At 63.1% G+C, this 54,606-nt stretch carries 59 protein-coding genes and 1 pseudogene (1 of these 60 only partly in view); 14 read left to right on the forward strand and 46 right to left on the reverse strand.

Annotated elements, in window-relative coordinates; all coding sequences use genetic code 11:
• From tnpB to FZ938_RS28330, 8 genes are all read right to left on the reverse strand, one after another.
• A partial coding sequence (tnpB, locus tag FZ938_RS31435) for an IS66 family insertion sequence element accessory protein TnpB (protein WP_149201613.1) occupies nt 1–143 on the reverse strand: 143 nt, incomplete at its 3' end.
• On the reverse strand, nt 140–550 hold the full coding sequence (tnpA, locus tag FZ938_RS28300) for an IS66-like element accessory protein TnpA (RefSeq protein WP_149201614.1): 411 nt from the start codon (nt 548–550) through the stop codon (nt 140–142). The genes tnpB and tnpA, both read right to left, overlap by 4 nt.
• A 325-nt stretch (nt 551–875) precedes the next feature.
• Nucleotides 876–1,936, reverse strand: a protein-coding gene (locus FZ938_RS28305) for an IS630 family transposase (RefSeq protein WP_174757567.1) whose coding sequence is annotated in 2 segments (ribosomal slippage) — nt 876–1,444 and nt 1,444–1,936 — 1,062 coding nt in all. Because the reading frame shifts where the segments join, the coding sequence is not laid out codon by codon here.
• Between the two features lie 322 nt (nt 1,937–2,258).
• Nucleotides 2,259–3,224 carry a class I SAM-dependent methyltransferase gene (locus FZ938_RS30745; RefSeq protein WP_174757566.1) on the reverse strand — a complete coding sequence of 322 codons (966 nt, stop codon included), beginning with the start codon at nt 3,222–3,224 and terminating at the stop codon, nt 2,259–2,261.
• Nucleotides 3,225–3,526: 302 nt separating this feature from the next.
• Nucleotides 3,527–3,784 carry a hypothetical protein gene (locus FZ938_RS28315; protein WP_109155056.1) on the reverse strand — a complete coding sequence of 86 codons (258 nt, stop codon included), beginning with the start codon at nt 3,782–3,784 and terminating at the stop codon, nt 3,527–3,529.
• 53 nt (nt 3,785–3,837) lie between these two features.
• Nucleotides 3,838–4,482 (reverse strand): hypothetical protein, encoded by a 645-nt coding sequence (locus FZ938_RS28320; protein WP_136705959.1) that lies wholly within the window; start codon nt 4,480–4,482, stop codon nt 3,838–3,840.
• 130 nt (nt 4,483–4,612) lie between these two features.
• On the reverse strand, nt 4,613–6,595 hold the full coding sequence (locus FZ938_RS28325; protein WP_109155058.1) for an adenine nucleotide alpha hydrolase family protein: 1,983 nt from the start codon (nt 6,593–6,595) through the stop codon (nt 4,613–4,615).
• A gap of 306 nt (nt 6,596–6,901) precedes the next feature.
• On the reverse strand, nt 6,902–7,768 hold the full coding sequence (locus FZ938_RS28330; protein WP_136705958.1) for a hypothetical protein: 867 nt from the start codon (nt 7,766–7,768) through the stop codon (nt 6,902–6,904).
• Between the two features lie 148 nt (nt 7,769–7,916).
• Between FZ938_RS28330 and FZ938_RS28335 the strand changes: the two genes are divergently transcribed.
• Genes FZ938_RS28335 through FZ938_RS28345 form a run of 3 tightly spaced genes read left to right on the forward strand, consistent with a single transcriptional unit; the run spans nt 7,917 to nt 10,569 of the window.
• Complete coding sequence (locus FZ938_RS28335) at nt 7,917–9,905, forward strand: DNA cytosine methyltransferase (RefSeq protein ID WP_158282512.1); 1,989 nt, start codon at nt 7,917–7,919, stop codon at nt 9,903–9,905.
• Nucleotides 9,906–9,963: 58 nt separating this feature from the next.
• A complete protein-coding gene (locus FZ938_RS28340; RefSeq protein ID WP_109155061.1) occupies nt 9,964–10,251 on the forward strand; it encodes a hypothetical protein in 288 nt (95 codons plus the stop codon).
• Nucleotides 10,252–10,302: 51 nt separating this feature from the next.
• Nucleotides 10,303–10,569, forward strand: a complete 267-nt coding sequence (locus tag FZ938_RS28345) for an XRE family transcriptional regulator (protein ID WP_109155062.1) — start codon at nt 10,303–10,305, stop codon at nt 10,567–10,569.
• A 97-nt stretch (nt 10,570–10,666) separates the two neighbouring features.
• Here FZ938_RS28345 and FZ938_RS28350 read toward each other — a convergent pair whose 3' ends face one another.
• The 5 genes from FZ938_RS28350 to FZ938_RS28370 form a co-directional block, all read right to left on the reverse strand.
• The gene (locus tag FZ938_RS28350) at nt 10,667–11,215 is read right to left on the reverse strand and encodes a hypothetical protein (RefSeq protein WP_109155063.1); all 549 of its coding nucleotides are present in this window, start codon (nt 11,213–11,215) and stop codon (nt 10,667–10,669) included.
• A 77-nt stretch (nt 11,216–11,292) separates the two neighbouring features.
• A complete protein-coding gene (locus FZ938_RS28355) occupies nt 11,293–11,559 on the reverse strand; it encodes a hypothetical protein (protein WP_136705957.1) in 267 nt (88 codons plus the stop codon).
• A 121-nt stretch (nt 11,560–11,680) separates the two neighbouring features.
• Entirely contained in the window at nt 11,681–12,181 is a 501-nt protein-coding gene (locus FZ938_RS28360; RefSeq protein ID WP_109155065.1) for a hypothetical protein, read from the reverse strand.
• Between the two features lie 110 nt (nt 12,182–12,291).
• On the reverse strand, nt 12,292–13,104 hold the full coding sequence (locus FZ938_RS28365) for a DUF5983 family protein (protein ID WP_109155066.1): 813 nt from the start codon (nt 13,102–13,104) through the stop codon (nt 12,292–12,294).
• 108 nt (nt 13,105–13,212) lie between these two features.
• A complete protein-coding gene (locus FZ938_RS28370) occupies nt 13,213–13,653 on the reverse strand; it encodes a coiled-coil domain-containing protein (protein ID WP_109155067.1) in 441 nt (146 codons plus the stop codon).
• A 515-nt stretch (nt 13,654–14,168) separates the two neighbouring features.
• On the opposite strand from FZ938_RS28370, the gene istA reads away from it, so the two are divergent.
• The gene (gene istA / locus FZ938_RS28375; protein ID WP_109155353.1) at nt 14,169–15,713 is read left to right on the forward strand and encodes an IS21 family transposase; all 1,545 of its coding nucleotides are present in this window, start codon (nt 14,169–14,171) and stop codon (nt 15,711–15,713) included.
• Between the two features lie 11 nt (nt 15,714–15,724).
• Nucleotides 15,725–16,468, forward strand: a complete 744-nt coding sequence (gene istB, locus FZ938_RS28380) for an IS21-like element helper ATPase IstB (RefSeq protein WP_109155354.1) — start codon at nt 15,725–15,727, stop codon at nt 16,466–16,468.
• 351 nt (nt 16,469–16,819) lie between these two features.
• Here the strand turns inward: istB (FZ938_RS28380) and FZ938_RS28385 are convergent, their stop codons facing one another.
• Nucleotides 16,820–17,134: a hypothetical protein gene (locus FZ938_RS28385; protein ID WP_109155247.1), complete on the reverse strand. Its 315-nt coding sequence runs from the start codon at nt 17,132–17,134 to the stop codon at nt 16,820–16,822.
• Between FZ938_RS28385 and FZ938_RS28390 the strand changes: the two genes are divergently transcribed.
• Nucleotides 17,118–17,438 carry a hypothetical protein gene (locus tag FZ938_RS28390; protein WP_136705956.1) on the forward strand — a complete coding sequence of 107 codons (321 nt, stop codon included), beginning with the start codon at nt 17,118–17,120 and terminating at the stop codon, nt 17,436–17,438. The genes FZ938_RS28385 and FZ938_RS28390 overlap by 17 nt on opposite strands.
• 197 nt (nt 17,439–17,635) lie before the next feature.
• Here FZ938_RS28390 and FZ938_RS28395 read toward each other — a convergent pair whose 3' ends face one another.
• The 5 genes from FZ938_RS28395 to FZ938_RS28415 form a co-directional block, all read right to left on the reverse strand.
• The gene (locus FZ938_RS28395) at nt 17,636–18,271 is read right to left on the reverse strand and encodes an HD-GYP domain-containing protein (protein WP_136705955.1); all 636 of its coding nucleotides are present in this window, start codon (nt 18,269–18,271) and stop codon (nt 17,636–17,638) included.
• Between the two features lie 134 nt (nt 18,272–18,405).
• Nucleotides 18,406–18,825 (reverse strand): DUF4258 domain-containing protein, encoded by a 420-nt coding sequence (locus FZ938_RS28400; RefSeq protein WP_109155250.1) that lies wholly within the window; start codon nt 18,823–18,825, stop codon nt 18,406–18,408.
• Between the two features lie 230 nt (nt 18,826–19,055).
• On the reverse strand, nt 19,056–20,255 hold the full coding sequence (locus FZ938_RS28405; protein ID WP_109155252.1) for a site-specific DNA-methyltransferase: 1,200 nt from the start codon (nt 20,253–20,255) through the stop codon (nt 19,056–19,058).
• Between the two features lie 11 nt (nt 20,256–20,266).
• Nucleotides 20,267–20,569 carry a hypothetical protein gene (locus tag FZ938_RS28410; RefSeq protein WP_136705954.1) on the reverse strand — a complete coding sequence of 101 codons (303 nt, stop codon included), beginning with the start codon at nt 20,567–20,569 and terminating at the stop codon, nt 20,267–20,269.
• 218 nt (nt 20,570–20,787) lie between these two features.
• Nucleotides 20,788–22,389: a DNA cytosine methyltransferase gene (locus FZ938_RS28415; RefSeq protein WP_109155255.1), complete on the reverse strand. Its 1,602-nt coding sequence runs from the start codon at nt 22,387–22,389 to the stop codon at nt 20,788–20,790.
• A 156-nt stretch (nt 22,390–22,545) separates the two neighbouring features.
• Between FZ938_RS28415 and FZ938_RS28420 the strand changes: the two genes are divergently transcribed.
• From FZ938_RS28420 to FZ938_RS28430, 3 genes are read left to right on the forward strand one after another with little or no spacing between them, the layout of a single operon-like run.
• The gene (locus FZ938_RS28420; protein WP_109155256.1) at nt 22,546–23,475 is read left to right on the forward strand and encodes a hypothetical protein; all 930 of its coding nucleotides are present in this window, start codon (nt 22,546–22,548) and stop codon (nt 23,473–23,475) included.
• A 14-nt stretch (nt 23,476–23,489) separates the two neighbouring features.
• Nucleotides 23,490–23,768, forward strand: coding sequence for a hypothetical protein (locus tag FZ938_RS28425; RefSeq protein ID WP_136705953.1), 279 nt, complete (start codon nt 23,490–23,492; stop codon nt 23,766–23,768).
• Nucleotides 23,769–23,817: 49 nt separating this feature from the next.
• On the forward strand, nt 23,818–24,288 hold the full coding sequence (locus FZ938_RS28430; protein WP_109155259.1) for a hypothetical protein: 471 nt from the start codon (nt 23,818–23,820) through the stop codon (nt 24,286–24,288).
• 6 nt (nt 24,289–24,294) lie between these two features.
• Here FZ938_RS28430 and FZ938_RS28435 read toward each other — a convergent pair whose 3' ends face one another.
• The 10 genes from FZ938_RS28435 to mobI all read right to left on the reverse strand — a co-directional run bounded on the left by FZ938_RS28435 (nt 24,295) and on the right by mobI (nt 33,116).
• Entirely contained in the window at nt 24,295–26,193 is a 1,899-nt protein-coding gene (locus FZ938_RS28435; RefSeq protein ID WP_109155261.1) for a hypothetical protein, read from the reverse strand.
• A complete protein-coding gene (locus FZ938_RS28440; protein ID WP_149201615.1) occupies nt 26,193–26,987 on the reverse strand; it encodes a PP2C family serine/threonine-protein phosphatase in 795 nt (264 codons plus the stop codon). Before FZ938_RS28440 ends, FZ938_RS28435 begins: the two co-directional genes overlap by 1 nt.
• A 5-nt stretch (nt 26,988–26,992) precedes the next feature.
• The gene (locus tag FZ938_RS28445; RefSeq protein ID WP_158282521.1) at nt 26,993–27,670 is read right to left on the reverse strand and encodes a vWA domain-containing protein; all 678 of its coding nucleotides are present in this window, start codon (nt 27,668–27,670) and stop codon (nt 26,993–26,995) included.
• 361 nt (nt 27,671–28,031) lie between these two features.
• Complete coding sequence (locus FZ938_RS28450) at nt 28,032–28,295, reverse strand: hypothetical protein (RefSeq protein ID WP_109155266.1); 264 nt, start codon at nt 28,293–28,295, stop codon at nt 28,032–28,034.
• Between the two features lie 79 nt (nt 28,296–28,374).
• On the reverse strand, nt 28,375–29,103 hold the full coding sequence (locus tag FZ938_RS28455) for a hypothetical protein (protein WP_109155267.1): 729 nt from the start codon (nt 29,101–29,103) through the stop codon (nt 28,375–28,377).
• A gap of 432 nt (nt 29,104–29,535) precedes the next feature.
• Entirely contained in the window at nt 29,536–30,309 is a 774-nt protein-coding gene (locus tag FZ938_RS28460) for a GIY-YIG nuclease family protein (RefSeq protein WP_109155268.1), read from the reverse strand.
• A 172-nt stretch (nt 30,310–30,481) separates the two neighbouring features.
• Nucleotides 30,482–31,030 (reverse strand): hypothetical protein, encoded by a 549-nt coding sequence (locus tag FZ938_RS28465; RefSeq protein ID WP_136705951.1) that lies wholly within the window; start codon nt 31,028–31,030, stop codon nt 30,482–30,484.
• Between the two features lie 663 nt (nt 31,031–31,693).
• Entirely contained in the window at nt 31,694–32,164 is a 471-nt protein-coding gene (locus FZ938_RS28470; RefSeq protein WP_109155271.1) for a PD-(D/E)XK nuclease family protein, read from the reverse strand.
• 38 nt (nt 32,165–32,202) lie between these two features.
• Complete coding sequence (locus FZ938_RS28475; protein WP_109155272.1) at nt 32,203–32,499, reverse strand: hypothetical protein; 297 nt, start codon at nt 32,497–32,499, stop codon at nt 32,203–32,205.
• Nucleotides 32,500–32,606: 107 nt separating this feature from the next.
• Nucleotides 32,607–33,116: a conjugative transfer protein MobI(A/C) gene (mobI, locus tag FZ938_RS28480; RefSeq protein ID WP_109155273.1), complete on the reverse strand. Its 510-nt coding sequence runs from the start codon at nt 33,114–33,116 to the stop codon at nt 32,607–32,609.
• A 654-nt stretch (nt 33,117–33,770) separates the two neighbouring features.
• Here mobI and FZ938_RS28485 point away from each other — a divergent pair.
• Nucleotides 33,771–34,766 carry a ParM/StbA family protein gene (locus FZ938_RS28485; RefSeq protein WP_109155274.1) on the forward strand — a complete coding sequence of 332 codons (996 nt, stop codon included), beginning with the start codon at nt 33,771–33,773 and terminating at the stop codon, nt 34,764–34,766.
• Nucleotides 34,767–35,342: 576 nt separating this feature from the next.
• Here the strand turns inward: FZ938_RS28485 and istB (FZ938_RS28490) are convergent.
• The gene (istB, locus tag FZ938_RS28490) at nt 35,343–36,074 is read right to left on the reverse strand and encodes an IS21-like element helper ATPase IstB (RefSeq protein ID WP_109155383.1); all 732 of its coding nucleotides are present in this window, start codon (nt 36,072–36,074) and stop codon (nt 35,343–35,345) included.
• Nucleotides 36,061–37,062, reverse strand: a pseudogene (locus FZ938_RS28495) (Mu transposase domain-containing protein); the annotation flags it as partial. The pseudogene FZ938_RS28495 and the gene istB (FZ938_RS28490), both read right to left, overlap by 14 nt.
• A gap of 180 nt (nt 37,063–37,242) precedes the next feature.
• Here FZ938_RS28495 and FZ938_RS28500 point away from each other — a divergent pair.
• Nucleotides 37,243–38,187, forward strand: a complete 945-nt coding sequence (locus FZ938_RS28500) for an IS110 family transposase (protein WP_109155296.1) — start codon at nt 37,243–37,245, stop codon at nt 38,185–38,187.
• 149 nt (nt 38,188–38,336) lie between these two features.
• Here the strand turns inward: FZ938_RS28500 and FZ938_RS28505 are convergent, their stop codons facing one another.
• On the reverse strand, nt 38,337–38,870 hold the full coding sequence (locus FZ938_RS28505; protein WP_136705950.1) for a helix-turn-helix domain-containing protein: 534 nt from the start codon (nt 38,868–38,870) through the stop codon (nt 38,337–38,339).
• Between the two features lie 356 nt (nt 38,871–39,226).
• Entirely contained in the window at nt 39,227–40,270 is a 1,044-nt protein-coding gene (locus tag FZ938_RS28510; RefSeq protein WP_109154745.1) for a zinc-dependent alcohol dehydrogenase family protein, read from the reverse strand.
• Nucleotides 40,271–40,302: 32 nt separating this feature from the next.
• On the opposite strand from FZ938_RS28510, the gene FZ938_RS28515 reads away from it, so the two are divergent.
• A complete protein-coding gene (locus FZ938_RS28515) occupies nt 40,303–41,244 on the forward strand; it encodes a LysR family transcriptional regulator (RefSeq protein ID WP_109154746.1) in 942 nt (313 codons plus the stop codon).
• A gap of 476 nt (nt 41,245–41,720) precedes the next feature.
• Here the strand turns inward: FZ938_RS28515 and FZ938_RS28520 are convergent, their stop codons facing one another.
• From FZ938_RS28520 to FZ938_RS28535, 4 genes are all read right to left on the reverse strand, one after another.
• Entirely contained in the window at nt 41,721–42,365 is a 645-nt protein-coding gene (locus tag FZ938_RS28520) for a FlhC family transcriptional regulator (protein WP_109154747.1), read from the reverse strand.
• A 12-nt stretch (nt 42,366–42,377) separates the two neighbouring features.
• Nucleotides 42,378–42,665 (reverse strand): flagellar transcriptional regulator FlhD, encoded by a 288-nt coding sequence (locus FZ938_RS28525; RefSeq protein WP_109154748.1) that lies wholly within the window; start codon nt 42,663–42,665, stop codon nt 42,378–42,380.
• Nucleotides 42,666–42,668: 3 nt separating this feature from the next.
• A complete protein-coding gene (locus FZ938_RS28530; protein ID WP_109154749.1) occupies nt 42,669–43,307 on the reverse strand; it encodes a transglycosylase SLT domain-containing protein in 639 nt (212 codons plus the stop codon).
• A 903-nt stretch (nt 43,308–44,210) separates the two neighbouring features.
• On the reverse strand, nt 44,211–44,483 hold the full coding sequence (locus tag FZ938_RS28535) for a hypothetical protein (RefSeq protein ID WP_109154750.1): 273 nt from the start codon (nt 44,481–44,483) through the stop codon (nt 44,211–44,213).
• 5 nt (nt 44,484–44,488) lie between these two features.
• Between FZ938_RS28535 and FZ938_RS28540 the strand changes: the two genes are divergently transcribed.
• Nucleotides 44,489–44,713 carry a hypothetical protein gene (locus FZ938_RS28540; RefSeq protein ID WP_136705948.1) on the forward strand — a complete coding sequence of 75 codons (225 nt, stop codon included), beginning with the start codon at nt 44,489–44,491 and terminating at the stop codon, nt 44,711–44,713.
• A gap of 25 nt (nt 44,714–44,738) precedes the next feature.
• Here FZ938_RS28540 and FZ938_RS28545 read toward each other — a convergent pair whose 3' ends face one another.
• The 8 genes from FZ938_RS28545 to FZ938_RS28575 form a co-directional block, all read right to left on the reverse strand.
• Nucleotides 44,739–47,888, reverse strand: coding sequence for a conjugal transfer protein TraG N-terminal domain-containing protein (locus FZ938_RS28545; RefSeq protein WP_109154752.1), 3,150 nt, complete (start codon nt 47,886–47,888; stop codon nt 44,739–44,741).
• A 6-nt stretch (nt 47,889–47,894) separates the two neighbouring features.
• Complete coding sequence (locus FZ938_RS28550; protein ID WP_109154753.1) at nt 47,895–49,313, reverse strand: conjugal transfer protein TraH; 1,419 nt, start codon at nt 49,311–49,313, stop codon at nt 47,895–47,897.
• Complete coding sequence (gene traF / locus FZ938_RS28555; RefSeq protein ID WP_109154754.1) at nt 49,310–50,305, reverse strand: conjugal transfer protein TraF; 996 nt, start codon at nt 50,303–50,305, stop codon at nt 49,310–49,312. Before traF ends, FZ938_RS28550 begins: the two co-directional genes overlap by 4 nt.
• A 299-nt stretch (nt 50,306–50,604) precedes the next feature.
• On the reverse strand, nt 50,605–50,775 hold the full coding sequence (locus tag FZ938_RS30750) for a hypothetical protein (protein ID WP_158282499.1): 171 nt from the start codon (nt 50,773–50,775) through the stop codon (nt 50,605–50,607).
• Nucleotides 50,776–50,786: 11 nt separating this feature from the next.
• Nucleotides 50,787–51,308, reverse strand: coding sequence for a hypothetical protein (locus tag FZ938_RS28560; RefSeq protein WP_109154755.1), 522 nt, complete (start codon nt 51,306–51,308; stop codon nt 50,787–50,789).
• Between the two features lie 109 nt (nt 51,309–51,417).
• Entirely contained in the window at nt 51,418–51,699 is a 282-nt protein-coding gene (locus tag FZ938_RS28565; protein ID WP_109154756.1) for a hypothetical protein, read from the reverse strand.
• 129 nt (nt 51,700–51,828) lie between these two features.
• Nucleotides 51,829–52,227 (reverse strand): hypothetical protein, encoded by a 399-nt coding sequence (locus FZ938_RS28570; RefSeq protein WP_136705946.1) that lies wholly within the window; start codon nt 52,225–52,227, stop codon nt 51,829–51,831.
• A 110-nt stretch (nt 52,228–52,337) separates the two neighbouring features.
• Nucleotides 52,338–52,964, reverse strand: coding sequence for a hypothetical protein (locus FZ938_RS28575; RefSeq protein WP_109154758.1), 627 nt, complete (start codon nt 52,962–52,964; stop codon nt 52,338–52,340).
• Nucleotides 52,965–53,633: 669 nt separating this feature from the next.
• Here FZ938_RS28575 and FZ938_RS28580 point away from each other — a divergent pair.
• Nucleotides 53,634–54,233, forward strand: a complete 600-nt coding sequence (locus FZ938_RS28580) for a hypothetical protein (RefSeq protein WP_136705945.1) — start codon at nt 53,634–53,636, stop codon at nt 54,231–54,233.
• A gap of 190 nt (nt 54,234–54,423) precedes the next feature.
• Here FZ938_RS28580 and FZ938_RS28585 read toward each other — a convergent pair whose 3' ends face one another.
• Nucleotides 54,424–54,606 carry the 3' portion of a hypothetical protein gene (locus FZ938_RS28585; RefSeq protein WP_109154760.1) on the reverse strand. The gene runs 387 nt beyond the window's last position, so only the last 183 of its 570 coding nucleotides appear in the window; its start codon lies beyond the right edge, outside the window — the gene reads right to left on this strand; its stop codon occupies nt 54,424–54,426.

Raw genomic sequence — 54,606 nt, forward strand, 5'->3', positions numbered from 1 at the left:
CCGCGGAAGATGAAGAGATGGCCGCTGTGCGGGTCCTGGGCGAAGCGCTCCTGAACCAGCAGCGCCAAGCTTGCCCAGCCCTTGCGCATGTCGGTGTGCCCGCTGGCCAGCCATACCCGCACGCCGCTCGGCACCGGGATCATGCCAGGGCACCGATGACGGCCGCCGCCAAGGTCGGGTCGACCGGCCCTTCCAGGCGCAGACGTGCTCCGCTGGGCAGGATGACCTCGAGGATCGCAGGGCGCGTGGCCGGCGTGGCCGGAAGCGGCAATGGCTCAGGGGGCTCCACGACCGGCGGTTCGGTTACGCTCGGCTCCGGCGTGATGGTCACCGCGACAAAGCTGGGCGGTTCGGCCACGGAGCTCTCGCCGACCTTCATCAGGTCCCGCCAGCGATACAGCAGGCTTTCGTGCACGCCCAGCCGGCGGGCCGCCTCCGTCACCACTACGCCGGGGCGGAACGCCTCCTCGACCATCCGGGCCTTCTCCGCCGGCGTGTAACTCCGCCGCCGCTCCGTCCCAGTCAGAACCTCGACCCGCTGATAAGCCATGACGTTTGCAACTCGTTTGCGTCCGCGCGATGACGCGCCACGCAAACCTCAGACGTCGGACCCTACTTTGCCAAGGCGGCGCTCACCGGAGGCGTACGTCTGTGCGGCGCCATCGGGTAGTGCAGCCGCCAATACCGTCCCGTTCGACGGGCTCGACATAGCCCCTCAGGTGAGCGACCCGCAGCAGCTCGTAGTCGGTGCTGCACCATCCCTGCCGCCGGCCGATGAACCGCGCCATGTCGGCAGACGGGGGCAAGCCAAGATCAGCGAACAGCCGGTGCCCGTCGTTGGTCACGGCCGCCAGGCTTATACCAAGACTCGTGGATCATGACCGATGAGCCCAGTCGCGCAGTCCGACAGACATGATGGTCCAGGGCTGCTCGACGAGGGCATTCCAGGCAAAGCAGCAGTGGTCGAGAATGTCCTGGTAGGACGCGAAGACGCGGTTGGAGAGCCAGTTGTCGCGCATGAACTGCCAGATGTTCTCCACCGGGTTCAACTCGGGGGATTTCGGTGGCAACGGCAGCAGGGTGATGTTGTTGGGTATCGGCAGCTTGGCCGACGTGTGCCAACCTGCCTGGTCGAGCAGCACAACGGCATGCGCGCCGGGCGCCACGGCGCGGGCGATCTCCTTCAGATGCAGCGCCATCGCCTCGCTCGTGCAGCGGGGCAGCACCAGAGCCGCCCCCTTGCCCTGGGCCGGGCAGATCGCGCCGAACAGATAGGCCGAGCGCGTGCGTTGATCGTGCGGCGCCGCCGGCCGGGTGCCACGGCGCGCCCAGCGGCGGGTGATCTTGTTCTTCTGGCCGATGCGGGCCTCGTCCTGCCACCAGATCTCTATGGGCTTGCCGGCAGCCTCCTGCGCTGCGACCTGCGCCAGCAGGGTGGGGAAGTTTTTTTGAACACCTCGGCGGCGTCGGGATCCTTGGCATGATGGCGGGGACGGGCCGACAGCTTGCGAAAACCCAGGGCGCGCAGCTCTCGGCTCAGCGTCTGCTTCGAAACCGAGACGCGAAACTCGTCCCAGAGCCACTGCAACAGGTCGATGATCCGCCAGCGCACCACCCCATGCACCGCCGGGATCGGCCCCTCCTCGACGATCTGGCGCAGCGCCACCCGATGATGCTCCGCCAGACGTGGCTGCGGGCCCGGTGCCTTGCCGGTCAATAGGCCCGCCGCTCCCGCGTCGTTGAAGCGCAGCACCCAGTCGCGCACCGTCTGCAAGCCGACCCCACCGATTTCCGCCGCGGTCGATCGCGGTTCTCCGTCATAGATCGCTGCCAGGGCGAGGAGCCGGCGGACTTGGCCGGGATCGTGAGAAGAACGAGCAAGCCGCCGCAGGGCGGCGGCATCGTAATCGCTGCGCAGCGGGACCGGAGCGGCCATGGCGAACCTCGTCGCTGTGGTCCCTCCGGTGAATCACACCGCCCCGCTCAGTGGGAATCCCTGCATGAGTCGTACTCCGCAGGACTTGGTATTAGCTTGATAGTCAAGGCGCCGATGCCGGCGGGAATGCCGGTTGTCCAGGCATGGATGAGCCCGCGCGCCAGCAGGCGCTTTTCCGGTGCAGACGCCGTGAAGCCGGCGGCGGGCATCCCGTCTACTCCGCCGGCGTCGATCCGCATCAGCTGGGCGATCTGGGGGGAGTCAGCTTGGTCATCGAACGGTACCGCATCGGGACGTCAGCACGTCGTTGAACCTTCCCATTTCACGCCGCGAGCTTGGTGCCGAAACTGGCAGAGTCAATCCGAAGTCCATGATGGACGAGGGCTTGCTCCAGCTCCCCCTTTACCGCGGTCGGCTCGGCATCTGCGTGCCAGACGCTGATGCGGCCCAGCACGCGTTCACGACAGTCCGGCGTGGCCTCGATCAGGCTGGACACTACGCGGAGGCGACCGGCATGGATCACGGCTCGGCTTGCGTCCCGAAGGATCGGTAGCGCTCGATCGACGTCGTGTGCGGCATGCGCAGGGTCGGTGATCGACAGGTGCGGTAGCGGACGACCGCCATGCATGCACCAGCGCCAACCATGATAATCCGACGCCCGTTCGTAGACGGCGCGGCACGGTGCAATCCAGCGTGTCCGCGCGTCGCCAGTTCCGTCCCGGAACCAGATCAACCATGAGTAGGAGGTTGCGCTGCTCCTCTTGGAATCCAGCCGACCCGCGAACATCGGGACGCGCTCGGCGTGAACGGCAATGATGTCAGGCGGACACTGGCTGAACAGCCGCTCGTAACGGCCCTGCCCTTCCAGGAATGCAGTTCGGACGATCACCGCCACGCCGCGGCGGGCGAAGCGGCGGGCGTGGTGTATGAAGGCTTCACCCAAGGTGAAAGGCGGGTTCGTAATGACCCAATCCGGAGCTTCCGCTTCACCGGGCGTCCAGGTCAAAAAGTCGCGAATGCTGATCGGCTGCTCGTAGATGTTCCTGGTTCCGTAATCCGCCACATCTGCGACACGCACATGCGGAGTGAACTCAAGCAGCGTGCGGGCGATATCGCCTGCACCAGCCGCTGGCTCACAGACGACGCTTCCGGATAGCGCGTCGACACCAAGGATTTGGTGCACCAGCGCCCGAACCGCCCACGGCTGAGTGGGGAGAAAGTCCAGCGCCTCGGGAGCTGACCGGCGCCGCTCACGAACAGCTGTGTTGTAGGGCAGGCTGATCGGCACGGGGGGTTGGCCCCTTCATGAATGAGGTTAAACCAGCCAGACACCATCGCTATTGCAGCTCTGGTGAACCGGCAAGGCATCGCGTAGCCGGTCAAGGAGCCCGGGCTATTCCGCGCCGTCCCGGAGACCCAGACAGCCGCCGCGGTTGTGGCGTCCCGAGCCAACGACATCTTCGATGCACATTTTGCGGACTGCCAGGGTCGCCGCTCAGCTCCCTCCTGCACCGCTTCGCCGGTTCGACCGGCGGTGTCCGGCGTCGCGGTACAACGCCAGGAGGGAACGCGGCTTGCAGCTGTGTTTGGCTACTCAGCCGCAGTGGCAACGGCAGGAGCACGGCTAAACGTCCCGTGCATCATCGCCACGCGCAGGCCGGGCGCGGCGTTCAGCGCGTCTGTGATTTGCTGGCGCAACTGCCCTGTCGGATCGATCTGCTTCATGACCGAGCAGAACTGGAAGATCTCGAGATTCCCAAACGACACGCCGCCATCCCAGCCCTTCGTATGGCCGACGAAATCGGGAATATCCAGAGAAACGCGGTCATTCGTGACGGGAGTGCTCATGGCAGTTGCTTCTCCGAAGATATGGCGGTTCTGATGTCGTGGGTGGGCGTTGGTCAGGGCGTCGGGACGTAGTCGTAGCCGGTCGCTCCGTTCACTCGCTGTTCGTCGCGGCGCTTGATGGCCTCCCACCGGGCACGGTTCTCCTGCGACTCCTCGATCCTGGCCCGGAGTTGTGCCGAACGTTGCATCGCTGAGCGCTGCGCCTCCTGCTGGAGCGCCGTTGTCCGGGAGCCCTTATATCCGGCCAGCAGGGACTCATCGGCCGCAGAGCCGTTCGTACAGAAGAATGTCGCCGAACCCACCCTCTGGATTTGCTCACGTACGACTCGGCTACTTTCGTCCACCTGACCGGCGGTCATTTCCAGAAGAGTGGCCTGTCTGCCCTGCTTCTGCTTTTCGCAGAACCTCGTGCCGGCCTGATTGATCTCCTCCTGGGTAACGTAGCGCGGATCGTAGCTGATGTTGAGGGTGTCAAACCTGGCGTCTCGGCCCGTTGTCACCGTCGGCTTTCCATCGACAAGGGGCTGCTTGAAATGATTCTCAAGGCCAGTGCTCGAGAGCAGCTGTCGTTGGGCATCGCGTGCCTGCTGCCATCCGTCCGTTGGACGAGGTCGAGAAGTCGTTGTGCAGGCGGCCAGCGAAACAGCAACCGTGGCGACGGCGATAGATCGCAGGGCGGCGGCGGGCAGTCTGTTCACGGTCGGGTACTCCAACGTGCGATGGCATCTGGTTAGCCGAATTTCAGCATTGCCCGCGACCTTGAAAGACGGCGATTTCCGCCGCCTTTCGCTGGTGTGGCTGTGCCGTTCGACCTTCGATAGTTGTACCTCAGGCGGCTAAGAAGGCGAAGAGGTCGCCTTGCCCGATCGACATGTTGGCTTGCCGCCGTTGCGCCGGCACCACCTTCGCCGGGATCAGGGTGGCAGCCTTCAGCCGATTGTGCTCACCATCGGAAATCGAGCGGGTGAGCAACTCCGCGGCCGACGTGCCTGGGCCGAGGCCTGCGTCAGTAAGACGCTGGGCGTGGTCAACCGTGTTCGCCAGTTCCTGCAGCCGTCCGGCGGCGAGTGCAATGGTGCCGAAGCGTAGGTAGAACTGTACCGCCACCGTCGGCCCGAAGCGTCCGTTGTGGTAGACGTCGAGCAGGCGGTCAGCCTCGAAATCGAAAATCATACGAGCGGATTCGGCGTCAACCGAGAAGGTCTCCTCCTCCTGGTGTTCGACGCACGTTTGCGCGGTGACCGCAGGCACATCCCGGCCAGGGCGCTCATAGTAGAACGTGGTCAGCGGGTCGTAGAGCGGGTGCAACATCCGTTCATTCGTGGGAAGCGCAACCCAGCGCGCCTCCGGCATACGCAGATCGCGCCGGTTCGGCTGAACCTCGATCTTGGGGATCTCAAAGCGAACACCCCGCTTGGTCACGTCGCGCCAGATGTGCAGGGCCTCAAAGGGGACGGAGGCGCCGTAGCGTGCCCACATGAAGTCGATTGCCAGCACCTGCTCAGGGCTTACGAGTTGGAACTGCGGCTTTGCCATACGCGTCGCCCAGGCGATGTCAGGCGTCCCAGCGGCTGCCATCGCGCGCATATAGGGGTCGGACCACGACACGGCTTCACCGGCGTAATAGGCCCAGAGGTCCTCGTCCAAAGCGGCGGCCCGCTCCCTCTCGCGGGCGTCGATCGTCAGGCAGATACCCAGCAACTCCTGGACCATGGCTGGGGAGTAAACGTCGGCTTGGATCCGGACGTGCCCGGTAACCGGGTCCGTGGTTCTGGCCGTCCAACGCCGACGATCGAGATCGTACTGGGTCGCCACGAGGAAGTCGCGCAGGTCATTGAGCGGCTTCATCCAGGCATACTTCGGGTCCCGAAGCATGATGGTCATGCTCTTGTCGCTGCTGCCCGATACGGTGCAAAGCGCGCAGCCAAATCGGCTTCCACAGGCGGAGGCGGCAGACTTACCGGATGAGACCACTGGGCATTCGCCGGTGGCCGCGCGATAGAGGTCACGGGTCTGGTCGAAGTTCGGTGCATAGGCTTCCAGCGCCCGCCCGTCCCCAGCCAGGGCAAGGCATTCCCATACCTCATCCGTATCGAAGTCGGCGATCAGTGGCAGCGTCCGTTGACCGTCCCCGGCAACGGTAATGACGCGGGCCGCGTCGCCCCTGCGACCCATCCGATCGGCTCGGCTGGTGGACTCTGAAAAGCGGGTGCCCAAGAGGGTCACCACGCTCTCTCGGTCCAGGGACGCGGCAAGCTCGGAGATGCGGAAGAAATCGCCCGGCTTCGCAGTCCGAAGCATCGCCTCGTATTCCGCTTTCAGCTCAGGCACCAGCTTGCGCAGTTCGCGCATGTTCGCGCGGGCTTTTAGCTCGACGCTGCAGTCTCGGCTTGCCGAATTCGAAAACGTGGGAACCTTGCGCATGCCGATCACGGCAGTCATCCACGACGAGGCCAGGGTGGGACGCCCAACGCGTATCCGCAGAGGGATCGCGTGTCGACGAGCGTAGCGTTCCAGCAAGGAAATCTGGCTCTGGACGTGCTGATGAATGACAGGGTTCTCAATGCCGGTGTCTGCGGTCTGCACGGTCAACGGGTGGCGCAGCGGGTTCTCGCGTACCGCATCATGGTGGGCCAGCAGCGCGATGGTGAGCATTGCCGTGCTGTCCTTCCCGAAGCTGACCGCAACGGCGAGAGGGACATCCTTTTCGATGAGATCGCGCACTGCATGATAAGCTGCGGCGATCTTCTCGACGGTCTCAGAAGAGAACTTGGCATCCAGCAGCTGGTCTGTTGAGAAAAGCGCAGTCATGGCGGCGGCATCGGTCAGTGATTTGATTCAGCGATCATACCATATCGTACAGAGAGCACAACAGCGAAAACATGCATCCGGGCCATAACGGATAATTACAATCAACCATTAATCTCTCGGATATAACCATTGTCACGGCCTGACAATGAGGGCGCGTGATGCGCACCTTGATTGCCTCGACACAGCCGGAAATTCCGCCGACCACGTTCCGATGCGAGTTCATGACCGAGATGGATCATCTCTCGCCCATCAAAGCCTATGCGGCCCTGGTGTGGTTGGTGACGATCGCCGCGCCAGCCGTCGGCTTCAGAACATGGACAGCTGACCACGCTTGTCGACCGTCCAAACCGGCGCCGCATTGGCGGCGACCAGCTCTGCAGGTGCGACGCGGGAGTCCGGTTCACAGTGCTGCTCATCGATGTCCTCGACCGCCTGCGGAGCGGATGCGCCACACACCTCAACCGCGTCGCTACTGGTTCCTGCCTTCTCGGAGCCGTCCCGACCCAGCAACTTCAACAGCACGGTCGGAGGCAGCATCGAGAAGCCGGGGCCGCGAGGAAGCGCATCGACGAAGGCGCCCCAGGCGGCGATGTCGATGGCCCTTCCACGCTGGCACAGGCGGGCAAGTAGGCGGCAAGTCAAAGCACAAAGGCGGTGGTAAGCCTGCGCGCGTTCGACCAGAAACTCGGGGGTCCAGTGCGAACCGGGGTCGAGCGGCTTGGCATGGCCCATCACTATGAAGAGAGCCAAAGCCTCGGTTGTGGTTGCGATCTCCCGCAACAGCTTGTCCTGGTCCGACGGCGGCGCGAGGTAGGCTTGGTTGACGGCAGCGGAGATCGCGCCCTCTAACATGATGAAATCCGAAAACCGCTGGTCCGGGGTGCGTCCTTTCGGCGATCCCGCCTTTGCTTCCCGAAGCCGCCGGAGCGCCGAAGCACGCTGCTTGTCCGCCTCCTTGGCGATTTCCTCCAGCGCAGTGGGTGAGGGAAGCGGCTGGCAATAGTGCGACCGGTAGCCAGTCGATGAGACCGGGCAATAGCCGAAGCGGACGGCGTGCAGTGCTTGGTCAGCAACACGCAGTGGCACGCCACGAACCTGGATGACGGTTGCGGGTAATTTTTCCCCGGCGGTGGGAGATGCGGTCTTAGAAGCGAGCTGAGAGGAAGCGGCCATCTTTCTTGCCTCTTTGTGTTGGAACCCAGCCTTATCGGCCCGTGCGGCGTGGGTACAAATTACCCTTGCCAGAGGAAGGAGGCAAGAGCTATATGGGAGCAGTCGGGTACAAATTACCCGCTCCGCCCATAGTGCTGAGGTCATGTCCATGGCGATGTCCGTTCACCCCCGCCCCATTTCCGTTCCGCACATGCCAGCTCGTTCCCGCGCGCGCCGCCGTAATGAGGCGCGTCGCTCAATGGGACGGGCGGAGAGTCCTGCGGCGCAGTTTTCGTTGTCCTTGAAGTCGACTGCGGACGATGAGCTGGACGTTGACCTGTTTGCCGGTGGCGGCGGCGCATCGGAGGGAATGGAGCAGGCCCTTGGCAAGCCCGTCGATCTAGCGGTGAATCATGATGCCGCTGCAATCGCCATGCACGAAGTCAATCATCCTCGTACCGAACATTTTCATAGCGATGTGTTTGAGGTCGATCCCGTAATCGCATGTAGAGGCCGCAGCATACGAAATCTCTGGGCATCGCCGGACTGTCGTCATTGGTCAAGAGCGTCAGGTAAGGCGCTGAGAAGTCCAAAAATCAGGGGATTGATGTGGGTTGTTATTAGATGGGCGCGTCTCCCGGATTGGCAACGCCCGAAAGTTATTTACGTCGAGAATGTTCCAGAGATGCTGACCGCAGGCCCCACCGAGGACGAGCCGATCCTCTATCCATTCCCTGACGGCTCCGGGGTTCCACCGGACAGCCAAAGCGCGCCGGCTGAAGCACTGAAAGGGCTCTACTTCCGACAATGGCGGAAGGAGTTGGAGCGGCTCGGGTACCATCTGGAGTTCCGCTGCCTGGCGGCCCATCACTTTGGTGTCCCGACCATTAGAACCCGCCTGTTTATCGTCGCACGCCGCGATGGCGTCCCAGTCGCCTGGCCGACGCCGACCCATGGCGACCCACGTTCTGACGAGGTTCGCACGGGCTTGTTGAAGCCCTACACCCCGGTGTCCACCTGCATTGACTTCTCCTTGCCCTCCAAGAGCATCTTCGGTCGGACGAAGCCGCTCGCGCCCGCCACCTTGGACCGCTTGGCCCATGGTGCGCACCGCTTCATGATCGCATCGTCGATGCGCGACGGTTACGAGCCGTTCGTCGCCACGCTCAACCATGCAGGCAAGGGGTTCCGGGGCTTCGCTTCGACCCAGCCGGCCAAGACCATCACCGCCGCCCGCGACGCCCATGGGCTTGTGCTTGCGGCCACAACGCAGATCACCCAGCGCGGCAGCCGGTCCATCAAGGTTCGGGATCCACGCGTGCCGCACCCGACGATCGTCACCAAGAACGAAAGTGCTCTTCTCACCAGCCACGCGCACCCCCTGTCGGGCGCAGACACTGGCAGCGTCGCCTATCTGGCCCAGCACAACACGGGCGAGATTGGGCACAGCTTGCTGGACCCCGCCTCCACCATCACCACAACGGGCAGCCACCAGCAGCCGGTTACCGCGACCATCCACAAGCTCCACACCCCGAGTGTCGGACAGGGGCTGGAGGGCGCTCACCTTGTGGTGCTCAAGGGTACGTGCAAGGACGGCCGGGCCCTTGATAGATCGGCTCCGGCTGTTCTGGCGTCCGGAATGCACCAGGGCCTCGTCCAGACCAGAATGGAGCCAGTTGGTAGGGCCTTAGACGCTGTGAGCGTTACCTTCGAGGACGCTCTCCTGACTGCTTTCGCCAAGCGACTGCATGAGCAAATTCGGGCCGTGCGGCGGTTCCTGGCGCGCGTCGATTGGAAGAGCACGCGCGGCCTGCGCAAACTACCGCCGGCGGAGCCGGACGCCTTCTTGACCGCGCTCGCTGCCCAACTTGGCTATGTAGGCCCGGCGACCGAACTGCCGCACCTTTTGGGCCTCTGCCGCGTGAAGGGCGAGTGGTTCCAGATCGTCGACTTGTCGATGAGGATGCTGGTTCCGCAAGAACTGAAGCTCATCCAGGGCTTCCCCCCGGAGTACGTCATTGATCGCACTTCCGACGGTCGCAGTCTGACCCAGGAACAGCAGATCGCCCGGATCGGCAACAGCGTGTGCCCGGAGATGGCCCGAGTGCTGGTAGCGGCAAACTCGCCGCCGCGCCGCCGGCTGCAGATCGCCGCCTAAAGAACGCTGTGCGCTACCACCACCTCCCTCACCGTCGAACACGAACAAGGACCTGACCATGGACCGTAGCTCGCGCCCCGAAGTTCGAAATCCTGTTCTCGCCCTGCCGGCTGTTGCCAGGCTGCTCACGCTGCAGCCGGAACTCCGGCTTGCCCTCTCCGATGTCCTCCGCGACCTGTACCTGGACGCGAAGGTGCGCGCCGAGAAGTCTTGGACCAGAAAGAAAGGCCCTCTGGCCGTGTACTGGAGAGCTGTGGCGGTCTATGCGCTCCACATCAGCCGTGCGGTGCGGCCGACGAAAGCGGAACTGCGATCGCGCGTTGTCGATCTCAAAGCAGCGGCGTAAACCTGTTGCGCAGACCGGCGCGCAGCCGGGCAGATCGAGGATCAGGACGCTATGAGCAGCACGCCGCCGGATTCCCGCCCCGACGCCGGCCATGACTGGGGCGCCATGACGCCCGAGGCATTCAATGACTGGATGGACGCCATGGGCTTCGAAACGCGCGAGGAGGCCGCGGCGGCGCTGAGGTTGTCTGTCGAGTCCATCAAGCATTATCGCTCCGGCCGCCGCGGCGACGGCAAACCGGTCGTATACCCGCTCACTCTCGCGCTCGCGTGCACTGCGCTGTTCCACCGCCTTCCGCCGTGGACCGTCCGGCGCTGAGGGAATTCCTTGCGCCACGGTCTCAGTTTGACGGTGTGGCTTCGCGGAAGGACGGCCCCTCCCCACCGGGAGGGGTGATGAAGGGCCGTCTGGAGGCTCAGGGTGCGGACAGGAATGCCTGCACCGGCGCCTGGGTCTCCTGCAGCTCCCGCTCGCCCACGATCACCGCAGGTGTCGTGGTCGCCAGGTAATCGACCGTGAATGTCAGGTTGGGCCGGTCGTCACCCCGGTCCAGTTCGTCGCCGATCTCGTCGGCGATGAACCGGGACCCCTCCAGGGTATGCCCTTCATTCAGGGCATACTGGAGCACCTCAGTGACCCATGATGGAGCCTCGCCGGCAGCCAGCCGCCATCCGGTGAACCATTGGCCACCGACATTGACCAGCTTGGGCACGGCGATCATGGGGATCTTCGCCACCTGACCTTGGCGCGGACCGTCGATCCACGAGACGCGCAGCACCGGCTGCACGACATCGAGGATGCCCGACATCGAGCCATCCTCGCCGATCGGGCCGCTTTCGCCACCGTCCCAGCTCACATCGACGAGCCCGGACAGGATTGAGTCGCGCCAAACGTTATCCAGGTGAAAGTAGGTGAAGCCATCAGACGTGACGAAACGTCGGACGGTCTCTTGCGGGGTGCTCATCGAAGTTCTCCTCGGACGGGGAGCACGCCGGTTCCCATTGGGGAGGCATGGTCCCCATGGGTTTGTGGTGATGTGGGTCAGGCGGCTCTCGCAAGGCGAAGCAGCTTGCTGGTATCGGGTAGCTGGGGTCTGGGCTCCGGGACGTTCTCCCGAATGATCCGACGGAGCGCGTCCAGCGAGTGGGCATAGAGGGCGTCGACCACGGGGCACGAGCCTTTGCCACTCAGCTCGGGCATGCCGAGCGCAACCAGCTCCCGTATCGCGCGCAGAAAAGAGATCTTCTGGACGCGGTAAAGGAACACGATGGCGTACGCACGAGCACGGGGGCTTTCCTCATTCAGCATGGGATCCTCCATTGGCGGGCGCACGACACCCATCCCGGGGCGTGGTCGCCCCGGTGGGGTTAAGTGTCGCTGCCGGCGGAGGGCCGGTCAGCGCGTGCGATGTGGCGAACCTGAGGGACGCTCAGGCAGCCGCTTTGGCCGAAAGCCGTTGCGTGTGCAGCCGCAGGCGGCATCGTCCTCGGTCCAGCCAGGCCCGAGCGAACTCGGGGTCCAGCGTGAAGCCGCGGCGGCCGTCCATTGCGGAGCTTGTAACGGAAAAGCCAGTCCAGCTTGCGCAGGAGTGGTCGAAAAACGCCCAGGCTCCGTCAAGTTCAAGCTGCATCAAGTCTCCTGCTTCCGCGGTGCCGCCCGTACCGACCGGCAGGTCGGTTCGGATCAGGTCGGAGAACTTGGCCTCGTGCGTTCCGATCCGGAACAACACGTCGGCAGCCCGGTCCGTGGGCGACCGTTCCCATTCAACAATCTCTTGGATGTGAACAGAATGGCCGGCCCAGAAGCCGTGCGCCTCGAGCCACTTACGCGCCGGCATTTCGGCGCAGTAGGCGCGCATTGGGCCGCCGACCGCCTGGTAGTCGAAAACGACCAGCGAGGCGGGGATGCCCTTGAGCGTCAACTTCTTCATCGGGAGTCCTCCTTGGACGATGGGGACGGAGTGCGCCCCCACCGGGAGACGCACCCGGTCGGGTTGGTGTTGTGTGCCGCGCACGGAGCGCAGGCGTGAATCAGCGCCGATCAGCGAGCCGGCGGCGTCGCCGGGTACTCACGATAGGTCCGCTGGCCTCCCGCGGCCGAGAGCGACCGGTGGCGGAAGATGTGCTTCCAGGTGCCGTCGGGCTTCTGGGTGGTGCCGAGATACTGCCAGCTATGGCACCCGTCGGTGCTGAGACAGACCGGATCGCCGAACTCGGCGACCAGGGCCGCCCAGGCTTCGTCCCAGGGGGGAGTGCCGGGCTCGGCACAGAAGTTGGAAGCGTCCGCCACCACCTCCGCGACGGGCTCGGGCTGCTGCGGAGGGGCTTCCGGAACCTCGACGGCACCGGCCTCATCGAACGTCGGAAGTTCGCTGTCCTCCTCGGCATCGCAGTCGAGGAGCACATAATCACATCCGAGTTGTCGGGCGCGATCCAGGATGTCGAGCAGGCACTGCGGCACGGTGTAGCTCGCCAGCGCATCGGGTTCCGACACGTAGACGAACCATCCGTAGGCGGTGGGATAGACGACCATCCCCTCGCCACCCTGTTCCAGATGATCCCTTCCCTCCGCGTCCAGGTGAGCAGTCGAGAGGTCAAGGAACTTGCGGACATGCCCCGGCGCCGGCAAGGACGATAGGGCAGAAAACGCATCCACGGCCTTCTGAATGGCCTGCATTGGCTGGGAGAGGTTTCCCTTCCCCCAAGCGCCGATCAGCGCCTCAGCAGCCGCCTGCAGCCCGGCATAGGCCGCCAGCTCGCGCTTGGCCTGGATGATCTCAGAACGGTTCGCAGCATCGTCAAAGCCGGGCGACGTTTCGGCCAAGGCAAAGACGGTGTCGAAGTGCTTGTTCATGGTCTGCTTCCTCGTTGTCGCGAATGGACGATGATGCGAGGAGGCAGTTCTCCCCTGGTGGGGAGGAGACCTCCCCGCAGGGTGTTTGTGTGTCGCGCCCGACTGCTGTCAGGTGAACTTTTCGACGAGGTAGAAAACGGCGATGATGGTGCCGATCGACCCCATTGTCTTGTAAAGTTGGTTGTTCATCGCCTTCATGATTTCAAGGCTACTGTTTCGGATCTCGGTGGTGAGCTCAGCTTTGACCAAGTCGATGCGAGCATTGAGCCGGAGCTCAACGGCATCGACCTTATGGTCGAGCTTGTCAACGCGGCCGTCGAGCTTGTCGATGCGGTCATCGAGCTTGTCGATGCTGGCGTCGAGCTTGTCGAAGCGGCCGTCGAGCTTGTCGATGCCGCCCTTCAGCTCGGTGACAGAAGCCTCCATACCGGACCTCTCCTGTTTGAGCTCCCTGAGAACGCCGCGCAGCGCCTTGGTGAACACCTCGGCATTCGGCGCGCCGCCAGCGCGAAGCTCTTCCTCGTACTCGAACAACCTGTCGACAGACATAGTAGCACAACTCCCTTACGGAAAGAGGAGGGTTGCCGGCCCAAAGGGCTGACCCTCCGGGGCTGTTCGAGGAGGCGGATTTCCCCTGTGTGGGGAGAATGCCTCCCCAGGGGATCATCGGCGACGAGTGTCGCCGGATGCCGTGGCACTGAGGCCGCGGCGTGAGCGCTGGTTGTTTCAAGACCCCAACTAGGTCCTCCAGCCGAAGCTGGACACTTTGCAAACGCTGCAGCATGCAAGCGGCGCTAAGTGAGCCCAATGTACCGGTCCGACGCTGAGTGCGATAGGGCTGCGAATTCCGACATCATCCGGCCACCCATTCCGATTTGATCCCGGCCACTGATTCCGACATCAAGTCGGCCACCCGTTCCGATCGGCTTCCGGCCACCGGTTCCGATTGGGATCCGGCCACCCCTCTGGTTGCGGAGAGGTGGGGGCTGGGATGACACCTTGCCCGACAGGTCAGCATCAACCGATGCATCGCTCTTTCCGTCCCAAGCAGGAACGAAGACGCGATGAGCAAGAAGAGGCTGACGATGAGGCAAATCCGAGAACTGCTGAGGCTCAAGCACGACCCCAGGAAGCTGAGCGACCGGGCCATCGCCCTTCAACTCGGGGTCGCGCGCAGCACCATCCAGGACTACATGGCCCGGATCACCGGCGCCGGACTGGACTGGCCCTTGCCCGAGGATCTCACCGACGCCGTGCTGGAGGAGCGTCTGTTCGGGCGCCCCGACACCCAGACCGGGATCCGGCGGCGCGTCGAGCCCGATTGGCCGACCGTCGCCCGCGAACTCAAGCGGCCAGGGGTCCATCTCCTCATGCTCTGGGAGGAGTATCGCCAAGTCCATCCGGACGGCTATGGGTACAGCCGGTTCTGTGATCTGTACCGCGAGTTCGAACGCAAACTGGCGCCGACCATGCGCCAGCATCATGTCGCCGGGGAGAGGGTCTTCGTGGATTTCTCCGGCAAGACCATTCCCATCATCGACCCGCTCTCCGGCGAGGTGCGGACGGCGGAGTTGTTCGTGGCGGTGCTGGGCGCCTCCAACTACACCTATGCCGAGCCGACCTGGAGCCAGAGCCTGCCGGACTGGATCGGCGCGCATGTCCGTATGTTCACCTTCTTCGGCAAGGTGCCCCGTCTCGTGGTGCCCGACAATTTGAAGGCCGGGATCCAGCGCGCCTCCTTCTACGATCCCGAGGCGAACCCAACCTACGCCCGGATGGCCGAGCATTACCGCGTCGGCATTCTTCCGGCACGCCCGCGCAAGCCGCGCGACAAGGCCAAGGTCGAGGGCGGCGTTCGTCTGGCCCAGTCCTACATCCTCGGGCGCCTGCGCAACGTCCCCTTCTTCTCGCTGGCGGAGTGCCAGAAAGCCGTCAGCGAGGCCGTGGAGCAGATCAACACCCGTGTCATGCGCAAGCTCGGCGTCACCCGGCGCGACCTCTTCCTTCAGATCGAGCTTCCGGCGATGGCGGCGCTGCCCGAGACGCCGTACGAATACGCCGAGTGGAAGCGGGCGCGCGTCAATCTCGACTATCATGTCGAGGTCTGCGGCTTCTTCTACTCGGTGCCTCACGCTCTGATCCGCCAGGAAATCGAGGCCCGCGTCACCGCCAGCACGGTGGAGGTGTTCCATGCTGGCCAGCGGGTCGCCGTCCACGTCCGCCGCTTTGGCGGTGCCCGCCACGCCACCCACCCCGATCACATGCCGAGCAACCACCGCTTCTACGCCGGGTGGAGCGAAGCGCGGTTCCGACGCGATGCCGCCGCCATCGGCCCGAACACCGAGGCGCTGATCCTGGCGGTGCTGGCTAGCCGCCGCCATCCCGAACAGGGCTTTCGCTCCTGCCTGGGCATCCTCAAGCGCCTGCGCGGCGTCGATGTCGCCCGTGCCGAAGCGGCCTGTGCTCGGGCCGTCGAGATCGGCGCGCTGTCCGCCACGAGCCTCGGCTCGATCCTGGACAACAATCTCGACCGCAAGCCCCGGCGCCAAGCCGCCGATGCTCCGCCCCTGCTGCACGCCAACATCCGCGGCGGCGGCTACTTCCATTGAGGACGTCAGCCATGCTGAACCACCCCACCCTGGACACCCTCTACACCCTGGGCCTGCACGGCTGCATCAAGGGCTTCAAGGCGCTGGAGGCCGATCCGGCCGCCGCCACCCTGTCGCACGCGGAATGGCTGGGACTGCTGCTCGACTACGAGACCACGGGGCGCCAGCAGAAGCGCTTCGAGGCGCGGGTCAAACGCGCCAAGTTACGCCAGGAGGCGGCCATCGAGGACGTCGATTACCGGGCAGGCCGTGGCCTCGACCGGGCGCTGTTCCTGAAGCTGGCCTCCTGCCAGTGGATCCGCGACCACCGCCATCTGATCCTCTGCGGCCCAACGGGCATCGGCAAAAGCTGGCTGGCCTGCGCGCTCGGCCACAAAGCCTGCCGGGAAGACTTCTCGGTTCTCTACCAGCGCGTTCCCCGGCTCTTCGCCGCCCTCGATCTGGCCCGGGGCGACGGGCGCTACGCCAAGCTGCTGGCCAGCTTGGCGCGCACTGACCTGCTGATCCTCGACGACTGGGGACCGGAAACCCTGACGGCGGATCACCGGCGTGACCTGCTGGAGATCGTGGAGGATCGCCACGGGCGCGGCTCGCTGCTGATCACCAGCCAAATCCCCACGGACCGCTGGCATCAGGTGATCGGGTGTCCAACCTTGGGCGACGCCATATTGGATCGCATCGTTCACGCGGCGTATCGCATCGACCTCACGGGCGAGTCGATGAGGAAAATCCAGCAGCCGAAGGACTTCGACTGATCCCGCAGGCGCCCGGCGCTCGCCCCCACTTCCCACAGGCCCCTCCCAGGGGCGCCGCTGCGTCAGCTGAGGAGGGCACTCCGCGGCGCCCCTGGGACCCTCCCGTGGAAAGCGGGGACGACCGCTGCGAACGGCACAACCTTGACCAGAAATGTCCCGTCATGGGATGAAGCACGTGACCTGTTGAAGCGACGTCACCCACCTGGCCGACATCCGATCGGTACAGGTGGCCGGGATCAAATCGGAACAGGTGGCCGGATCCAAATCGGAATCCCTGGCCGGATAAATCGGTATCCGCAATAGGGCCGAAAGGCGACGGTTTTGCACGTCTTTCGACCCGTTGGAACTGACCTACCGACCGGCACCGCTGCTGAAGAAGAACCCCCGCTCCGGTCTGTGCGAGAAGCAGGTGGTGTCGCTTCCCGCATCGATCCTGAACGGCTCCGGGGCCGCGTAGGTACTGCGCACCCAGCGGCCGACATACCGGCGCCCGCTGGGCGTTTCCTGGATCTCGAAGTCCGTCACAACGTCGAGTGCCAGGATGACGCGGCCGTTCTGAAAGCAGATCAGTCCAGCCTCGGCGTTGCCTCCGCTCTCGGCGCCGGCGCCGCCGTGGGAGGCCACCACCAGTGCTGCAGCGATGGTTGTCATGAGCATCGACCGCATGTCGCCCTCCCGTCGTGGTGCTTCAGTGTTCAACACCGACGGCAGGTGTTTGGATTTGGGGCAGCCGAACCGGTTGTTCCTTTTTCGGAAGCGGCACTTCGCGCTTTCAGGTCCTGAAGGCGCGCCAGTTCACATCGCCGCGTTCGCCCTGCTTATGGTCAGCCGAAACGATTGCAGCCCGCCTGTACCTGCCTTCCGCGAGGGAGAAAAAAGGCGTCTACCGCGCCGTCGCGCACCGATACTCGAAAAAGCAAAGGCCGGTAACAACCACGAGAACAACGGAGATCAATATGAAGTCTGGTAGTAGTAATTCATTGCCGTCCAGATATGCGAGCGCAGTTGCGGTGATAGAGGATATCGACATTACCAAACACACCCGCGTGAACATCCTTGCTATCGACGCATGGGATGTCATTCTGTCCCCTCCTCGAGTGCAGCCTAGCAACAACAAGCACATCACAGAACACGGCGGTACTCGCGTGCGGCGGCTTGTCACCCTCTTCAGCCGTAGCGGGCCTCTATTAGGCGATGATACTGCTCGAAGCAGTGCAGGAGTCGTGGATCAAACATCGTCGGTCGGACCCGCTCGTCCCCGCGGAGCATGATAGCGACGGCCTCATCATGGCTCAGCGCTGGCTTATAGGGCCGGAGCGACCGCAGGGCGTCGTACACGTCCAGCAGCCTCACGAGGCAGCCGGCAAACGGAATGTCTGAGCCGACCAGATTGAAGGGGTAACCGCTTCCGTCAAAGTTCTCGTGATGGGAGAGCGCCATGGCCGCCGCCACCTCACACACGGGCTGCAGACGCAGGTATCCCATAAGGGTGTGCTGCTTCATCACATGACGTTCATCGACGGAAAGGGGGCCACCTTTCAGCAGGATCCCGGCCGGAACCCAGAGCTTGCCGACATCGTGAAGACATGCCGCACGGGCCCAGCGCTGGGCGGTCTCAATGCTGAGTCCGACATGAACGCCAAAGGCCTCGACCAACATTCCTACGCGCTCATTGTAGGCGCCCACCCCAGCGGTATCCTCCCCGAACAATTCCTGGGCTTGCGCAATGGTGTGCCTCAGGCTCATCGCCGCTGCCGGCTCGCTGACGTCGACGCGGCGAAGCGTGGATGCCGATTGTCTCAAGGTACCCCCCTTGTGTTTGGAGGGGACTCTAGCAGCGCGGCCGACACCAGCGCGCCGCTGAAAGGCGCAGCGATTCGACGTCTTTCGGCACCGTGCGTCGTGTGACTGGCCAGCGGCCTAACCAGGAGGATGAGCTATCGGCGATCGAGCCACATGACGGTGACCACCTTCGCCGGAGAGGGCCCCTGCGTCAGGCTCACGGCCACGGCCGCGTCCCGGCCGCCCACGCGCCGGCTGAAGTTCACCCGCCATTCACCGTCGGCCGCGCCGGGCTCGACCTTGTAGGGCATGCCCTTGGAGATAATCTCCAGGGCCTCGCGCTGAGCAATGTCGCGCTCCGACATTCGGTCGCTGTAGGCATGGGCCGTAAAGATCACTTTCTCCTCCCGCAAAAGATCGACGGCGAGACGCGCCAGATCGTCCAGACGCGGCGCTGACCATCGGATCGGCCGCCGGAACAGGAGGACCTGCGCCGGCGTCGACGGCTTTTGCGGCCGCGGCAGAACGAAGCTCGGAACGGTAGTCTGGGACCGCGTATTATGAGCGGGCAGCATGGGCGATCTCCATGATGACGGAGGCTCCATCGGCGCGCAGGGTGTGCGCCAGTCGGCGGGCTCGCTGTTCAGCGATGCCCGGGTCGGCGTAGCGGCGCTTCAGAGCGCCCCCGTAACCGGAATTGACGAGGAGCCACGGGAAGGTTGGGCAACGCGCGCTGTCGTCAGAGACAGACACTCGAGAGCGCGGACCGTTCAGGATGCCGAAACCTCTCATGGTCTTCTCCGTTTCACGCGACCGACTGCAGCCCATCGGGCTCGAACCGGCCAACGCCTCCCCGCAGGTAGGTCAGGCTCTGTTCGATGGCGATCCACCGACGCTGCAGGCGTTCCGCGACGGCCGCGGTCGTAAGACTGCCCGCGAATGGGTCGCACACCGTGTCACCGGGCTCTGTGGTGAGCTTGATGAAAGGCTCGACGATCGCCTCGGGAAAGCGAGCCGGGTGTGCCGGCAGTCCGTGGTCGCGGCAGTAGCGCTGGTAGGCGCTGTTCGAGGCGGTGTTGGGGGCGATCACGAGATTCGACATGATACTGCCCCCGTTGTCGGCTCCGAAGGCACCTTGGGCCAGTACATGCCCCGACGGCCGCACTGCGCCCCTCTCGCCACCTTGTGCCAAGCGCTTCTGCATGGCTTCGCTGTACGGCTGGAGGCAGTGCCGGTTGTTGGCCTTAGGGCTTTCTGACCGCGACAACCACCAGAGGCTCTCGACCTTCTGCGCAAGCCGAACTCGCTTGACCGTGACCCACTGCGCCGGCGACGGCAGGGCGGCCGGATTGTGCCAGTGGCAGCGCTGGGCAACGTGGAAGCCCAGGTCGTCCACCAGCTTCAGGATAAGGCGCTCTTGATACAGGCTGAGGGCCGGCCTTCCGGGTTGCCACGCGTCGCCGAGGTTCAGGACCAGCGAGCCGTCGGGTGTCAGGCAGCGGTGAAACTCCCTGGCAAGGCCAGTCATCCAATCCAGATACGAACCGACGTCTTCAGCCGTCTGGTAGTCCTTCGTTGTCAGGATCGGATATGGGGGGCTCGTGAAGATCAGGTTGAGCGATTGATCCTCGATGTGGCCGAACGCGCTCTCGGCCTGCGCCCATACCGCTGCGCCATTTTCCGTCTCGTAGACGGTGACCACGATGCCGGGCATAGCGAAGCGGAGGTCCTTCTTCCCTTTCGCAGTGAGACGCCAGAAGTTCCGAACCGATCCATCCAAGTGTCCGGCCAGGAGTGCCTTCTGGCGGCACCACCGTACATCCCGGTCGAAGGCGCGGTAGGTGCCGGATGGCAGTTGCACGGTCTCGCGACGCTGCTCCTCGGAGAGCTTCAACCGGTCGGCGACGGCGGTCACCGCCTCCGCCGCCGTGAGCCCCTTGGGAGCGTCGTCAAGGACCTCCAGCAATGGAAGCAGAAGCTGGCTCTGTCGAGTGCGGTTGGTCATGCTTCCGTTCCTCAAAGAGCAAGAGCGAACTGGCCGGTGGTGACCACCGAAGCCATGTGGGGCTGCACCGCCGACGCCGGGCGCGGTTCCGGCCGGACGGCACCCTGCGCGCGCCGCGGGGCCCTCGGTGGCGCGTGGTCAGTCGTGGCCGGCGCGGCGCAGGTCGGAGAGACCGGAGCGGGATGTGCGGCCCGTTGAATGGTCTCGCTTAGGGACACGAGATGGTCGACGAGGCTCGTGCTGCCCTCCAGCACGTCATCCAGCGCCACCATCACCATCTCGCTGGCTGGCAGGATGGGGTCGGAAAAGCTCATGAAGAGGCACCAGCGGCCAGCCGTCGGCCAAGGGAGGGTGAGGCTGACGCGGCACCCAGTTGTGCCGTCGAGCCGCTCTTGAAGGCACCTCACGCCGCGCTCCAGTTGCTCGTAGAGCGCCTCGGCGCCAGGGAGCCCGAGCCTTGCACAGGCTTCTCGGACGGTCTTCCAACCAGCGTCGGAGAAGGAATTTGGGAAGAACCGCATTACCGCCTCCCTCACAGAGCGAGCGCAAGCTGGCCGAAGTCGGCAGCGTGCTTGCAGGAGCGGGATGGGCGGCGGAGCGGGAGAACTGCAGCAGATGTGCGCGACGGAAGCGGCACTACGTTGCTCCCGGTGAGCGGAGCGAGCACCTTTCCAAGGGCGCGCCCCAGGGCGTGGAAACAACTCCACACAGCGCCCTGCCCTAGCAGTTCATGCGCGGCGGTGGCGGAGCGGCCGTTGATGATCGCAGCGGCGAGGTCATCCGGGATCGACTTGACCCGGGCGTGCTCCGCCGGCGTCAGCAGGCGGGAGAGCGAAGCGTCGTGGGGGGCCTGCAGGGACGGCTCGCTGGTCCGGTGCTTCCAGTACGACCGGCCGATCGTGCCGATGGTGGTGTTGTCGGCGGTCACGATGTTGCGCTTGAAGCTGTTCCCCTTGGTCGCCTGCGCCTCAGCGTGCCGATCCAGATAGGCATGATCCTGCCAACGCGGATCGCCCGGGGGCACGTCTTCAAGGATGTCCCCCAGCCGGGTGGCGGAGCCGGGTTGCGCTGGCACCTCGAAGGTATCCGGCGCCAGTCCCTCGCTGATGCCGATCAGCGTCCAACGCCGACGGGCTTCGATAGCGCCAAATTCCGACCCGACGAGCGGCACTTCAAAAACCCTGTAGCCGAGGCGCTTGAGTTGCGTGCGAATGATTGCGGCGGAGGCCGTCGAGGCGTACTGGGGGACGTTCTCGATCGCCGTGATCGGCGCCTCCGACGCGCGCAGCAGCGTGAGGTATGCGTGGCAAAGGTGCCCCGCCTGCTCGTCCGCTTCCGGCATGGTCAAGCGCTTGCGTGCCCGCCCGGCGACACTCGCCGCGGTGCACGGCAGCCCGGCCAGGAGGACGGACAGCTTGGGCATGATCTCGGGCTCGATCTCGTCGATGCTGGCCTCAATGCTCATCCGGCAGCCCTTAGTCGCCGGATTGGCGGTGACCGCCACGTCCAGCCCCTCAGGATCGATGTCGACAGCCAGCGCCGCCTCAGTCGCGATACCCGCCTCGTGCAAGCCGGCATGGACGGCATGGTCGATGATGCCGGCGCCGATGCACAGGGTTCCGACCGACAAGGGGCGGCCAGCGCCGAGCCGATCCCGCAGGTCCGCTTCGCGTTGCGCCTGAGCCACTGCCAGCGGCGGCAGCGTCACCTCGATCTCGCGCTCGCGGTAGATGACGCGGACCTTCTCCGCGGCCCCGAACACACGATCCAGAATGGCACCTGCAAGGTCGATGATAGGGCGGATCACGCCGCCCGAACGGCGGGTGCGGCTGCTGACCATGCGCTCACCGTCCGGGCGCAGTTCGAGGACGATCTTGCGTCCCGCGGCGTCGGTGCGGAGGTGAAAGCGAGAGCCGGGCTCAAAAGCAACAAGCGATAAGCGCGGTCCCTCAAGCCAGAGGCGGGACTTACCCTTGTTGCAGCCAATGCGGGCGTGGGCGATGTGCATGATGGGGAACCGATGCGGTGTGGGGATGGTCCAAATCCTGCCATATCGTACAGAGCGCAGCAAGCACAAAATCGTACAGAGCGCATAACGCAGCGTCTGGCCAATGGCGACGACTGGCGTCAGCATCGGACGGAGAGTGCGCCCCGTCTGACAAAGACACAGGATCAAACCAAGAACAATGATGATGCTCGCGCTATCACTGTTCTCTGTTCCGAATTCCCGGTGTTTTACCGATACTTTGGGCAGGCACCACCCCGCCGCACGCTCTCAACGAGGATGGCTATGAACGATCCCAGCTACGGCAAGACCATGGGCAGCCTACTGACCCTGTCGGAACTGCGCCAGGACCTCGCCACCGCGATATTGGCCATGGGCGACCTGATCCACCTGATTGGACGCTCTGATCTGGCTGAGCAACTGGTGGGCGCACCACAGGGGCTGTCCTACCTCGACAACATGGAACCAGAAGCGCTTGATCTCACGTCTCTGGAGGCTGCCCAAGCGATGGAGCGCCTCTACCACGTCTGCTTTGAACCGAAGCTGGGCATGAAGTTGGACGCGCTCGGCGGCGACTTGCTAATGCTGGAAGGTCTCATCGGAGCCCTTCCCAGCGAGTTCCCAGGCGAGCCGGTCAATCTGCCCCGAACCAAGGAGCGACTGCGTCGCTTGCACAGCGCTGGCTGGGCGCGCAGCACCATTGCGTTCATGACGCGCTCAATTGCGGATGGGGACATCGACGAGGGCTCCAGGCGGTGTTGGGCCCTGACCGTGGCCGAGATCGCTGCGATTGCGCAGATGGACGAACGCTCGGTGCGGAACAAGGTAGGCCCGGCCAGTCGCACCCCTCTGCGGTCCGTTCCCCACCCGCTCGGAATGAGCCGTCTTGTTCAAGTCGATGGCTTCGAAGCGTTCGGCTGGCTGATCGGCCGGCGCATGTTCCGGCCGGTGCCGCTCGACCCGGGCGTGTTCCAGAAGGCTGTCGCCAGCCCGGTAGACCGCCACCACCTCGGTATGGTCCTCGGCATTCTCGGCTGGTCGAACATCGGCCCGACCAATTACCTCGCCAAACGTCTTGGCTGGATGGTTGGCGAGGTGGAGGGCTGGATCAAGCACGGCCCCACCAAGGAGGAAACGAAGGCACGAAAGCTGGCGGGCCTGCTCGGCCTCGATCCTGACGCCTTGGCCGCCTCCGTCGTTCGGCTTGGACGCTGACGGTGGAGGGGACCGTGGCCTTCGATTTGTCCAAGCACGCTTCTGACCGGTCCCAGCAGCGAGCGATTCCGCCCGATGTGGTGGAGGTACTCTGGGAGTATGGCTCTGAGATGCGCCGGCGCGGCGGCGACGTTCTCTTCTTCGACAAGTCCGCCCGCCAGCGCCTATGCCGTGATCTGGGCTCGCAGGCGCTCCGCCGCTGCGCCAAGGCGCTCGCCTGCTACGCCGTCGTCGACGACAACGGCCGGATCATTACGGTGGCGCACCGCCGCTTCCGCTTCAAGCGGCCTTAACGCGCCGCACGTTCCTCACCGTTCAATCCCGACATGGAGTAACGCCGTCATGGAGACGACGAACACCCCCCGCATGTCTGCCCTCTTCCGCCAGCTCGCCGCCGTTGAGCAGCAGCTCTGGGAACACTTTGGTGTGAAAGACCAGGGTCAGTATGCCGCCCAGCTCGTCGCCCAGGCCCTAGGGGCGCGCAAGCTGGCCAACGGGGTCAACAAGGGATACGACCTCCACCATGAGGTCTACGGGCGGATCGAGGTGCGCTCACGTCGCTACCCGCTCGACGGCCGGCGCGAGGACCGCGCTCAGGTTCCAGTAGTGAAGGCCGGCCATTTCGACTATTTCCTCCACCTAGTCTTCGACCAGACGTTCTCCGTAGTCGGCGCCTACCTTTGCCCGCACGATCGGATCTGCGAACTGGCCGCGGGCAGCAAGAACCGCTGTGTCCGCTACGCCGACGGGTTGGCCTCGCCAAGCGCCATCGACATCACCGGGGCCGTGCGGCAGGCCCAGACGGCAACCTGATCCACGTCAGGAGCAGGCCGGTAGGCGTGATCTGTCTCTGGAGGACATTGCGTCATAGGGGAGATAGCCTTCTCGCCCGTCAGCCAGCCGCACCTTGGCGGCCCAGCCGTCGCCGCAGGCCTTGTTACCGGCCAAGTCCACCAGGGTATCCCCTGGAAGGCGCGCAATCACGGTCTGACGATCCGCTTCAAAGACCGGAGCTCCTCCGAGCACGACCATAACCTGCAATCCGCGGCGTTGGCTCTGTGCAGGTTTGGCCGGAGCATCGCCATTCGTGGGAGCATCGACGGATTGCACGTTTGTCGGCGTGCCCGGCGTACCGCCCGGACTATCGAGGCAATAATCGGTCAGCCGTTGACGGTCACGTGAGGACAGGGAGGTCAGCGAAACCAGTCCCACACGCCCATCGGAGAGACGGATGCCCACCGGCTTGTCTGCAGGAAGGCCGCAGAACTGTCCGTCGGCGAGCGGGACAAGTTTGCCGCCGGCCAGCTTGGCCATCTCCTCGCTACCGTCGAGTGAACGGACGGTAGCGCCGCCGGCCGCCGTCATGACCTGCCGGGTGCGCCGAACATGCGTGTCGCTGGAAGGGGAGGAATCCGACCCGGAAACCAGAAAATAACCAAGCCCAAGAATGACGAGCACACCGGCGGCAATGACTCCTGGGATCAGTGAGGCGCGGGCTCCCCCTGCAGCTGGCGATGCCGTGTTGTTCACCACGACGAATGGCCCGGTATTCGTCCCTGAACGCGTCCGAGCATTTCCGGCACGCGGCGCCCCGAAGACCGATGCCGGTTGAGGCTGGGCAGCAGGTTGGGCGCGCCGCGGCGTCGACGGCTTGGTAAGCGGTGGAGGAGGCGCAGCGCGTTGCCGTGACTTCTCCGCAGCGCGTTCCTGTTCCCGCGCGCAATAAGCGCAGCTGTCGCCGATGAATTGATGCTCTGGGTTCGTGGAGCACGTCTTCACCTGGCCGGTGAGCGCATCGAGCAAATCTCGCCATTCGACCATGTTGGGCCGGTCGGCTGGCCGCTTGGTGAAGGCTCGGTCGAAGGCCGATCGAAGCGCCGGCGGAAACCCTCGGTGTATGCTCTGGACGGTGGGCACCTTCCTTGGCTCGGGACGGTCGTTCCGATACGGGTAGATCCCTGCGACGATGGCTCCAGCAATGTCGGTTGGGTCGCTCTCACGCGATGCGGGGCCCGGCCTGCCCTGGAACGGGTGGATGCCCTCGTTCAGGAGCTGGAACGCGATGACCGCGAAAGCGAAAGCGTCCTGTTCTATACCGAGCCGTCCGGGCGTCGATGAGTGTCCTTCCGGCGCGAGATATTCGATGGTGAACATCTCAGCGGGGTAGACATCGGCACGGCTGCGGATCGAGAACCCGTCGCAGTCGATCAAGCCGATGAACCCGCTATCTCGGTATACCAGGACATTGGGCGGCTTCAGATCGATGATGCTGTGGCCGGCGGCATGCACGTCGGCAGCAACTGAGGCAAGGTTGCGCGCCACGAAAAGGCGGAAGCCAAGGTCGTCGCGATGGCCGGCCTGGCTACGTGCTGCGCGAGTGAGGATTTCTTCGAGTGTCGTTGCGCTCGACAGGTCGACGCGGCGCATGCGGTAGCCAAGGAACCGCCCGGAGCCGTCCCTGACCAGAGCGTTGGGCCACGCCAGTTCCACCACATCGGTGCCGTTGTGCTGGACGACGGCCTGCTGCGGTGGCGCCGCAAGCATTGCCGCGACTTTGCCTGCGAGACCGTCGTCGGGTTTGTGGTAGAGCTTGACCACATGACGGTCATCGCCGACGACGCGGCGGACGCTTCCGGCGCCGCCGGCGCCAATCTGGCCCGACTCCACCGTGATCGGCTTTCGCTGAGCGCCTGATCCGTCGTGGAGAAACAGTTGCATCAGTACCTCCGTGCCCAGACCAGCGTCTTGTCGTCCGGGTTGTGCGTCGCCTTTTCCGAGGCCAGGGACGCCGCCAGCGCCTTTGCTCCGTCAGCATGGTTGACGCGGCGAAGGTGCCGATCCACCGCTTCACAGAAGCCAGCTTTCGGGCTTCCGTCTGCGTGAAGGGCGAAGCCGGCCGCACCGTCGGTCATGAGCAGGATGCTGGTCACACCCCTCAGCGGGGTTATGCGCAGATGGTCTGCCCAGCATCTCTGGGTAACGAAGAACGTCTCGTTTGCGTATTCACCGTTTTCCGGCGCCGATACGGACGCGCCCTTCCAGTTCGCCGCGCCGTCCTCAGCGAGGCTGACGCTGGCAGCTGCTGCACCATCTCCGATATGGAGCACGAATCCATCTCCCTGAGGGAGCAGGACGGCCGCAACGACTGTTGTGTGATAGTCCGAAAGGGGGAGACCGGCCCGAACCGCTTCTTCCTCCAGGCACTGCCGCGCGTGGCGCACGGCAGCGGTCGCCCAGACTACCAGCGGCACGCTGGCGGTACTGCTCACCCCGCGCAGGTTGTCCAGCAGGGCGCGCACCATGAGACCAGCCCCGACTTCGGCTGAGGCCGCGCTGCCAGCACCATCGCAGACGACAACGATTAGCGCGCCATCCACGACGTCGAAAGCGTAGGCGTCTTGGTTCGGGAGTCCGGCGCGGACATGCGACGGCCCGACCACGGAGGCACCAACAACGCGCCAAGGCGCTATATCCGCTCCGGAGACGCGATCGGCTCGTGCAGGGCTGGTCATTCCGGTCAGGTCTCGATGGTGATCATGCGGGGAGCCTCGATCTGCATCTTGGTGCCCGCGGCGGCTTGGCTCGCGCTGCTGACGCTCGCCGAAAGCCAGACGAACAGTTCGCGGAAGGCGAGCCCGTGCAGCCGCAGCACCCCTTTTCCTGGCGCGTTGAAGGCAGCGAGCTTCTCCGTGCTGGCGCCCTCGACGGCTAGAGGGAACACGATGGCTTTCTTGTCGACCGCCGCCGTTCGCATCTCCTCCGCAGCATCCTCCCAATCCGCATCAGTCGGTTCGCCATCCGACACGATCAGCACCCACGGACGGGTGTACGGAATGCCCATGTTCCGGAGACTGGCTTTGTAACTCTCCAACTCGGAGAGCGCCAGGCGGGCGCCAGCTCCGAGCGGGGTCGAACCGTTCGCGTAAATGGTTGGGGCCTGGAAGTGCATGGCGTCGGTCCAAGGCGTCATCACCTGGGCCAGGTTGTCGCGGCCGATGCAGACGATGCTGACGGCAACGCGATTCCGTGCCACCGGGTCCGCCTTCAAGGCTTCCTCAAACGCCATCAGTCCGTCGTTCAGCGATTGAATGCGTTTGCCGTCCATAGAGGAGGAGGCATCCAGGACGAGGATGCAAGGGGTACGCTGGGACGTATTCTCTTCGAGCTGGGCCTCAAGTCCGGGGATACCGTTCATGCCATTTCTCCAGGATGTGCGCAGTCCAAGAACCAAGGTCCGGCGCAGGTTGGAGAGACCATAGCTTGGGCGGCTTTTCGGGCGCGCCTCCAAAAGACGATGAAAATCGTCGCTTTTCTCTGGTGCCCCGGTCACGAGCGACGAAGTGCGGGTGTGTCGTCCGAACGCGACGCCGGCGGTTAGGGCGGCCGGTGGCGCCCCCCCCACCATCGTCAGGCAGGGACGGAGAAGACACGCCCCCTTACGGGGGCGCTCTTCACGGGTTTAGGTTGGTGTTGTTCGATGTCAGCTGGATCATCTGTAAACGTCGGTGTTCTGCTTGACCACGGACACGGCCTTTGCCCGCAGCTCCGCCCCAGCGTTATGAGGTAGGGTCATTGCTGCTGGCGGAAGTCGCCGGCCGGAGCACCTTCAGCACATGATCGGGCGGGAACCCGACAATGTCGAACCCTTCGAAGCCAATGGCGACGCAGGCATCCGATTCACGCTCGACCTCCACCACCTCCATGTAGAGGCAGTCGAAGGCCGGGTGGTTGTGGCGAGGATCCGCATAGAGGTCCCCTTCGAGGTCGACGAAATCGCCAACTTGCAAATCGCTGCTGGCGACGAGAACGAGGTTCGTCATGGATTGCCTCCTTAAAAGCTACTGGGGAGGCACACACCCACTGCGGGGAGGCATGCCTCCCCAGGAAGGGTGGTTGAGATCAGAGAACTGCAGTCCAGCCTTGCAGTCGGCAGACGGCCGAGAACGCAAGAATGGCCGCATTGTCCCCGCTGTAAGTCCCAACCAAATCGCTCTCCGCTTCGGGATCGGCGAGATTGATCAGGTCACAGGTCTTGGTGGCGCAAACGCCGCCGTTCACCTCGGACACCCGGTAGAACGTCCGGCGGTCCTCCGAGGCGATGATCAGCGCTTTGTTGGCGGTCAACACGATGCCTGCCGGGGTTGGGCCACAGCAGTACCTGTTGACGAAGCCGGCCACCATCGCGTGGTTATGCCACAGCTCCTCAACCCGGCTGGCCTGAGATCGCTGTCCGAACTCCAGGCCGAAGTGCTCTGCCAGTTCCCAGACCGACTGATGGGCACCACAGACTTCCGTGTCCGTGTGCTTCAGGATGCAGCTGAACCAGAAACTGTCTTCCGACACATTGAGGCAGTCGCACTCGGTGGAGACGTCGTCGTCGTCGATCTCGCTGGGCTCTTCATCGCAGTCCTCGGCGTCCTCGTCAGACGGCGCGGGTTCGGTGTTGAGCCAAACGGCATCGTAATCGAACTTCTTCACGCGGAGCAGATCGTGCTCCTTGACCAAGCCGGCCAACCTGATGATCTCGCGGGCTTTGGCTTCGTCGATGCTGAAAACGACCACCGCAGGAATGGTTGAGTACTCGCTCGAGGCGCTGCACTCGGCGGTGTAGGTCTTGAGATCAGCCATGATGTGAACTCCTGTCGTGAAAGCGCTGGCAGAAGACACACCACCCCTGAGGGGAAGGAGGCCTTCCCCAGCGGGTTTGGTCTGAGCAAGATGAGGGTGTCGCGCTCGGCTGCAGTCCGCCGGGCAGGACGTATCCGCAGGGCCGAACCCTGCGGTTTGGTGTGGCAGGGACCAAGCCCGAAACCACAACGAGGCCCGAAGACCAAGGCTGCTTCGCCCAGATGGGCCAGGACCAAAGCTTGTCCTGCCAGCTCAGTGCCGGATCGAGCGACCAGGCGAACCTCGCCGCTCGACGAGCCGCCGCGTCATGCAGACGGCCCACTGTGATGCACGGGGCATCAGGAGTGCACTCAGTCTAATGGAGCCAGCGCCAGCGTTCAAGATGGACGCCGGACACGATGCAGGTGCCGTCACCGACTGCCAAGAGCACGGTCACGCAATCACCGAAGGGAGCCACGCGGCAAGACTGCGGTCCCGCACAACGCGAGCCGCCTGGAGCTCCCCCGCTGTCTCCCAGCGTGCCCGCGTGAGCACGGCGCCGGCGAACTCACCCTCCGGCCCATGGCGAAGCAGAAGCGCGAAACCCGGTTCGTTCACGACCCGCAGCCCGACATTACCCGGAGCGATGTGCCGCAGTTCCTCCCCCGTCAACCTTCTGCAGGCGACGTGCTCTTTCCAAGCGTGGCGAAGCATAAGGAGCGCGTCCAAGGGGGCACCAGCCGCTACCAGACGGTCACGGAGCACCCAGAAGGACCGTCCGCCCTTAGGGCGATCAGGATCGGACAAGAGATCATCGGCCAAGTCCCGGTAAGACGGTCGCCAGAGGAGCCACTCGTAGAAGGGAATGGCGCTGGGAGGGCTCCGATCGCAGCCTGGGGCCGGCGCCGTCCGGAGGTCAACATCGTCGACCATGTCGGGCGGATTGGCTTTCACCTCCTCCCATTGCTCTAGGATCACACGTTCAGCCTCTGCCGCGGAGACGCAGAACCACTCCGTGACGCGGGTCAGGTCCGTCGCATGGTCCGATAGGGCCACATGGACAGCCGCCTCGATAGCCGGAGCGTGGTCTCCGCACTCCACCTGAAGCAGTACTGCGAGACGCTCTGGATTTCCCGTCTGCAGGTCAGCGCACCGGCCGGTCGGGTCGACGCTGTGGCCGATCTTCACCGGCCCGACCGCCGAGGGACCAATCACATAGACAAACACCTATCCCTCCACGGGGCCTGACGACTCTACCGCTCAAGGGTTCGGCGGTCGATTATGGCCAATCAACTCTCCGCGCCCGCGAGACGCACGCTGGCTCACGCCGTTCCTCTGGCACAGAAAAGGCCGGACGCCCATAGGCTCCGGCCGAGGAAGGATAGGTGGTGAGCTGTGCTCAGTGCAGTGAGGTCGTCGGCTTTGGAAACGGGTCCGGCACTGTGCCCTCAGGGTAGTAGGTCTTGGCTTCGGCGATGATCTGGCGCGTTGTGCCATCGGTCGTCACGGTCATCAGGATGTCGTACAGGTCCTCCTTCGACATCGGCTGTGAGCCCTCACGCACCTCGATCTTATTGCGGTCCTTGTTCCACTCGGACACCGATTTGCCGTCAGCCGGGTTCCAGACCCGCCCCACGGCGTCGACGATCTCCACCTTTGTGAGCCCGTCGGCCGCTTCGGTCAGCAGCGTCTCAATGAGGGCAGCCAACCGGACTGGGTCTTCTTGCCCCATCGCCTCCTGATAGGCAGCCAGCGCCTTCTCGTAGGCGGCAAAGGCCAGCGGCTTGTGACCCTCCAAGCCCGGGACCGTCACGGTATCGCCCAGAAACTTGCCCAATCGCTCCATCGCCTTCGCCGCTCCCGGCCAGTCCATCTTCACCAGGTCGAGTATCTCTTTGACGCCCTCAGAGGCATCACCGCCGGTCGCTTTCCGGAACTCCTTGAGCATGTCGTCGTCTTTAGTCACAGTAGGTTGCCCCGATGCGCCCGCGCGCCGCCCATGGTTGCTGCTCAGCTCAGAACTCGCAAAAACGAGCGTCCGGGCGCAACCATACACCCGGAGCCTGAAATCGGCGAGCGGGGAATCGTTACGACCGGGTAAAATCCTTGCAAATCCTTAGGCGCCAAAGCAGCCAAGATCATTAAGCACAAGCCACTCAGACCGGACAAGGAGATATCTGCGAGAACGGTTGACCGCGCGACTGAAGGGACAATATGCGCGCTGCGGCGCCCACTCAGGAACGGCCGTACTGTGGCGCCCGTTGGTCTCCTTGGACGCGGCGCACCAGCATCTCCCTCAACCTCGCCTGAGAGCAGCCGGCGGTCACAAATTCGATAGCGGTCACCTGTCCCGCTTCGAAGGCCTGCCCTAGGAGAGCGCAGTCGGCGATCTTCTGATCGGTGTCCAGCGAGACCGTAACGAAGCCTGACTGTTGCGCGACCCGCAGGCCGAAGCCGCAAAGGCCAAGCACACCGACAACCAACATTGCTTTCTGAACCACGCGCCGAATGCGAGGGGAGTGGTCGAACAGGCTTATCACACACTCCTCCCACCCCAACACCCATCGACTGAAGCGAAGGGCCGTGTTTGGCCCCTCAACGCCTTCCAGCATTATGCCGCCTGCGTCGCTTGGGCCTCAGTGCGGCGCCAGTGATCTGCCCAGAGCTCGACCACCGCTGCCGGCTTCAACAGTGCCACACGCGCCCAGGCCACGCCATAGAGCGTCGGCATCCGGACGTAACCATGGGCGGCCACATCCCGGCCGGCAAACCGTGGGTCTGTCGTAAAGTTCAATATTGTCCCGTAGACCGACAGCTGCACAATGTCCGAGAGGAACACCCGCGGCAGCCGCCGGGTCTTCGTGTCCACCGGCACCAGAAGTCCTGCGTCCGACATGAACACCTGATCGGGTCGACCGAGGAGGGGAACAGGCAGGTTGGTCCGGACCTCCTCCTCCGACAGGACGAGACGGCCACGGGCCAACTCCGCCGGCATGTTCTCACGGCGGAGCCAGAGAAGGCGGTCCGCGTCCTCACGCTCCCGCACCCGGTTTCGTATCTTGCCAATCACAAGACGTTCCATAGCGGCTGTCCTTTCCAGGGGGGCCTATCCAGGGGGCGTTAGCCTACTGCGAGGAAGCGGCGAACCTCGGCGTCGAAGCGTTCGTGTTCAGCGATGCCGGCCTGACGGCGAGCCTCATTGGTGAGGGCCGGAGGAGGACCGCCGCAGGCACTCTTGGCCAGCTTTGTCGCGGACACCGCCCGCATTCGCCCCCACCGCTGCACCGCAGGGCCATTCTCCAAAGTCGCAATCGCCTTCATCGGGTGCCGAAGGAACTCCTCGAAGGTCAGGCCCACCTCGTGGAAGCGGCACGCGACGAACAGATCGCCATAAAGCTCCAACTCTGCGTCCAGCATGCCTGCCTCCTGAGGTGTGCGTTGCCTGTCCAGGGGGCGCGCGGCCGTCCGCTCACCCTCTGTGTTCAGCCTACGGATTTTCCCGGAAACGCAAGTCCTCGCCTCCCTTAGAACTTTGCGGTGTCTGCCTCCAAGGCAGCCTGCCGCTGTCGAGCCCCCTCCTCAACCTGGCGGTAGGCGGCTCCAAGTACTGCCATTTTCGCGACCATACTGCTTCGCGATCGCAAAGGGCCAAACTTCTCTTCCAGATCACTGATGAGCACCCTTTCCCAATCCTGCGCATCGGGGAAAGACGTCATCGGGTATTGGGCCGTGTCGCCTCGCGGCACGTTCTCGTCCATCCGCCGGCGGCTCCCTTTTCCTCCGAAGAACCTTACTTTCGCCCACCGGATTGAGATCGCCACATTCCGTCGCTCAACCCGCGCCAGATAGCGGTTGTGTTCGGATGACGGCCTTTCCTGGCGGACACGCTCACATTCTCCGTAGAAGCCCGATGAGAGTCCCCGGGCCTCAGTTTCGAGCACATCGCCCTCGGACAACAAAAGAGCTCTCAACAGGTCCGTAAAACTCGCTCCGGTCCGCTCCCGCAGAGCTTTGATCTCATCTTCAAGGGTCATTTTTCCTCGGGGGGGTCTGCGCAAATACCTAACCATCGGCGCAGACCCACCCCCCTGCGCAGATGGGAGCAGGGCCACATCAAAGCAACGGGGGAAACGAGGTCTGCGCAGATCATGATCTGCGCAGACCGGGGGGGCTGCGCAGATAAAGCCACGCTATCACTACCCCCGAGCACATTCAAGGGCGGTCTGCGCAGATCATGATTTGCGCAGACCGGGGGGGCTGCGCAGATGAAAACCACCAATGTATCTGAAGTATGGTTGTTCTTCCGGTCATCTGCACAAGAACGACCATGGTCTGCGCAGATTATGATCTGCGCAGACCGGGGGGCTGCGCAGATGGGAACCCCATGGTGTACGGCACGTTATGAAGCGCTGGCTCAGCTAGTGCCTCTTTTGGCTCCGGCTAAATACCCAAATGGGGCTGCCTGCAGCCCGACCTGATGCCCATGGATATGCTCCGCCGCCGCCGGTACCGCCAGAGCACCGCCAGAGCACCGCCAGAGCACCGCCAGAAGCACTTTGTCCCCAGCACCCGAGAAAGACGTCGATTTCCGACGTCTTTCGGCGGCGCGCCGTGCGCTTCGAAGTTGGTAGCATGGCTCATAGGTTCCTGCAGTGAACCGCCAGAGCAACTTCCGGGAATGTGCCGCCATGTTCGCCATCGGGCTCGACATTGGGTATTCGAACCTCAAGCTAGCCTTCGGAAAGGTGTCGGACGACGGGCTGGCCAAGCCTGCCGTCACACGGGTGTTGCCCGCCGGCGCTGGCCGCCTGTCAGACCTCCCATTGCGGATGGGTAAGGCAGACGGAGACACAGACGCTCTTGTCGTGAACGTCAACGGTGAGAAGTGGGCTGCAGGTGTGGATCAGGCTCGGCTTGAAACCTCAGTTCGCGAGTTGCACGCCGACTACCCCGCCTCCGATGCCTACCGCGCACTGTTCCACGCTGCCCTCCTCATGGGCGAGCACGACACGGTGGACCAGCTCATCACCGGCCTGCCGGTCTCCCAGTTTCTTGATAAGGATCTCCGGGCACGTCTTTCAGACCGGCTGACCGGTCAGCATCAGGTCACCGCCGGCCGGGCGATCACAGTGAAGAACACGCTGGTCGTTCCCCAGCCCTTCGGCGCTTACCTGGACCTGCTGAACACGGTCGAGGACGCCGCGGAGCTTGAAGAGTCACGGATCATGGTGATCGATCCCGGCTTCTTCTCGGTGGATTGGATCGCCATCGAGGAGGGTGAGATCCGCAAAGCCAGCAGCGGCACGTCCAAGCGGGCGATGTCGGTCCTGATTGAGACAGTAAACAGCCTCATCCAGGAGGACCATGGAGGCAGCGCCGGCATAGAGCGGCTGGAACAGGCAGTACGTCAGGGCAAGACCTCGGTCCCGGTGTTCGGCACTCCGGTCGAGCTGGCGCCGTACATGGATAAGGCGGCGCAGCGCGTTGCTGTCGAAGCCCTGAAGGAAATGAAGCAGCAACTCCGCGCCAACGACCGCGCTGTAGACATCGTGCTGATCGTCGGCGGGGGTGCCAAGGCTTACGAGGCGGCGGCCCGCGACCTTTTCCCCAAGAGCCGCCCCGTGTTGCCTCAAGAGCCGGTCCTGGCGAACGCACGAGGCTTCTGGAGCGCAGCTGTCCAATGAGAATCGTCCTGGTCATAACACGCGCTTGCGCCGAGCTGAGTGAGGAGCTCGAGCGTCTACCGTCCAGAGACCGCGCTGAGTTTGTCCGTAGCCTGGCAATGCAGGGCCTCTACCGCCGACGCGAGATCAATGCGGGCCTTGTGGCTGCTGCTGCTCCTTCTTCCCCAATGCCGATCGCCGTATCGACAGCGACACCGGACCCAAAGCTGGGGCGCTTGAAGCGCAAGGCTCTGAAGAGCTTGGAACTCGACTGATGAGAGAAAGCACGGCCAACGCCAAGGGCCTTTCATAACGATGCAATACTGCATCCGCGCCTAGGAGACTGCTTCGTCCAGCTTCCAAGGGAGACAGCCAGCAGGGTGCACTGAGGGGAACTTGATTGTCAATCGGCTTCCAATTTCCAGCCGGCATCGGCTTGCAATTTCCAGCCACGCTTGCGGTTGCAGAACCTGTTGTCCAGGGAGTCCACGGGAGGGTCCCGCGCGCGCCGCGGAGTGCCCTCATGGCTGACGCAGCGGCGCGCGTGGGAGGGGCCTGTGGGCCCCCCTGGGCAACGGACGGGGGGAAGACTTTGGATCAGGAGCGGTTCTTGAACCGCCAGCTCTCGTTGCCGGTTTCCAGGATGTCGCAGTGATGCGTCAGCCGGTCGAGCAAAGCGGTGGTCATCTTGGCGTCGCCAGCAAACACCGTCGGCCATTCAGCGAAGCTCAAGTTGGTGGTGATCAACACCGAGGTCCGCGAGTACAACTGGCTGAGCGCGTGGAACAGCAGTTGGCCGCCACTCTGTGAGAACGGCAGGTAGCCGAGTTCGTCCAGCACCACGAGATCAACGCGGGTCAACTGGTCAGCGAGCTTGCCCGCCTGCCCGGTCCGGGCTTCGGCCTCCAACCGGTTCACCAGGTCGATGACGTTGAAGAACCGGGCACGGGCGCCGCGGCGCACGCAGTTGGCCGTGATGGCGATGCACATGTGCGTCTTGCCGGTCCCGGTTCCCCCGATGAACACGGCGTTGCGCTGGGTTTCCAGAAAGCCGCCATCGTGCAGCTCGCGCACCAGCCCCTCGTTGAGGGGACTGGCGGTGAAGTCGAACTCGGCCAGCGTCTTGGCCAGGGGCAGCTTGGCGGCACCGAGCTGGTAACGGATCGAGCGCGCCTGCTTCTCCGCCCGCTCCGCCGCCAGCAGATCGCCCAGGATCTGCTGGACGGTGCGCTGCCGCTTCAGCCCGTCGCTCATCACCTCATCGTAGGCGGCACGCATGCCGGCCAAGCTGAGCTCGGCCATCAGCGCCATCAGCTCATGCCGTTCCATGGCATCCCTCCCGCACCGCGCGCAGGCGGTCGTAGCGCCCGCAGTCGGCGGCCGGCTCGATGGACAGCGTCAACGCCGTCGGCACCGCCATGGCCGGTGCCGGTGTGACGTCGTGGCGCCGGGCGAGGATGTTCAGGATCACGTCCCGGCTGTGCGTACCGCTCGCCAGTGCCTCGCGGCAGGCGACCTCCACCGCCTCCAGGCCATCGGTGAGGATGGCGGCGAGCACGCCAACGAACTGCCGGTCAGCGTCGTCGCCGCGGCCCAGGCGGGTCCGCACCGTCGCCAGGGCTGGCGGCAAATCCCAGTCCCGGAACGGCGCCCCGTTGCGCAGCGCCCCCGGCTTGCGGACGAGAACCGGCAGGTAGTGTAGCGGATTGTACCGCGTGTGGCCGTGCCCGAAAGCCCGTGGGTGCTCGGCGACGATCGCGCCGTTGAACCACACCACGATCCGTGTCGCGTAGGCGCGGACCTGCACCGGCTTGCCGGCGGCGATCGCGGCCACGCTGTAGCGGTTGCGGTCAAAGTGGATCAGGCAGGTTTTCGAGACGCTGAGCGTGGCCTCGTGGAAGCCGTCGAAAGGATCGCTCACGGTGATCAGCGCCGGCTGCTCCGCCTGGAACACCTCCCACACCGTCCGGCTCTTATCCTCTGGATGCGACGTCTGTTGGGCCCAGACGATCACCTCGTCGTGCAGGCGTTCGTTCACCTCTTCCAGCGTCTTGGCCCGCAGCCGCGGCGTGAACAGCCGCTGGCGCAAGGTGCCGACCTGGTTCTCGACCTGGCCCTTTTCCCAGCCCGAAGCCGGGGTGCAGGCCACCGGCTCGACCAGGTAATGCGAGCACATCTGGGCGAAGCGGCGGTTGAAGCGGCGCTCTTTGCCGACAAATACGGCGTCCACCGCCGTCTTCATGTTGTCGTAGATGCCGCGCTCGCACAGGCCGCCGTAGAAGGCCGCGGCACGGGCGTGGGCGTCGAATACCATCTTGTATGTCCGGGCACGCCATATTCATACCTGGATGGCTGGTGAGCGTCCGCCGTCCAGGTTGGTCGACCGCGAAACCATCGAGGCTCGAAAGCCGACCAGGAGCGTGAAGGTGGCCAACCTCCTTTCAAGTCCGAACGGTTGCTTGAGCCTGAGCTCGCATCACAAGGAAGGATCTTGAGGATGTTGGAATCAACACGAGCGGTGGGGATCGATTGCGGCAAGGACTTTCTGGATGTGGCGGTTTTCCCTGGTGCCGACAGGCTCCGCGTTACCAACACGCCCGAGGGGCATCGGAACCTGGTCGCATGGGTCGCAGAACGGTCGATCAGCGTCGTTGGCCTAGAGGCCAGCGGCGGCTATGAGCGGCCGAGCCGCGACGCTCTGCGCGCGGCCGGGGTGTCGGTTCGGGTCTTCGATCCGGCACGGGTACGCTTTTTTGCCAAAGCCAGGGGGCAACGAGCGAAGAACGACCGCCTCGACGCTAGCGTGATCGCTGAATTCACCGCCACGCAAACGACGGTACCGTCTCTTCCCACTGATCCGGTTCGCGAGGAATTGGCGGGTCTGATCAAGGCACGGCATCTGCTCGTCGACAAACGGGCCGATCTGAACAAGAGCATCAGCCAGGCCCCGGTCGCCGCTCAAGAAGCATTGACGCGGGCCGTCGAGCATCTGGCGCGGGAGATCGCCGGGTTGGATGCCGCCATCGCTCGAGCGACGGGGGCCCAGCCGACCCTGGCCAGGACGGCGCGCGATCTCCAAACTGCGCCGGGCATCGGTCCGGTGACAGCGGTGACGCTGGCTGTCCTGCTGCCCGAACTGGGGCGGACGTCTGGACAGAAGATCGCGGCGCTCGCTGGCGTCGCTCCCTTCGATCACGATAGTGGAAAGAGAGGGGGGCAACGCCATATCTCTGGAGGACGTGCCGGTGTCCGCCACGCCCTTTATATGGCGGCTCTTTCCGCCGCCACCCGCACCGGAGGTGTCCTCGCGGACTTTTACACCGGCTTGATCCGGCGCGGGAAACCGCCCAAAGTTGCCTTGACCGCCTGCATGCGCAAACTGATCGTCCGCCTCAATGCCATGCTCGCCAAAGGCGCTACCTGGGAGGCCAAGCCGGCTTGAGTTGCCGACGGTCGGCGCTCGTCGCCGACCGCATGCCAAACAAATCGAACCGGGGGCGCGCACGGGTCAAGGCCAGAGCCGCCCGTAGGGCGGGGGCGCGTCCGCGCCCGCCTTGACGCGGAGCACCACCGGTTCCCTCTGATTTTTCTTCAACACGGTTGCTCCTGGGTCTGGCGCGGGTAGACCGCCACGAACGGCATGCGGCTGTGGCATAGGCGGGCATGGGCCACCTGCACCTTGGTCGTCACGCCGTCCAGGATGATCCACTCTTCCGCCCAGTCGAACTGGTACGCCTCGGCCGGGGCAAAGGTGAGCGGAACGTAGGCGTTCACCGGCCCACTCGGCGGCTGGCGCTGCTTGAAGCGCTTGATGTAGCGCCGCACCGTGTCGTAGCCGCCCTGGAACCCGGCATCCTTCAGCCGTCCGAAGAGCCCCAGGTAGTCGAGCCGGTCGCGGGCTGGCCGCCGCTCGTTCTCCGTGATCAGCCGTTCCAGTTCCTCCTGGAACCCGGCCAGCTTCGGAAGCGGCTGGTGCTGGCGCTCGTAGCGCGGCGCCGTCTCGCCCGAGCGCAGGTATTTCGTCACCGTCTCCCGCGACACCTTCAGCGACCGGGCAATGGCCCGGATGCTTTTCCCCTTCGCGTGCTCGCGTCGTATCCGTGCGATCGTCTCCACCGTCAACATCCCTGTCCGCCACCCTGTCGTCCAAACCCAGGGTGGTAGTCTGCCAGATCAGGGGTGGCTGGTTATTGGACGCCGATCACCCCTGAAACTGGCCCAGTGTTGCAGGCCGATGCACAACTTGATTTCTCCTCAGGCGCCCTGCTGGCTTAGAGGCGGCTTTCAGGACTCACGTTTGATGGTCTCCCTCCGGAAACCCGCTGATCTGCTGTCGGTTTCTCGTAACTTGGGAGCAGAGAGGCGTGCATAGGACCGACCACGGCAGAACTGATGCCTCTGCCTCGGTCGGTTGAGGGTGATCGGTGCAGGTGGGATCGCTTGAGCCTTGAACCACCAGAAGAACGAACGATTGGTGGACCTCAGATACTCTTTGCAGCACTTGACGGACACCCGTGCTCAAGCACGACTTTCCCAAAATGGGCACCGCTTTCCAGGTAGCGCATCGCTTCGGCCACGTCTGTCCATGGAAAAGCACGGTCGACAACGGGCTTCAGGTTGTTCGCCTCGATGGCACGGACCATGGCCTCGAAGGAGGCGCGCGATCCGACGGGGATGCCGCGGACCCGAACCTGACGGCGGAAGATGTCCAGCGGGTTGATCGCCCCTTCGGTGCCGCCGAGATAGCCGATGACGTTGATCTGGCCGCCACGGCACACAGCCTTCAGCGATTGGGTGAAACTTCCCGGGCCGCCGACCTCAATGACGTGATCGACACCTCGTCCCTCGGTCAACTCTAGGACCGTGTCGCTCCAGTTGGGATTGGTTTTGTAGTTTACCCCAGAAAACGCACCGAGCGTCTTGGCACGATCGATCTTGGCGTCGCTACTGGAAGTGACAATGACGCGGGCGCCGCTGACGGCTGCGAACTGCAAGGCAAACAGAGATACGCCCCCGGTGCCTTGAACCAGCACGGTCTCGCCAGCTTTTATACCGCCCTCCGAGATCAGCGCGTGCCAGGCCGTGACACCCGCACAGGGCAAGGTCGCCGCCTCCACATCGCTGAGGTTGCGTGGCGCAAGGACGGCCGCCTGCTCGTCGAGCAGGGCGTATTCCGACAGCAGCCCATCACGCGGGCCGCCCCGCTGATAGGAAGGCTCGGCCATCTCGAACGGTCCGGCGACCCATCGCTGCCAGAACGTGCTGCACACCCGGTCGCCGACCTTGAAACGTGTGACCTCATCCCCGGTGGCAACGACCTCGCCGACACCGTCGGACAGGGGAACGAGCGGCAGCGCAAAGCGTGTGTGATAGCTGCCGCGAACGATCTCCACGTCACGGTAATTCAGCGACGTTGCACGCACACGGATCAGCAGTTCCTGCCGACGCAGTTGGGGGAGCGGGCGTTCGACCAGTATCAGATTATCGAAACCTGGCTTGTCATTAAGGACGATCGCTTTCGGCATCTTGCGCTCCTATCGAGGACGATGCGGAAACGATGACCTTGTCTAACCTCACGCTCAAATTCATAATATGCAAAAAGATTATGCTGGAAACGATCATGCTGAACGAAATGCGGACGTTTATCCTCTTCGCAGAGGAGGGTTCTGTGCAGAAGGTCGCTCGCCGTCTCCCGCTGACGCAACCTGCCGTTAGCCGCCAAATCCAGCGGCTGGAAGAGGCGGTCGGCACGTCGCTGCTGGACCGTCGACAGAAGCCGCCGGTGCTGACACCGACAGGACGGGAGGTGCTGACACGCTGCCGCGAGATCCTCGCCTCCTATGCCTCTATGAAGGAGCTTGCCGTCGCGCCGGAACCCGCAGGTGTGCTGAGGCTCGGCTTGGCCAATGGGCTAGCTCACGACAGCCTGGCGGAGGCCATCTGTGAAGCAATCGCCGCCTTCCCAAAGGTTACGCTGCGCCTAAAATCGGGCTGGAGCGCTAGTTTGGCGGAAGAGCATCGCCTTGGTGTACTCGACGCCGCCATCGTGCTGAGCGACGGACCGCCGGTCTATGCCGCGGAAGTTTTGGGTACGGAGCGGTTAGCAGTCATCAGCGGCACGGCAATCCGACATACATCCGCCGCCATCATGACCGCCCCCTGGGTTCTGAGCCCCGAGCCGTGCGATGCGCGCCGCTTGTTGACCCAAGTCCTCTCGCGTGATGGCCGCATCCCGGTTGTCGCAGCAGAAATCGAGAACGGCGGGCTGCAACTTGCCCTCGTGCGCAAAGGGCTCGGCCTTGGCCTGATGCCCGAACGGCTGCTTCGCCAGGCGAAGCCTACGGGCATCGTGCCGATTGCCACACCCGGGATCTCCTTGTGCTTGGACGTGGCGCTGCTCCGATCTCCGCATCTCGGCGCCCTTGCCACGGTGGTGGACGCCCTGGCGCGCGTTACACGACAGGCGCTGGACCACAGATCAGATATCCAGGCGGCTTGACCGCCGCGCGGTCCCGCTATCTGGTGCGCAAAGCATTGCGAGCCAAAGGTGGCCTTCAAGAGGGCGACTGAACCCGTGCCGCGTCTTGCAAAAGCCGGCTCCCTTTCGCTCCCCGGACGCGGCAATATTCCCGGTCCGGGTCGTGCCGCTGTCATCTGAAGGCCCTCACCTTGGGTGGCGGGCCGACCCGACAACAGGGCCCAGGGGTGTCATCAGTCGTGGTTTTTAGAACTCTCTGTCTATAGTCCGCTTACCGCAGAGTGGGCAGAACCGAGAGGATGCCAGCAGGGCGGTGAGACCGTCAGATTGATGGCATGGCCATCGACACATCGCACGCGGCCTCAGCGCCTTCCGAACGCCGCCCTCTGTCTACGGCCAGTTGGCACGAGCTGGAGACGTCGACCATTGTAGGTCATTGCAGCGCCCGCCCGGGCTCCCAGGATGCTCCCACTTGCCAGCGTGTTCCACTTGGAGCATCAGGACGGATTGGCGATTGTGGAGACCGACCTGAAGCTGAGAGGCTTTGAAGACCTGTCGGCTTCATCGGCGAAGAATGCGCGAGCCGACGAGACAATGGAGGTCGGCCGTCCGACCCGCGTCGCGCCCTCCGAGGAGTTAATGGCCGGCTCATTGTCGGCCCCGCACGCTGGGCACCGGGGAAGCAGGCGATGTTTGTGAACCACCGCGTAGGTACACCCGCACTCGCACGAGCGCAGGGAGAGATCGCGAATGCGGAGGTCACGGACCAAAATCCAAGCCTCTGTGGGTCCGATCTTCGGAACCGCGACCAGCCCGGCCTCCGCGCGAAACTCCAAGAACAAGCCATAAGCTCGAATCAAAGCGTCGATGTTGATCGTCCGGAACACCGTTTCCGTGCCGACATGGACGTACAGGTTCAAAAACAGGCTGGCCTCGATAACGTCCTGCCGGGTGCTGACCACTCCGTCGGACTCGGCCATCTGACCTGACACGGGCGCTTCGCCGTTGTTGATCTCACGGTAAAGTGCACGCAGGATCGGTGCGGAGATGCCTGTGTGGAGCTGGACGATCGACGTCCGAACACCGAACACGATCAGCTTGATCGCCAGGGCCATTTGAGCATGTTGGGATAGGCGGTTCATGAGCGGCGCCTCTCAACCTTGACGCACGGAAACGGAGCGCAGGAGCGCGAGCTGCTTTGATGGCGCCTCACCTTTTTCAAGAGCGTCCGGCATCATCGGGCGCGGCTGAAAGAGGCACAGCGATTCCGACGCCATTTCCTGAAGCTTGCTGATGCTTACATCACGAATGTCTTCCGCAAACGCACGCGTGACACCGAAACGGGCCGTGGCCTCGCCCAGGTCTTCTTGCGCAACACGCTGAAGCAGGAGCAGCATGTGGCGGTTCAGATCACGAAAGTCCTCTGCAAACTTGTTGGTCATCGTTCAATCGTTCCAAAGCGAGGACACGGAAAGACCGCTTCCGGTCAGTTGTTTGAGGCGCTGGTAGACGGCGAGGACTCGCTGTCCATAGGCTCGTGCCGCTGGCTCATTCTGCCATGCGTTGTAGCGCCCGATGCCAAGTGCGAGATCGCCAGGTTTTGATGCGATGCTCTCACGCAGGATGGTCGCCCCCATGCGCAAATTCAGAACTGGGTCCAAAAGGTCGGCCGGGTCTGTAACGTGCTTGCCGTGGGCGCCGACATAAACCTGCATCATGCCAATGGCGGTACGCTGCAGATCAGCCGAAGGCATGCTCCGAAGGTGACGCTCCGCTTCGCTGCGATCGTCACCATAGAAATTGCCCTTCGGGCCGTTGAGCGCCCAGGGCCAGGGTCGGGCGAAGCGGTTCTCGTGCCTGGCGCTTTCAACCAGCGCCACGGAGAACAGCAGGTAGGGATCAATCCCCTCCTCTGCTGCTGCTACTTCCCAGGCAGTCCCAGAAAGGCTGAAGGCTGAAACTGGTGAGCTGATCGCGGCCATCATCGCCGTCCCGATAGCCGCGACCGCGGACATCAGGCGCCGCTTTTGCTGCGGCGAGCCCGGCTTGCTGGCCCCCTTGTCGTAGTGCTTAACCGGCCACATCGTGTGCCTACGCCCTTTAGATGCGCGCGATACCTCGAACGATTGCTTTATCACTTAACTTTCGTATGCACGCAAGTAATAAATCGAAATTCAAGGCAATTTTTTGTGTCCGCGCACGACATTGAATAGGCGAGCCAATTCCCCTCCCGACCAGCGGAGCATCTGCCTCCATTTTGCTAGCAGCGCGTCGGGCGAATCATACCCGGCTATGCACTGTTGCCGATGCTGCTTCTAGTATTTCTCTTGACAGAGATCCCACTTACATTGCCGCCGGGACTGGTCGATTGGATTTCGCTTCACTTTTGCTTAATGGGTCGTTAACGACGGCCATAGCATGCGGGCACGCATCCGTCTCCAGCGGGCCGTTAGACGCCGGCCAAAGCACGCGCGCAGTTGAGACTGCGGTCCTATCCCCTATTGGGAAGCTGATCTTCCGCTGTCTACCGCGGCTCGCATCTGAACCACTTGAAAGCAGCAAGGTGCACTAGCGGTACACCGGAGTGCACCTCCACGCCCTTCACCCATGGATAGGATTCGGGCTGGGTACTGCCGCAGTGCTCTGGAGTGTCAGTGGCGGTCACCTCACTCATTGTCTACTCCTTAGCAAGCTGGCGAAGCACTGACGACGGGTGTCACGCCAGCGAGGATTAGTATCCTCAACCTTCAGCATTTGAACGAATGGTGCGTGAAACCCGCATCTCCTGGCCCGCCCGGAGTCCCCCCGCCGGCCGGATGCAGCACAGTCAAGTGGGCCACCGATGGCGACGCTTCCTCATAATGCCGCGCGCACTGCCTGGAGACTGACACCATTCTGTCGGCAACATAGCTTCAATCCGTTCAACAAACAGAAACGCCCGGCTCCTAGGGAACCGGGCGTGATCGGCTGGGACAGCTAAAGGCGGCTCAGTCGAGAAGGCTGCGACTGAGACTGATGCTATTGACCTGGCAGCCATAGTTCTCCGTCGGCAAAGCGGAAGCCACGTTTATCGATGACGGTCCGATTTGCCCGGCACTGTTCTGCACAGCCATCCCGAAGGGACGATCGTCTACCGAGGAGCGGCCCGAACGCGACTTCAACGCACTGATGCCAAAGGCGAAGAAAGCCAGGAAAATGAGCACGAACTGACCCAGAATGAGAATTTCCAAGGGCCGCATGTGGAAAAGAAAATCGATCATAGTTGATGTCCAATCTGTACGGCGACGAACTCACAACGTCTCTATACGACGATCGTACCCGCGCCCGCCCCGAACGCAATAGCTCCTGCATGGAAAAAAATGAGCAACGGACCCCATTTCTGTCGGCGCTGGACCCCAAAGCTGTGGAGTATGCTCGCGACTTGTTGCAGGCAGAAAATGAGCACGCCCGGCTGTCGGTGTTCGACGCCGGGCGCGATTATATGGACTAGCCTGAATGCTGATGGCCAGCGCCTGTTAGTTTCCGCGCCCCTGAGCTAAAACGCCTGGAGGCTTACTGGCCGTCGCTCCATCAGCCCCAGGCTTGCGCGCGGGCGTCGTATCGACCGCGTCTACTGGGTAGCTCCTGCTCCCCTGTGCGGAGGCCGTAACGTTGCCCGGTGCTGGCGGCAAATTGTCGGCCGGCGGAGCCTGCGTCGGCGCTGTAACGGATGCGCCGGGAGTGATCGACTGCGCTTCATTCCCCTGCGCCAAGGGAAGGGCAGCGCCCGGTGCTGCCGGCAAGCTGTCGGCCGCCGGAGCTTGCCGCGATTTGGGCTCTACGTCGATGCCGGTCATTTGACCAGGGTCGTGCTGGAATACTTCAAAGGCGCCCCGTGCCGCGGACGAACCGTTAAAGCGGTTCTGCCCAGGATCCTGGTCCTCACGTACGCGATCCCGCAATTTTCCGTGGAGATTTTCAGTGCCTTTTCGTAGCGGGTCGTCCTCAAATTCCACTTTATGCCGTTCTTCAGACGCGGCAAAGCGCGTCTGAAGGTCACTCCGTTCTGGCATCTTCGGCTCACCTCTGTCGTTTACTTGGCTGAAGGCAGGGATCGGCTTACTGCCAACCACACTCTCAACCTCAGCGCGCGGCTGCGGCATTCCTGCCGCGTCTCCTCCAAGATGCGAGTTACGGGCAGGATCACCCACGGGGCCGCTATTGTGATTTGTGGCGCCCGAGAGCAAGCCTAGCAATGCTGCTTTTCTCTCCGTCACTTCAGCGGAGGAAGTAGAAGACGCCCCGGGCATTTTATTTTGGTTGTTCAAAGTCATTAGGCCAGCATAGGTGATAGCGTCTTCTTTGTTAGCGAAGGCCTTTGTTATCGCTCCACCAGTCCGCTCATCCATTCGAATCAACGCATCACGCGCACCCGTAAGGTTACGGCGCTCCAATTCGGACTCAAGCCGTTCTCTGCCACCATGTTGTTGGTTGACCGCATTCACAGCTTGACCGGCCGAGAGCGTCTGACTCGTACCGAAGGACCGCGCAAGACTGTCTGCTCTCTGGTATGTTTCTTGGGCGGTGAGCGCTTGTTGAGCGCTTTCGCTCAACGTCTTCTGCTGGCTTTCCGAAAGGCTGCTGGTGAAGCTATTCTGGGTGGTGTTGGCCGACTCGCGCATTGCGGTGTCAGTCAACGTGCCACTGAGCTTATCGTTTCGGCCAAACTGAGATTTGATCGCCGCCTCGATCTGCGAAACAGCTGAATGCCCGGCTGCCGCACTCATTTGGTCCGTTACCTTGCCACCAGCTCCAACCGCCACCCCAGCCTCAGCTCCGCCTTTCACAGAACCACCAAACGCTTCCCCAAGCTTTGCCTGAACACCTGCACTAATATTCCCTGTAAGGCCATATTCCAACGCGGCCGAGTTGATGAGTTGGGTTTTAGTCTCATCGCCACGGGCGAATTTGTCAGACACCCCCTTCATCGCGCTCGACACCAGTTCGTAGGTCTTGCTGCCCTGGAAAGCGGAGCCCGACTTGAACATCTCGCTGTGGCCAGTTTGATATTGCTGAACAGCTTGGGTACCAACCGTCGATGCGAGGTTGCTGGCAAAGGTATGCGTCTTAGCGTCGGCGACACTCTTGGTCGAGGACTCCGCACTCTGCGCCAACGATCCGACGTTGAACGATGTCAACATCTGATCGGCTCCACTAGCCATCGTCACGCGGCTCGGGTCACCGGTATAGCTCGGCGCCATCTGGTATTTGGGTGTGGCATTGAACGTGTCCCGAGCCACCTTATCCTCTTTGATGAAGTCGCCGCCCTGAAGGCGTCCAGCTAGGTGCGTGGCGGCTACGGATCCACCGTAGATCAGCATGAGTGTCAGCGCAGGAACCGACGAGGCCAGCATTTCGCCAGTGGATATCCACTTCTGCAGCGCACCGTCGGCGGCCAAAAGGCCGTTCATGGACCCGAGTGAGAAGCCGGAGTCTTCAAGCCCTCCCAACCTTCCCGTTAGGCTCATGTGAATGAACAGGTTCACGATCGCGAGCACAGGCATCCACAATTGGATCCAGAGCAGCGTTAGGATGTACTTGCCAGCAATCGATATGCCCAGGGGGCCGAGCACCACCAGGAACCCCATGATCGGCGTCACGGCGTAGGTGAAGCCCTCCAAGAAGGTAAGCATTGGGCGAACGATGCTCCGGAACATCGAGGCTTCGCCCATCCACGACATCGCACGCTGGTTCTTGGCGTCCTCGATCATCTTGGCGTAGCTGAAAGCGCGATCCTCTTCCGACCTTGCTACCGCGGCGCGCTCGAATATCGGCTGCAAAATGGAAGTGGTAACGAATTGTGTTGGCGAAATTGCCGTGACGCCAAGAGCGAGGAGTGCGTCTCCGATCTTCGCCGGTACGTCGGAGGCTGGCACATTCAACACTGGCGGAAGAACCTCGGCCAAGTATTTTTGGACAACAACGGGCGTGATCGCAGCGAGCTGCGCATGCCCGTCGGTGCAATCGTAGTTTTGGGACCCCGAACTGCCGAGCCACAACTCGGCCATCCATATACGAGAATCAAACTTAAGTGCAGAAACAAGCTCTGCAGAGTTGTATATCGTATGTGGGTCAATGGCACCCGAACTCAAGCCGGTCATCGTGCAGCGCTGAATGTATTCGGTCCACGACCTCTCGAAATTGGACGACCCTCCTGCAAATCTGTTCGCCGGGCCAAGCATTAGCGGGTCCCCCGAATGAATCCGAACCTTCTTCATCACTTCGAGTGAACTTCCATAGCCATGCTGGGTCATTGCGGGCATCGAGAACCCTTGCTCGAAGAGCACCGTGAGTTGATAACCAATCTCAGAGATGAGCGAGCCGCCAGCCGCAACGCCAACCGGCACGTTAGCAACGGGGCGAACTTGGCCGGTGTAAGCATCGGTTACGACAACAGTCGTCGACGGTCCAAAAAGTAGTGAGAACACGACCCAACCGAGAAAAACCTTCTGCCAGTCAATAGCTCTCGCCCCTGCTGCGACCGCTTGGAAGCAAACAAGCAAGGCTCCGAGCAAGAGCCCAATCTGAGCAACTGCATAAAATTCCCCGGTCCCCACAATCATCGCTACGGCGTTGAGGATTTCAGCAAGAAAAGCGCTGTCGCCAATGCTGTTGATATTCCACATCTGGCGTCAATCCCTTGCGACTGGGCCGGTTGCGGCGTAGCGGATTTTCTGCGTGATATCCAGGATGGCGAGATAGTCACGGAAAATTTCGGTTGGGTCGCCGATCTGGCCCCGAACCTGCTGCTGCTGAGCCCGCAGATCGGTACGTGAATCCCGAAGAAGCGCGTCCAGTTCCTTTGCGTGCGCGTCATCGGATACCTTCACGGCAGCCTCGACGGCCTTGATCATATCGTCCACCATGAGCGCCGCCATGTCATAGGCAAGGTGAGGGATGGCCCGCTCGGTCAAAGCCACTGCACCCATACGTCCATGCTTCGCCAGCTGGAAGATCAACCCAGCCAAGCCGTACCGCTGCGGAGAAAGGAATGCCTGGTCCGCCGCGCTCAATGCACCCTGGTTGTCAGCGATCCGATGCACGAGGCCAGGAGCACCACCGCTGCCATCAAGGAGCTTTTCCTCCAGCATCTTCCTGAAGCCCTTGATGACCATCGTTCCCATGATCGGGTTGGTGCAGCCATCTTCAGATTTTGTGTCGCATCGGAGCACGGTGACGGGCTGACCGTTGGTCCCATCCACCAAGTCACGAAAGCGGATCTTATTTCCCGATATAGCTGAGTATCGCGGCGACTGCTTGCCGCCCCCAGCATCGCTCATATCGCCAACAATAACCGTACCGGCGACGTTCATCATCGCCTCCAGCATGTCTTCGTCACCAGCGACAAACCAGCCGCTGACGGCATGCTTTTTGAGGGCGCGCCAAACTATATTGCCCTTAACCTTCTGGGAGAAGTCGTCGGGGGCGTTCTCGGCAGCCTGCTGGGTTGGTCCTTTGCCGCTCGACGTCGTCCAAGACTCGAAGATGTCGCCAATGCCCTTGGTGAAGCTGATCTTGGAAGCCTCGGTTTCCTGCTTGTTCAGAGCGGCACCCAACGTGTCGTTGACGATTCCCTGAGCTAATTGGCAGCTGTTCCCGAAGAACTGGTTGAGCTGTTGTATCTTTTTCTGGATCTGTTCGATGATGGCCGCGCAGTCCTGGCACATCGATCCCAATGCGAGCTGGAAAGCGTAGCCGGCGGCGTTCGCCGCAATGCCACGCATCAGCTGCACGAACTGATCCGCGTTGATGAAGCTGAACGATCCGCCGAACAGATCGATGCCTCCGCAGCCAGCCTCAAAACTCGGCGGCACGAATGAGACTAAATTCTCGTTCATAATCCGGTTTTTGGCGGTGAATTGGCCGCCGGCGAACACGCCACGCCGTTGCGTCTCCCAGACGCCCGGAGGTGTCGTGTTGCTCATTGCCCCGAACAACGAGTCCATCTGGCTCTGCAGCCCAGCGGCCTGTACTGGACCCGGCGCGGCCGTGACAGTAAGGCACGCGGCTATAGTGACCGCGGCCACCATCTTGCGGGCGATTTCGATCATTGCCTCACCATGGAACGGAGGTGGTTTACGAGTAGGGCAGGGTCGGAAGCGATCTCAGGTGGAATGTCGAGCTTCGCAGGCAGCATCGGCCCATTGTCCACGGCGCGTGTCTTGTCGAACGCCTTCTGGTCGATCCAGCCGGCATTGAGCGCTCCGGTGAGGATGCGCCGCCGCAACTCCTGCAGAGACAGGACGCCCCGGGCAATGGTCTGAATTCCGTCTGGCGGTCGGACCAGCACCAGGGTTGGCGTGCGCTCGACGCCCACCTTTGCAGCCTGGCCGCTGTCTGCCCTAAAGCGCGGAAACTGCCCACCCGGCAGGGGTTTCCCATCGAGGGAGATTGCCGTGATTTGAAAGCCATAGGCTCGTTCCAGCATCTCGAGAACCGGCGCCTGCTTGTCGCAGTAGACGCAATCGCTCCGAAAGAAGAACCAGATGCCGGCCTTCTCCGCGATTTCCTTCAACTCTGCGTCTGTGGCCTCACCCGCCACCGCATTCATCTCGTTCGCGGCGAAGGTTGCCGTCGGTCGGCGGCCGGTCTCATCAAGCAGCGGATCGCCCACGACAACGCGCTGGGCCATATCCGTGAAAGCCGAAGCCTTGTCCATTGCGAGCCGTTGAATGACGTAATAGGCGCGCACGTTCTCGGCGCTGGGTTCATCCAGCGCGCGGTCGCGGTACTTTGGCAGGTTCTCCCGCAGCCAGGCGGCCGAGCCGAATGAAGGGGGATCTGGGGTTCTCGGCTGTTCCGGGGGTGGGGCCGGGGGCGGCGGTGGAGGTGGAACAGCTGCAGCCGGCGGCGGCGGGGGTTCCGGTTTCGGGGGGAGAGATTCCTCGTCGGGCTCCGGCTGGACCTCATACCAGAACCAGCCGCGCTCCCGATCGCCGAAGAAGCCCGCGGGCTGCGCTTGCTGCTGGGCCGACGCAGAAAAGGCTATCGAGCCAGCGAGCAGAGCGGCAGTGGTGCTGATGAAGGCGGAGCGTGTCGTCATGCTCGCCAAGCTACCTTTCCAGGGCCCTCCTTCGCGCCGCTGAAAGGCGCGGGAAATCGATGTCTTTCTCGGGCGTGGGGGTTAGACAGCGCTGGACGATCCAGGGAGCATAGCGATGGCTGTATGGCCCAAACGAAGGATTGGCCATGGTCGGCGCCGGCTCTCGACCGACTAAAATAGCCAATCGAAGGAGCGCTGGGACCGCGGCGTCCATGCTGAACACTGAGGTCCCAGCGGGGTAGTTGCCCCGGATGGAGAGGCAGTGCCTCTCGTCCCCGGGGGCTTTGGTTTAAGTGGCCTCAGGCGGCCTCGATCCGCGCCGCGGCCTCTTCAAAGGTCAGCCCTGCCTGAATGAGGTTGAGCATCTCTTGGATTTGGCTCGGGTCGGTGATCCGAACCACGCTCGACGTTTCCTCGCCGATGATGTCGCCATTGTTGTCGACGGTCCGAATGGTGACGCTCTGCATCATTCTCCCTTTCCTCACGTGACAGTCGGCGAAGGACCGTTGGAAGTGGTAATCGTCACCTGCCAGTTGGTGCCAAACAGCGCACCTTGCTCCTCGGCCTTCAGTTTGGCGTCTCGGAGTGCAGTAGCTGCGGTTAAGTATGACCGAGGGCGCCGTTCCTTGATGGAACGAGGCTTGCCCCCTTCAGCGGTCACGGTCACGAACCAACGAAACTCCCCATCATAGGGCGTGACTCCGTAGGCGATGACGACACGTTCGGTACCCTGGGGGCGGGATTGCCCCCGTGAGAGTGCGTTGATCCAAATGGCCCGGTCTGTCGTTGGTACCTTCCGGCCATCGTCCAGTGCTTTCCCAGACCCGAGGGCTCCGTCGATCACGTCCCATGCGTCGTCTCGGGTTTCGCCATAGACCACAAAATGGAACAGCTCTCCCGTTGAGAGAACCTCGATGATGACATGCCACGCAGGCAGCGGACGGTTGAAGATGTCGTAGAACGGCCCGATTACCCTGTGCAGCGTGATGGACTGCTTTTGCATGTGCGACCTCGTGATTGAGGCACACGCCCCCGCCTGGGGCAACGTGTGCCCCGGTTGGGGATGGCGCCGCCCGACACCCAAAAGGGGGTCGGGCGGGGCGGATTGATTGTCAGGCGAGCCGCCGCGCCATGCGCGAGAAGGTCGCAACAGCTTGGTCGCGGTTCAGACGAGGAGTGAACCACTGGCGGACGCCTGCGGTGGTCGGCTTGAGGAAGACCCGGTAGTATCCGCCTGCGAGCGAAGCTTGCCGTCGGAGTTGGAGGATCTCACCTGTGTAGACCGTGCGCTCCGTCACCACCACGGGCGCCGGCGGCTTGCTGAAGAGCTTGCCGCCCGACACTTCGTAGAGGAACTGTGCGGTCAGGCCGATGAACTTGGTCAGCTTTTTCATGATGCACCTTGTTTAGCGATGAGGCGCACCACTCCCCTTCCAGGGGCGAAGCGCGCCCCGGTTGGGGAAAGTAGCTGTAGCAGCCGGCCATAAGCCGGCTGTGAATGTGCGGTCAGGACTACGGAACGATCACGCCCTGCTGCTGAACACGCTATTGAGGTCGATGCCGGGTCGATCGATGGACGAAAGCGTGACATACGCTTCAGCGTCGGAGCCGTCGGACTGGCGAACGAGCGCCAGATCGACGTCGTCCAAGCCTTCCGTGTCATAGTCGATGATCGCCACTCCAAGATCGCTTGGAAGGTTCTCACCAACGACGCCCTGCACCAAGCCGCCGTCAAGCACGATTGCCAGCCGCCCCGGCGTGCTGTAGGCGAGGATCTCTTCCAGGGTCTTTAGGTCGGCTTGCATGGTGCCGGGGCAGTTGTACGCAGGCCCCTGCATGAGATGATCCATGTGGTCCCGCAGGAACGCAGTGGCGCGTTGCAGGACATCCACAGGGACAGATTTCAGCAACTTGCTGTTCATGATGCACCTCATGTCCTCTTCGACGGACGACGGGGCACACCACCCCCGTGGGGCAACGGTGTGCCCCGATGGGGAGAGTTGATGAATGCTACCGGACAGTGCCGGCGTGGTCAGGCCGCGCGCTTGTAGCGATCGCGAACCTGCTGAGCCCAGTTTTGGACGCTTGAGAGGATGCGGCAATACCGAGTCTCAGCCTCATCCCGGTCGGTAAAGACGCTGGAAGTGATTTCCTTCCAGCGTCCCGGCTGACCGGGACGAACGCCCGAAAAGTGGGTTGTCTTCGTCAGCAGATAGCAGATGCTGCCTGGGGGCCGGGCAAGTTCGATATCGAACTGCTGGGCGTATGCGCAGGGCTGATCGTAGGTAAGCCCTTGCCAGTAAACGAGCACCGTTTCATCGTACAGGATATCCGCAGGCTCGCCGTGGATGATCGCCTCGGCTTCCCAACGGGAGATGCCCAGGAGATCAAGGCGTCTTTGTGCCTTGAGGGTCTCGATCACAAGCCGGTTTGCCTTGGCCATCTTCTGCACCTCACCCAGGTGATCCCAAGGCTTGGTGTTCTCGACCGGCTCATAATCTTCGTTATCATCGTCCCAGCATCCAGCGACGTAGGTCGGAGCCCTTTCGGCGGATACCTTGGCGGTCTCGACCTCACGAATGAGGGCGAAGGCCACCTTGCGAGCCGCGAAATACTCCGGCGTGCCGGGAATCGGGAAGAGGGTGTTCTGATTTTCCATGATGCACCTGTCCGGAGATGAGGCGCACCATGGCCCTGCGGGGGCTTGGAGCGCCCCGATGGGGAATGGAAAGCGAAGCTTCCGTTCATGCGCCGCCAGCAGGCGGAGCTTGGTTGCTGGTTATTTTAGGACCCCAACTAGGTCCCCAGCCGAGGCCGGACACTTTGCAATCGCTGCGACATGCAAGCGGAGCTAAGTGGGCCCAATGTAGCGGCTCGACGCTGGGAGGAACAGGGGTGAAAGGCGACGATTATCTCTCTCTTTCGCCAGCGCGAGAGAACAGGGACGAACGACGAGTTCACGAAAATTGGAGGAGGCCCGCCATGAGCGCGCAAAGACCGAAGCCTTTCAGTAGCCGAGGCTACCGATGCCAGGCGACCCGCTCACCAACCTCGCCAGGCATGAGATCCCGCACTTCCGGCAGCAACGGTGAAGCCCGACCACCCGCCCAAACGGTGTTGATATTCAATGCCTTTCGCTGGCGCGAAGGCCTTTCCCAGCCGCTATGGTGACGCGGAACGACCAACCACACGCTTAGATACTATGCCCCATATTACTGATGAAGAACGGGAGATCATCCGTACGCACTTCCCGACCATGGACAGGCGCCAGCTCCAGGCCCTGCTTCCCAAGCGGAGTTGGAATGGCATCCGATCCGTGGCGCGACGCATGAAGCTTCGACGCAAGACCAAGCCGGATCTCAAGTGGAAGCCTGACGAGGTCCGCGTGCTGCAGGAGATGGATCCCGCCAGCGCGTGCTCAATGGAGATTGCCGCCGTGCTGCCTGGACCCAACCGCACCAGCATCACCGATCACTCGCAAGAACTCGGTTTGGCCGCAGCGGAGGCTGGAGAACCCGACATTCGGATCACCTCGCGCAGTCCGCCCACCGGGTGGTCCATCGGTGAGTTTCTGGTGTTGCTTGAAAGCTATCCGTCGCCGAACTTGATGATGGAGGATATCGCGCGCCACCTGCCGGGAAAGTCGCTGTCGCAAATTCGACGAGCTGCCCATGGGGCCAATCTTCGCCGACCCAGGAGCGCCCAGGCCACGGCGGTATCAGGTCGCGATGCCAAAAACGTCTGGACGGATGACGAGGACGCGCTCGTGCTCAGCATGTGGCGGAGCGCCAGTCTCAAAGAGATCCAGTGCCTACTGCCGCACCGCACGGAAGGAGCAATTGCGAACCGGGGACGGAAGTTGCTCCGGCAGGGAGCCCCCCAAGATGCCACCGCATCATATGGCAATCTGGCCTTTGCGGCTCAGTAACCGCAACCCCGCACGAAGCGCACTAGGTTCGCCCTGCCGCCGGACCTTCTTATTCCCCTACAGCTCCACGACAAGGCACGCGTACGACCTCTCCGACAGTCGGAGCCGGTGGACACCGACCCTGGAGGCATAGCGGGAAGTCAGACGAGCTGGCGTCGTGCCCGATCGAACACCGAACTTTCAGGCGGCGTCAACGTGTGCGGCCGAAAGCGACGGCGATCCGTCGCACCGGGCCGTTGCCGCCGACCTTCAGCACCACACGCTGCCCCTCCTGCATATGCAGCGTTTCTTCGACGCGGACCTGATCCGGCTCCGGCACCTTATTCAATTTTCGCTGTTCCGCTAACAAGTCCGATCGGCGAAGCGCCGCGGC

Origin of the sequence: Azospirillum oryzae, from assembly GCF_008364795.1 — a bacterium.
GTDB classification, from domain to species: Bacteria; Pseudomonadota; Alphaproteobacteria; order Azospirillales; family Azospirillaceae; genus Azospirillum; species Azospirillum oryzae.

What these genes read in the sequence shown, in the direction of transcription:
- tnpA (WP_149201614.1), bottom strand. Translation starts at nt 550, where the DNA reads ATGGCTTATCAGCGGGTCGAGGTTCTGACTGGGACGGAGCGGCGGCGG.
- FZ938_RS28315 (WP_109155056.1), bottom strand. Translation starts at nt 3,784, where the DNA reads ATGAGCACTCCCGTCACGAATGACCGCGTTTCTCTGGATATTCCCGAT.
- FZ938_RS28325 (WP_109155058.1), bottom strand. Translation starts at nt 6,595, where the DNA reads ATGACTGCGCTTTTCTCAACAGACCAGCTGCTGGATGCCAAGTTCTCT.
- FZ938_RS28330 (WP_136705958.1), bottom strand. Translation starts at nt 7,768, where the DNA reads ATGGCCGCTTCCTCTCAGCTCGCTTCTAAGACCGCATCTCCCACCGCC.
- FZ938_RS28335 (WP_158282512.1), top strand. Translation starts at nt 7,917, where the DNA reads ATGGCGATGTCCGTTCACCCCCGCCCCATTTCCGTTCCGCACATGCCA.
- FZ938_RS28340 (WP_109155061.1), top strand. Translation starts at nt 9,964, where the DNA reads ATGGACCGTAGCTCGCGCCCCGAAGTTCGAAATCCTGTTCTCGCCCTG.
- FZ938_RS28345 (WP_109155062.1), top strand. Translation starts at nt 10,303, where the DNA reads ATGAGCAGCACGCCGCCGGATTCCCGCCCCGACGCCGGCCATGACTGG.
- FZ938_RS28350 (WP_109155063.1), bottom strand. Translation starts at nt 11,215, where the DNA reads ATGAGCACCCCGCAAGAGACCGTCCGACGTTTCGTCACGTCTGATGGC.
- FZ938_RS28355 (WP_136705957.1), bottom strand. Translation starts at nt 11,559, where the DNA reads ATGCTGAATGAGGAAAGCCCCCGTGCTCGTGCGTACGCCATCGTGTTC.
- FZ938_RS28360 (WP_109155065.1), bottom strand. Translation starts at nt 12,181, where the DNA reads ATGAAGAAGTTGACGCTCAAGGGCATCCCCGCCTCGCTGGTCGTTTTC.
- FZ938_RS28365 (WP_109155066.1), bottom strand. Translation starts at nt 13,104, where the DNA reads ATGAACAAGCACTTCGACACCGTCTTTGCCTTGGCCGAAACGTCGCCC.
- FZ938_RS28370 (WP_109155067.1), bottom strand. Translation starts at nt 13,653, where the DNA reads ATGTCTGTCGACAGGTTGTTCGAGTACGAGGAAGAGCTTCGCGCTGGC.
- istA (WP_109155353.1), top strand. Translation starts at nt 14,169, where the DNA reads ATGAGCAAGAAGAGGCTGACGATGAGGCAAATCCGAGAACTGCTGAGG.
- istB (WP_109155354.1), top strand. Translation starts at nt 15,725, where the DNA reads ATGCTGAACCACCCCACCCTGGACACCCTCTACACCCTGGGCCTGCAC.
- FZ938_RS28390 (WP_136705956.1), top strand. Translation starts at nt 17,118, where the DNA reads ATGAGCATCGACCGCATGTCGCCCTCCCGTCGTGGTGCTTCAGTGTTC.
- FZ938_RS28385 (WP_109155247.1), bottom strand. Translation starts at nt 17,134, where the DNA reads ATGCGGTCGATGCTCATGACAACCATCGCTGCAGCACTGGTGGTGGCC.
- FZ938_RS28400 (WP_109155250.1), bottom strand. Translation starts at nt 18,825, where the DNA reads ATGCTGCCCGCTCATAATACGCGGTCCCAGACTACCGTTCCGAGCTTC.
- FZ938_RS28405 (WP_109155252.1), bottom strand. Translation starts at nt 20,255, where the DNA reads ATGACCAACCGCACTCGACAGAGCCAGCTTCTGCTTCCATTGCTGGAG.
- FZ938_RS28410 (WP_136705954.1), bottom strand. Translation starts at nt 20,569, where the DNA reads ATGAGCTTTTCCGACCCCATCCTGCCAGCCAGCGAGATGGTGATGGTG.
- FZ938_RS28415 (WP_109155255.1), bottom strand. Translation starts at nt 22,389, where the DNA reads ATGCTGACGCCAGTCGTCGCCATTGGCCAGACGCTGCGTTATGCGCTC.
- FZ938_RS28420 (WP_109155256.1), top strand. Translation starts at nt 22,546, where the DNA reads ATGAACGATCCCAGCTACGGCAAGACCATGGGCAGCCTACTGACCCTG.
- FZ938_RS28430 (WP_109155259.1), top strand. Translation starts at nt 23,818, where the DNA reads ATGGAGACGACGAACACCCCCCGCATGTCTGCCCTCTTCCGCCAGCTC.
- FZ938_RS28435 (WP_109155261.1), bottom strand. Translation starts at nt 26,193, where the DNA reads ATGCAACTGTTTCTCCACGACGGATCAGGCGCTCAGCGAAAGCCGATC.
- FZ938_RS28440 (WP_149201615.1), bottom strand. Translation starts at nt 26,987, where the DNA reads ATGACCAGCCCTGCACGAGCCGATCGCGTCTCCGGAGCGGATATAGCG.
- FZ938_RS28445 (WP_158282521.1), bottom strand. Translation starts at nt 27,670, where the DNA reads ATGAACGGTATCCCCGGACTTGAGGCCCAGCTCGAAGAGAATACGTCC.
- FZ938_RS28450 (WP_109155266.1), bottom strand. Translation starts at nt 28,295, where the DNA reads ATGACGAACCTCGTTCTCGTCGCCAGCAGCGATTTGCAAGTTGGCGAT.
- FZ938_RS28455 (WP_109155267.1), bottom strand. Translation starts at nt 29,103, where the DNA reads ATGGCTGATCTCAAGACCTACACCGCCGAGTGCAGCGCCTCGAGCGAG.
- FZ938_RS28465 (WP_136705951.1), bottom strand. Translation starts at nt 31,030, where the DNA reads ATGCTCAAGGAGTTCCGGAAAGCGACCGGCGGTGATGCCTCTGAGGGC.
- FZ938_RS28470 (WP_109155271.1), bottom strand. Translation starts at nt 32,164, where the DNA reads ATGGAACGTCTTGTGATTGGCAAGATACGAAACCGGGTGCGGGAGCGT.
- FZ938_RS28475 (WP_109155272.1), bottom strand. Translation starts at nt 32,499, where the DNA reads ATGCTGGACGCAGAGTTGGAGCTTTATGGCGATCTGTTCGTCGCGTGC.
- mobI (WP_109155273.1), bottom strand. Translation starts at nt 33,116, where the DNA reads ATGACCCTTGAAGATGAGATCAAAGCTCTGCGGGAGCGGACCGGAGCG.
- FZ938_RS28485 (WP_109155274.1), top strand. Translation starts at nt 33,771, where the DNA reads ATGTTCGCCATCGGGCTCGACATTGGGTATTCGAACCTCAAGCTAGCC.
- istB (WP_109155383.1), bottom strand. Translation starts at nt 36,074, where the DNA reads ATGGAACGGCATGAGCTGATGGCGCTGATGGCCGAGCTCAGCTTGGCC.
- FZ938_RS28500 (WP_109155296.1), top strand. Translation starts at nt 37,243, where the DNA reads ATGTTGGAATCAACACGAGCGGTGGGGATCGATTGCGGCAAGGACTTT.
- FZ938_RS28505 (WP_136705950.1), bottom strand. Translation starts at nt 38,870, where the DNA reads ATGTTGACGGTGGAGACGATCGCACGGATACGACGCGAGCACGCGAAG.
- FZ938_RS28510 (WP_109154745.1), bottom strand. Translation starts at nt 40,270, where the DNA reads ATGCCGAAAGCGATCGTCCTTAATGACAAGCCAGGTTTCGATAATCTG.
- FZ938_RS28515 (WP_109154746.1), top strand. Translation starts at nt 40,303, where the DNA reads ATGACCTTGTCTAACCTCACGCTCAAATTCATAATATGCAAAAAGATT.
- FZ938_RS28520 (WP_109154747.1), bottom strand. Translation starts at nt 42,365, where the DNA reads ATGAACCGCCTATCCCAACATGCTCAAATGGCCCTGGCGATCAAGCTG.
- FZ938_RS28525 (WP_109154748.1), bottom strand. Translation starts at nt 42,665, where the DNA reads ATGACCAACAAGTTTGCAGAGGACTTTCGTGATCTGAACCGCCACATG.
- FZ938_RS28530 (WP_109154749.1), bottom strand. Translation starts at nt 43,307, where the DNA reads ATGTGGCCGGTTAAGCACTACGACAAGGGGGCCAGCAAGCCGGGCTCG.
- FZ938_RS28535 (WP_109154750.1), bottom strand. Translation starts at nt 44,483, where the DNA reads ATGATCGATTTTCTTTTCCACATGCGGCCCTTGGAAATTCTCATTCTG.
- FZ938_RS28540 (WP_136705948.1), top strand. Translation starts at nt 44,489, where the DNA reads ATGTCCAATCTGTACGGCGACGAACTCACAACGTCTCTATACGACGAT.
- FZ938_RS28545 (WP_109154752.1), bottom strand. Translation starts at nt 47,888, where the DNA reads ATGTGGAATATCAACAGCATTGGCGACAGCGCTTTTCTTGCTGAAATC.
- FZ938_RS28550 (WP_109154753.1), bottom strand. Translation starts at nt 49,313, where the DNA reads ATGATCGAAATCGCCCGCAAGATGGTGGCCGCGGTCACTATAGCCGCG.
- traF (WP_109154754.1), bottom strand. Translation starts at nt 50,305, where the DNA reads ATGACGACACGCTCCGCCTTCATCAGCACCACTGCCGCTCTGCTCGCT.
- FZ938_RS30750 (WP_158282499.1), bottom strand. Translation starts at nt 50,775, where the DNA reads ATGATGCAGAGCGTCACCATTCGGACCGTCGACAACAATGGCGACATC.
- FZ938_RS28560 (WP_109154755.1), bottom strand. Translation starts at nt 51,308, where the DNA reads ATGCAAAAGCAGTCCATCACGCTGCACAGGGTAATCGGGCCGTTCTAC.
- FZ938_RS28565 (WP_109154756.1), bottom strand. Translation starts at nt 51,699, where the DNA reads ATGAAAAAGCTGACCAAGTTCATCGGCCTGACCGCACAGTTCCTCTAC.
- FZ938_RS28570 (WP_136705946.1), bottom strand. Translation starts at nt 52,227, where the DNA reads ATGAACAGCAAGTTGCTGAAATCTGTCCCTGTGGATGTCCTGCAACGC.
- FZ938_RS28575 (WP_109154758.1), bottom strand. Translation starts at nt 52,964, where the DNA reads ATGGAAAATCAGAACACCCTCTTCCCGATTCCCGGCACGCCGGAGTAT.
- FZ938_RS28580 (WP_136705945.1), top strand. Translation starts at nt 53,634, where the DNA reads ATGAAGCTTCGACGCAAGACCAAGCCGGATCTCAAGTGGAAGCCTGAC.